The organism is Vibrio chemaguriensis (assembly GCF_012275705.1).
GTDB classification, from domain to species: domain Bacteria; phylum Pseudomonadota; class Gammaproteobacteria; order Enterobacterales; family Vibrionaceae; genus Vibrio; species Vibrio diabolicus.
In genome coordinates this window covers 1-54,222 of the sequence record NZ_SHOE01000026.1, presented here as the reverse complement: position 1 = coordinate 54,222, position 54,222 = coordinate 1, and the positions used below count along the sequence as shown (strand labels likewise).

The 54,222-nt window shown below is 45.9% G+C and carries 51 protein-coding genes, 1 tRNA gene, 2 pseudogenes and 1 riboswitch; of the genes and pseudogenes, 17 read left to right on the top strand and 37 right to left on the bottom strand.

Features of this window, described 5'->3' with window-relative positions; genetic code table 11:
• Positions 1-545 precede the first annotated feature (545 nt).
• Positions 546-1,001 carry an RNA-binding protein gene (locus tag EX191_RS19530; protein WP_031780357.1) on the top strand — a complete coding sequence of 152 codons (456 nt, stop codon included), beginning with the start codon at positions 546-548 and terminating at the stop codon, positions 999-1,001.
• Here EX191_RS19530 and murI read toward each other — a convergent pair.
• The 3 genes from murI to btuB are packed head-to-tail and all read right to left on the bottom strand — an operon-like array spanning position 964 to position 4,386.
• Positions 964-1,767 carry a glutamate racemase gene (murI, locus tag EX191_RS19525; RefSeq protein ID WP_012841305.1) on the bottom strand — a complete coding sequence of 268 codons (804 nt, stop codon included), beginning with the start codon at positions 1,765-1,767 and terminating at the stop codon, positions 964-966. The genes EX191_RS19530 and murI overlap by 38 nt on opposite strands.
• Before the next feature lie 31 nt (positions 1,768-1,798).
• Positions 1,799-2,491, bottom strand: a complete 693-nt coding sequence (locus EX191_RS19520) for an adenine nucleotide alpha hydrolase (RefSeq protein WP_193448306.1) — start codon at positions 2,489-2,491, stop codon at positions 1,799-1,801.
• Positions 2,492-2,550: 59 nt separating this feature from the next.
• Complete coding sequence (gene btuB, locus EX191_RS19515) at positions 2,551-4,386, bottom strand: TonB-dependent vitamin B12 receptor (RefSeq protein WP_182020160.1); 1,836 nt, start codon at positions 4,384-4,386, stop codon at positions 2,551-2,553.
• Between the two features lie 56 nt (positions 4,387-4,442).
• A riboswitch (cobalamin riboswitch) is annotated at positions 4,443-4,640 on the bottom strand.
• Positions 4,641-4,826: 186 nt separating this feature from the next.
• Between btuB and trmA the strand changes: the two genes are divergently transcribed.
• The gene (gene trmA, locus EX191_RS19510) at positions 4,827-5,936 is read left to right on the top strand and encodes a tRNA (uridine(54)-C5)-methyltransferase TrmA (protein WP_193448305.1); all 1,110 of its coding nucleotides are present in this window, start codon (positions 4,827-4,829) and stop codon (positions 5,934-5,936) included.
• A 66-nt stretch (positions 5,937-6,002) separates the two neighbouring features.
• Here the strand turns inward: trmA and EX191_RS19505 are convergent, their stop codons facing one another.
• Together EX191_RS19505 and fabR are read right to left on the bottom strand one after the other, a co-directional pair.
• Positions 6,003-6,368: a YijD family membrane protein gene (locus EX191_RS19505; protein WP_005378634.1), complete on the bottom strand. Its 366-nt coding sequence runs from the start codon at positions 6,366-6,368 to the stop codon at positions 6,003-6,005.
• Entirely contained in the window at positions 6,368-7,009 is a 642-nt protein-coding gene (fabR, locus tag EX191_RS19500; protein WP_005378632.1) for an HTH-type transcriptional repressor FabR, read from the bottom strand. Before fabR ends, EX191_RS19505 begins: the two co-directional genes overlap by 1 nt.
• Before the next feature lie 263 nt (positions 7,010-7,272).
• Between fabR and sthA the strand changes: the two genes are divergently transcribed.
• A complete protein-coding gene (gene sthA, locus EX191_RS19495) occupies positions 7,273-8,703 on the top strand; it encodes a Si-specific NAD(P)(+) transhydrogenase (protein ID WP_005389689.1) in 1,431 nt (476 codons plus the stop codon).
• Between the two features lie 57 nt (positions 8,704-8,760).
• Here the strand turns inward: sthA and dinF are convergent, their stop codons facing one another.
• From dinF to lexA, 3 genes are all read right to left on the bottom strand, one after another.
• Positions 8,761-10,110, bottom strand: coding sequence for an MATE family efflux transporter DinF (gene dinF, locus EX191_RS19490; protein WP_193448304.1), 1,350 nt, complete (start codon positions 10,108-10,110; stop codon positions 8,761-8,763).
• A 55-nt stretch (positions 10,111-10,165) separates the two neighbouring features.
• On the bottom strand, positions 10,166-10,960 hold the full coding sequence (locus EX191_RS19485) for a class I SAM-dependent methyltransferase (RefSeq protein WP_005393777.1): 795 nt from the start codon (positions 10,958-10,960) through the stop codon (positions 10,166-10,168).
• Positions 10,961-11,154: 194 nt separating this feature from the next.
• Positions 11,155-11,778, bottom strand: a complete 624-nt coding sequence (gene lexA / locus EX191_RS19480; protein ID WP_005393778.1) for a transcriptional repressor LexA — start codon at positions 11,776-11,778, stop codon at positions 11,155-11,157.
• 368 nt (positions 11,779-12,146) lie between these two features.
• On the opposite strand from lexA, the gene plsB reads away from it, so the two are divergent.
• A complete protein-coding gene (plsB, locus tag EX191_RS19475) occupies positions 12,147-14,573 on the top strand; it encodes a glycerol-3-phosphate 1-O-acyltransferase PlsB (protein WP_047010238.1) in 2,427 nt (808 codons plus the stop codon).
• Positions 14,574-14,640: 67 nt separating this feature from the next.
• Here plsB and ubiA read toward each other — a convergent pair whose 3' ends face one another.
• Both ubiA and EX191_RS19465 read right to left on the bottom strand, forming a co-directional pair.
• On the bottom strand, positions 14,641-15,495 hold the full coding sequence (gene ubiA / locus EX191_RS19470; protein ID WP_134648287.1) for a 4-hydroxybenzoate octaprenyltransferase: 855 nt from the start codon (positions 15,493-15,495) through the stop codon (positions 14,641-14,643).
• Positions 15,496-16,035, bottom strand: a complete 540-nt coding sequence (locus EX191_RS19465) for a chorismate lyase (protein WP_080955994.1) — start codon at positions 16,033-16,035, stop codon at positions 15,496-15,498.
• Positions 16,036-16,196: 161 nt separating this feature from the next.
• On the opposite strand from EX191_RS19465, the gene EX191_RS19460 reads away from it, so the two are divergent.
• Complete coding sequence (locus tag EX191_RS19460) at positions 16,197-16,607, top strand: flagellar basal body-associated protein FliL (protein WP_046874381.1); 411 nt, start codon at positions 16,197-16,199, stop codon at positions 16,605-16,607.
• Between the two features lie 58 nt (positions 16,608-16,665).
• Here EX191_RS19460 and glpG read toward each other — a convergent pair whose 3' ends face one another.
• The 6 genes from glpG to ftsY form a co-directional block, all read right to left on the bottom strand.
• Positions 16,666-17,508, bottom strand: coding sequence for a rhomboid family intramembrane serine protease GlpG (gene glpG / locus EX191_RS19455; RefSeq protein WP_005393785.1), 843 nt, complete (start codon positions 17,506-17,508; stop codon positions 16,666-16,668).
• Positions 17,508-17,828 carry a thiosulfate sulfurtransferase GlpE gene (gene glpE / locus EX191_RS19450; protein WP_005378691.1) on the bottom strand — a complete coding sequence of 107 codons (321 nt, stop codon included), beginning with the start codon at positions 17,826-17,828 and terminating at the stop codon, positions 17,508-17,510. The genes glpG and glpE overlap by 1 nt, the downstream gene beginning before the upstream one ends.
• A gap of 493 nt (positions 17,829-18,321) precedes the next feature.
• Positions 18,322-19,179: an RNA polymerase sigma factor RpoH gene (gene rpoH, locus EX191_RS19445; protein WP_005378693.1), complete on the bottom strand. Its 858-nt coding sequence runs from the start codon at positions 19,177-19,179 to the stop codon at positions 18,322-18,324.
• 177 nt (positions 19,180-19,356) lie between these two features.
• Positions 19,357-20,325 carry a permease-like cell division protein FtsX gene (ftsX, locus tag EX191_RS19440; protein ID WP_005393793.1) on the bottom strand — a complete coding sequence of 323 codons (969 nt, stop codon included), beginning with the start codon at positions 20,323-20,325 and terminating at the stop codon, positions 19,357-19,359.
• Positions 20,315-20,989, bottom strand: coding sequence for a cell division ATP-binding protein FtsE (gene ftsE / locus EX191_RS19435; protein WP_005393800.1), 675 nt, complete (start codon positions 20,987-20,989; stop codon positions 20,315-20,317). The genes ftsX and ftsE overlap by 11 nt, the downstream gene beginning before the upstream one ends.
• A gap of 22 nt (positions 20,990-21,011) precedes the next feature.
• Complete coding sequence (ftsY, locus tag EX191_RS19430; protein ID WP_193448303.1) at positions 21,012-22,241, bottom strand: signal recognition particle-docking protein FtsY; 1,230 nt, start codon at positions 22,239-22,241, stop codon at positions 21,012-21,014.
• A gap of 230 nt (positions 22,242-22,471) precedes the next feature.
• On the opposite strand from ftsY, the gene rsmD reads away from it, so the two are divergent.
• Both rsmD and EX191_RS19420 read left to right on the top strand, forming a co-directional pair.
• Positions 22,472-23,071, top strand: a complete 600-nt coding sequence (rsmD, locus tag EX191_RS19425; RefSeq protein ID WP_054868128.1) for a 16S rRNA (guanine(966)-N(2))-methyltransferase RsmD — start codon at positions 22,472-22,474, stop codon at positions 23,069-23,071.
• A gap of 25 nt (positions 23,072-23,096) precedes the next feature.
• Positions 23,097-23,362: pseudogene (locus tag EX191_RS19420) on the top strand (DUF1145 domain-containing protein).
• A gap of 57 nt (positions 23,363-23,419) precedes the next feature.
• Here the strand turns inward: EX191_RS19420 and EX191_RS19415 are convergent.
• The 4 genes from EX191_RS19415 to EX191_RS19400 form a co-directional block, all read right to left on the bottom strand.
• Positions 23,420-23,989 carry a YhgN family NAAT transporter gene (locus tag EX191_RS19415; protein WP_193448307.1) on the bottom strand — a complete coding sequence of 190 codons (570 nt, stop codon included), beginning with the start codon at positions 23,987-23,989 and terminating at the stop codon, positions 23,420-23,422.
• A gap of 24 nt (positions 23,990-24,013) precedes the next feature.
• Entirely contained in the window at positions 24,014-24,235 is a 222-nt protein-coding gene (locus EX191_RS19410; RefSeq protein ID WP_005393809.1) for a YecH family metal-binding protein, read from the bottom strand.
• Positions 24,236-24,304: 69 nt separating this feature from the next.
• The gene (locus EX191_RS19405; protein WP_005393811.1) at positions 24,305-24,925 is read right to left on the bottom strand and encodes a lysoplasmalogenase; all 621 of its coding nucleotides are present in this window, start codon (positions 24,923-24,925) and stop codon (positions 24,305-24,307) included.
• A gap of 1,082 nt (positions 24,926-26,007) precedes the next feature.
• Positions 26,008-26,376 (bottom strand): hypothetical protein, encoded by a 369-nt coding sequence (locus EX191_RS19400; protein ID WP_005393815.1) that lies wholly within the window; start codon positions 26,374-26,376, stop codon positions 26,008-26,010.
• Between the two features lie 328 nt (positions 26,377-26,704).
• Here EX191_RS19400 and EX191_RS19395 point away from each other — a divergent pair, with 328 nt between their 5' ends.
• Positions 26,705-27,034 (top strand): DUF2500 domain-containing protein, encoded by a 330-nt coding sequence (locus EX191_RS19395; RefSeq protein ID WP_005393817.1) that lies wholly within the window; start codon positions 26,705-26,707, stop codon positions 27,032-27,034.
• On the opposite strand, the gene EX191_RS19390 is transcribed toward EX191_RS19395, so the two are convergent.
• From EX191_RS19390 to rhtB, 7 genes and pseudogenes are all read right to left on the bottom strand, one after another.
• Positions 27,031-28,044 carry an acyltransferase gene (locus tag EX191_RS19390; protein WP_193448302.1) on the bottom strand — a complete coding sequence of 338 codons (1,014 nt, stop codon included), beginning with the start codon at positions 28,042-28,044 and terminating at the stop codon, positions 27,031-27,033. The two genes, EX191_RS19395 and EX191_RS19390, sit on opposite strands and share 4 nt — an antisense overlap.
• A 275-nt stretch (positions 28,045-28,319) precedes the next feature.
• Positions 28,320-29,537: an organoarsenical effux MFS transporter ArsJ gene (gene arsJ / locus EX191_RS19385; RefSeq protein WP_145533187.1), complete on the bottom strand. Its 1,218-nt coding sequence runs from the start codon at positions 29,535-29,537 to the stop codon at positions 28,320-28,322.
• Positions 29,538-29,793: 256 nt separating this feature from the next.
• Positions 29,794-30,288: a cyclin-dependent kinase inhibitor 3 family protein gene (locus EX191_RS19380; protein WP_005393822.1), complete on the bottom strand. Its 495-nt coding sequence runs from the start codon at positions 30,286-30,288 to the stop codon at positions 29,794-29,796.
• A gap of 12 nt (positions 30,289-30,300) precedes the next feature.
• Complete coding sequence (locus EX191_RS19375; RefSeq protein ID WP_005393824.1) at positions 30,301-31,302, bottom strand: ArsJ-associated glyceraldehyde-3-phosphate dehydrogenase; 1,002 nt, start codon at positions 31,300-31,302, stop codon at positions 30,301-30,303.
• 42 nt (positions 31,303-31,344) lie between these two features.
• Entirely contained in the window at positions 31,345-31,680 is a 336-nt protein-coding gene (locus tag EX191_RS19370; protein ID WP_005393826.1) for a metalloregulator ArsR/SmtB family transcription factor, read from the bottom strand.
• 155 nt (positions 31,681-31,835) lie between these two features.
• The gene (locus EX191_RS19365) at positions 31,836-33,059 is read right to left on the bottom strand and encodes an EAL and HDOD domain-containing protein (RefSeq protein WP_005393827.1); all 1,224 of its coding nucleotides are present in this window, start codon (positions 33,057-33,059) and stop codon (positions 31,836-31,838) included.
• 24 nt (positions 33,060-33,083) lie between these two features.
• A pseudogene (gene rhtB / locus EX191_RS19360) lies at positions 33,084-33,701 on the bottom strand (homoserine/homoserine lactone efflux protein).
• A gap of 65 nt (positions 33,702-33,766) precedes the next feature.
• Between rhtB and EX191_RS19355 the strand changes: the two are divergent.
• Positions 33,767-34,774, top strand: a complete 1,008-nt coding sequence (locus EX191_RS19355; protein WP_047010230.1) for an alpha/beta fold hydrolase — start codon at positions 33,767-33,769, stop codon at positions 34,772-34,774.
• 236 nt (positions 34,775-35,010) lie between these two features.
• On the top strand, positions 35,011-35,835 hold the full coding sequence (locus tag EX191_RS19350) for a Cof-type HAD-IIB family hydrolase (protein WP_182035005.1): 825 nt from the start codon (positions 35,011-35,013) through the stop codon (positions 35,833-35,835).
• Between the two features lie 53 nt (positions 35,836-35,888).
• Here EX191_RS19350 and EX191_RS19345 read toward each other — a convergent pair whose 3' ends face one another.
• A complete protein-coding gene (locus EX191_RS19345) occupies positions 35,889-36,359 on the bottom strand; it encodes an EVE domain-containing protein (RefSeq protein ID WP_124009073.1) in 471 nt (156 codons plus the stop codon).
• A gap of 47 nt (positions 36,360-36,406) precedes the next feature.
• Between EX191_RS19345 and EX191_RS19340 the strand changes: the two genes are divergently transcribed.
• Both EX191_RS19340 and EX191_RS19335 read left to right on the top strand, forming a co-directional pair.
• A complete protein-coding gene (locus EX191_RS19340; RefSeq protein WP_114324078.1) occupies positions 36,407-37,957 on the top strand; it encodes a COG3650 family protein in 1,551 nt (516 codons plus the stop codon).
• Positions 37,957-38,562 (top strand): tRNA-uridine aminocarboxypropyltransferase, encoded by a 606-nt coding sequence (locus tag EX191_RS19335; protein WP_193448301.1) that lies wholly within the window; start codon positions 37,957-37,959, stop codon positions 38,560-38,562. Before EX191_RS19340 ends, EX191_RS19335 begins: the two co-directional genes overlap by 1 nt.
• 84 nt (positions 38,563-38,646) lie before the next feature.
• Here the strand turns inward: EX191_RS19335 and EX191_RS19330 are convergent, their stop codons facing one another.
• The 7 genes from EX191_RS19330 to lptM all read right to left on the bottom strand — a co-directional run bounded on the left by EX191_RS19330 (position 38,647) and on the right by lptM (position 45,892).
• A complete protein-coding gene (locus EX191_RS19330) occupies positions 38,647-41,133 on the bottom strand; it encodes an EAL domain-containing protein (RefSeq protein WP_104971061.1) in 2,487 nt (828 codons plus the stop codon).
• A 138-nt stretch (positions 41,134-41,271) separates the two neighbouring features.
• A complete protein-coding gene (yigB, locus tag EX191_RS19325) occupies positions 41,272-41,988 on the bottom strand; it encodes a 5-amino-6-(5-phospho-D-ribitylamino)uracil phosphatase YigB (RefSeq protein ID WP_104971062.1) in 717 nt (238 codons plus the stop codon).
• 8 nt (positions 41,989-41,996) lie between these two features.
• Positions 41,997-42,929, bottom strand: a complete 933-nt coding sequence (xerC, locus tag EX191_RS19320) for a tyrosine recombinase XerC (protein WP_012841287.1) — start codon at positions 42,927-42,929, stop codon at positions 41,997-41,999.
• Positions 42,895-43,626 (bottom strand): DUF484 family protein, encoded by a 732-nt coding sequence (locus EX191_RS19315; protein WP_006743009.1) that lies wholly within the window; start codon positions 43,624-43,626, stop codon positions 42,895-42,897. Before EX191_RS19315 ends, xerC begins: the two co-directional genes overlap by 35 nt.
• Entirely contained in the window at positions 43,620-44,450 is an 831-nt protein-coding gene (gene dapF, locus EX191_RS19310; RefSeq protein ID WP_006743008.1) for a diaminopimelate epimerase, read from the bottom strand. Before dapF ends, EX191_RS19315 begins: the two co-directional genes overlap by 7 nt.
• Positions 44,451-44,460: 10 nt before the next feature.
• Positions 44,461-45,714 carry a diaminopimelate decarboxylase gene (gene lysA, locus EX191_RS19305; protein WP_006743007.1) on the bottom strand — a complete coding sequence of 418 codons (1,254 nt, stop codon included), beginning with the start codon at positions 45,712-45,714 and terminating at the stop codon, positions 44,461-44,463.
• Between the two features lie 61 nt (positions 45,715-45,775).
• Complete coding sequence (lptM, locus tag EX191_RS23175) at positions 45,776-45,892, bottom strand: LPS translocon maturation chaperone LptM (RefSeq protein ID WP_005378746.1); 117 nt, start codon at positions 45,890-45,892, stop codon at positions 45,776-45,778.
• Positions 45,893-45,966: 74 nt separating this feature from the next.
• Here lptM and cyaY point away from each other — a divergent pair, with 74 nt between their 5' ends.
• Positions 45,967-46,281 carry an iron donor protein CyaY gene (gene cyaY, locus EX191_RS19295; RefSeq protein ID WP_012841286.1) on the top strand — a complete coding sequence of 105 codons (315 nt, stop codon included), beginning with the start codon at positions 45,967-45,969 and terminating at the stop codon, positions 46,279-46,281.
• A 69-nt stretch (positions 46,282-46,350) separates the two neighbouring features.
• On the opposite strand, the gene EX191_RS19290 is transcribed toward cyaY, so the two are convergent.
• The gene (locus EX191_RS19290; protein WP_193448300.1) at positions 46,351-48,879 is read right to left on the bottom strand and encodes a class I adenylate cyclase; all 2,529 of its coding nucleotides are present in this window, start codon (positions 48,877-48,879) and stop codon (positions 46,351-46,353) included.
• Positions 48,880-49,225: 346 nt separating this feature from the next.
• Between EX191_RS19290 and hemC the strand changes: the two genes are divergently transcribed.
• From hemC to EX191_RS19270, 4 genes are read left to right on the top strand one after another with little or no spacing between them, the layout of a single operon-like run.
• Complete coding sequence (hemC, locus tag EX191_RS19285) at positions 49,226-50,164, top strand: hydroxymethylbilane synthase (protein WP_193448299.1); 939 nt, start codon at positions 49,226-49,228, stop codon at positions 50,162-50,164.
• A 2-nt stretch (positions 50,165-50,166) separates the two neighbouring features.
• On the top strand, positions 50,167-50,895 hold the full coding sequence (locus tag EX191_RS19280; RefSeq protein WP_193448298.1) for a uroporphyrinogen-III synthase: 729 nt from the start codon (positions 50,167-50,169) through the stop codon (positions 50,893-50,895).
• A 17-nt stretch (positions 50,896-50,912) separates the two neighbouring features.
• Positions 50,913-52,124: a uroporphyrinogen-III C-methyltransferase gene (locus EX191_RS19275; RefSeq protein ID WP_193448297.1), complete on the top strand. Its 1,212-nt coding sequence runs from the start codon at positions 50,913-50,915 to the stop codon at positions 52,122-52,124.
• Positions 52,124-53,305: a heme biosynthesis protein HemY gene (locus EX191_RS19270; RefSeq protein ID WP_005393852.1), complete on the top strand. Its 1,182-nt coding sequence runs from the start codon at positions 52,124-52,126 to the stop codon at positions 53,303-53,305. The genes EX191_RS19275 and EX191_RS19270 overlap by 1 nt, the downstream gene beginning before the upstream one ends.
• A 717-nt stretch (positions 53,306-54,022) precedes the next feature.
• Here the strand turns inward: EX191_RS19270 and EX191_RS19265 are convergent.
• Positions 54,023-54,113, bottom strand: a tRNA-Ser gene (locus EX191_RS19265).
• Between the last annotated feature and the right edge of the window lie 109 nt (positions 54,114-54,222).

Sequence of the window (54,222 nt, the reverse complement as noted above, 5' to 3'; positions counted from 1 at the left end):
GTCGGCCCAATGAATACTGAACATTACATAAAGTAATGTTTGAATTGACTGTGCTGAATCCTAAGATTCAATGGTCACTTCGTTTCATTGAAACCTAATTTGAAGCCGAAGCTTCTAATTGGATTATCATCAACGAGTGCCCACACAGATTGATAGGTTTATATTTTTAAAGAGCTTTTCTAACTTATCAAGCAACTTAGTTGCTCGTCGTTAGGGGTGCGTATCTTACTCCGCACCGTGAGAGAGTCAAGCATTTTTTCAAATTTCTTTTTCTCTCACTTCCGACTCGCTGTGTGACTTTCGTCTCACTCCGTGTCGGTGGATGCGCAGTATAGGGAGTTGAGAAATTAGTACAAGCGTTTTTTGCAAAAAAACTTTCAATAGGTCATTAGTTAGCCAAAAGCGTGATATTTGCATATTTCTTCGTCACATTTGAGACATATCACAGCAATTGGTTGGAAAAACACCAACCATATACGTAAGATTCATGTGTCTATTCTGTTAATGGACAATCGATCTCTTTATCACTATGTGTAGTAATTAAAATGACGTCTAAAAAAAATCTGATTTTATGTGCTGGGCTGGCCGTCGTTGGGGGAATCGTCTTCTCTCAAGTCACCATCCCACCAGCCTTGAGTTTTCTCATTGGTGTTATCGCTACTGCTTTTTTATTTTCATTTTCTAGCCAGACACCTTCTATTCAATCAACGGACTCGGATCCATCGACTAAAACTCTGTATGTCGGCAACCTTCCTTATAAGGCCAATGAGAGTCACGTTCGCGATTTGTTTGCTGAATATGGACAGGTCTATGCAGTACGCTTAATGAAAGATAAGCGCACTGGAAAAAGAAGAGGGTTTGGTTTTGTCGTGATGGCTGCGGCAGATGCCAAGCCAGCTATCGCTAAACTTAATGAAAAGGAATATATGGAGAGAACGCTAAAAGTGAGAATTGCGAACGATCCTAAACACCCGGATGGTGGTAAACCAGAACAGGATTAAAACCTAGCTCCTTTAAACAAATGTTCAGTGCATCTTCCTGCCAAGGAGTTGCACTGGCATAAATCGACTTACTTCCCTCTTCCGTATCCTCAATTTCATCACTTAATAGTAATGCTTTTACTCGACGTGCAATGGCTGCACCCGAATCAATTAAAGTAACGTCCTCACCCAAAGCTTGATGAATTTCCTCTTTGATTAAAGGGAAGTGAGTACAACCGAGCACCGCAACGTCTACTTTATCGCGAAGCGGAAGCAGGATTTTTGTCAGTTCGTCTAGAGAAACGCTGTTGCCTCGCAACTTCTCTTCGGCCATATCCACCAAGCGAGTGGATCCCAACAGCTCAACTGGTTTGCCTTGCGCAAAGTCTCGTATTAACTCATGAGTATATTGGCGTGTTACTGTCGCCGGCGTGGCGATCAGCCCCACCCCTTTTGATGCTAAAAGCGATGCGGGTTTAATCGCAGGGACAACACCAACAACGGGAATCGATAGATTTTCACGTAAGGAAGGAAGCACTATGGTGCTTGCCGTATTACAAGCAATGACAACAATGTCGACTTGGTGTTCTTCGACTAATGAAGAGACCAGTTGGTTAACTCGTGAAATGAGTACCGCCTGATCGAGTTCACCATAAGGGTAAGCCTGATTATCGAATAAGTATAAGTAGTCAAGCTGCGGCAATAGGCGATGTATCTCTTGGAATACAGAAAGACCACCAACACCGGAGTCAAAAACTAGGACTTTTTTCTTACTTGCTACTCGCACGAGCCTTACCTAAAGAACAGAAACGTTGCGATCATACTGCGTAGATTTGTTTTGGCAATGCTTTAGCATGGTATCTTTGATGGCTGAATCTATCTCCAGATTCTACATCTCGCTTCGTTAGCTCGATATGCCCTTGAAAAGACGGCGAAGACGTGACCAGTGTGTGAAATTCACCATTTTCCCCACAGGGATCAATTTGACTTGGTAATGACTCTATTAGGACTTTGTCATACCAGCGACCACACCACTCTGGAGGGAGAACACTTCCGTCGATGGTGATCAACATCGTTTGAATACCACGCTCTATGATTTCCATCGCTAGTTTGTCGCTGCTCTCCCCTAATAGCGGAAAGACGCACTCCCAGCCAGCAGGTTCAATATAGCTGCGTCGGTACTCGGCAATGCCATTGCAAAACATATCGCCAAATGCGACAGCTTCTATGTTCAGACCACTACTTTGTAATGCATTAACGATGGTCGATTGATAAATGTCGTTACTTGGAAAGACTTCAGGTAGCTCGATAGTAATGAGCGGAAGCGCAAGTAAGTCTGCTTGCATTTGTACGACTTCAAGCGGAGTTGCTTGGAAAGGGACTTCTTTTCCTACGTAAGTCGTGTACAAACCGATAACTTGATAATTTGGATTCTCGTTAAGGCGCTCAAGCGTTAATGTCGAATCTTTACCACTGGACCAACTGATCACCACTCGCTTGGGTTTCTTCATTCGATTTTCCACCACAAAATATTAAAAACCGCCCGAAGGCGGTTTGTGCTCATTCACGATTAGAATTCGTAGCCAACGTTGAGATAGTACGCTCGCTCTGCAGCAGGGTAACCTTTTGCCATCTCATACTCTTCATCAAATAGATTATCGATACGAGCGCTAATAGAGGTCGACTCATTCGGATAGTAAGTCACCGCCGTATCAACCAACGAGTAAGAAGAAAGCGTAATATCTTGTGAAGGCCAAGTGCTGTAATCCACATCTGGACGCTTACCGACGTACTGATAGCTAACCGACCAGTCCACTTTATCGAAGCTCACTAAAGCGTTCCACTTATACATTTCTTTAGCGCGGCGCTGCAACTGATGCCCTTTATCGTCTTCAGCATCTTTGTAATCCGCACTCAACTGGTGCTGCACAATCCCTGTATCAAACTCAGCAACAAGCTCCACACCTTGGATATGTGTTTCACCATCGACATTCAAATATTTGTATGTCGTTGGATGGTAATCGATAAGATTCGTGATTTTATAGTCATAACCCGTGACGGACCAAAAAACGCCTTGGACATCACCGCTGAATGCTAGCTCCCAAGCATCTGACTCTTCCGGCTTAAGATCTTTCTCACCGTACGTTGGGTCATACTGTTGATATAGGTTTGGAGCCTTAAACGCAGTACCAAAAGAAGCTTTAACCCCAAACTCTGGCACAAACTGGTAACCAGCCGCTAAGCTGTAAGTGAACTCACTACCGTATTCTTCGTTATCATCCAAGCGAGCACTGCCCTCAAGCATTGCTTTATCAATACTAGTGGTTGCCATACCAAACAGAGCGCCATTGGTACGATCAAACGTTTTATTCGCACTCTTGTCTTTATAAGATTCGTTGCGCCAATCAATACCACCAGCAAACGTCGTATTGTTGTTTAGCAAGTAACTGTTGGTCCACTGGACATTTTGCTGCTCAAGTTCATCTTCAGTACCTGAGTGTTTGCCTTTTGCTTGCTCATAGTTCCAAGACTTCTGTTTCTGTGCCGTTACTTGTAGTTCTGACATCACATTATCAGACTGATACTTACCGCCCAGAGTGGCAGAAAGGTCGTCTTTTTCTGCTTCGTAATAACCGCGACTGCCGTAGCTGCTGTCATATTGATAAACATTTTCGTAAGCACGTAGGTTACCAAATACAGACCACTGGTCATTGAAGTTATGCACGTAACCTAGCAGACCATTCTTTGTATCAAAGCCATGGCGATCGCCGTCATTAACTCCCGGTACAGGACGAACGTTATAACCATCATCACTTTCACTACCAAGCGCGATATTCAGCTGGCCGCTCTCTGTGACTTTAATGCCAGATGCCACACTCAATTCTTGGTAATCTAAGCTACCTAAACCTGCGCTTAACTTCGTTCTTTCTTCGTCAGCACGCGCAATGGTGATGATATTGATCACGCCACCAATCGCTTCTGAGCCATAAAGTGACGCACGCGCACCACGCACGTACTCAATCCGTTGAACGTAAGTAAGTGGGATTTGGTTAAAGTCCACAGCGCCCTTCGCTGCTCGTGCAAAACGTACGCCATCAACCAGTACTAAAACTTGGTCGGAACTGGTTCCACGAACAAATAAAGACGCTAACTGACCACGACCACCATTTTGTGAAACTTGAATCCCAGTAAGACGACGCAATACATCTGGTAGGGTTTTCGCCTGAATGCGATCGATGTCTTGTCGAGTAACTACTTCGACATCTGCCAACGTACGGCTTTCGGCTTGCTCAAAACGGTTTGCAGTAACAACGATGGTTTCGTCAGTGGAGGTTTCTTGGGCCTGTAGATAAGAGACAGGTGAAAGCAGCGATGCCAAAGTGATCGCCAGTGCGGATTTTCTCATTGTATTGTCCTAAATCGCGTAATTCCTTCCGAGCCCTGTCTTCATGACAGTCCAGTGCTGTGGCTCAGTTGTTGGCAGGTATTCGGACTCAAAAGCACGGGTGTACCGCCTACTTGCTCGACTTCCCACATAAACTAATGCAGTGTCTGATGAGCGTTCGTTCTCTTTTACCGCTGCGCGTCAGTTCTGGATTCACACCAGATTCCCATTTCAGCCATCTAGATTGCTAGATAACACCAACTTGAGGCAAATATTATTCAGCTATTGATTATTTGTCCAGCCAATATTGCCCTTAGAAGTTGTAACGTTTTGATTGATTTTGCTTTCTACTCTGCCTGTACGCACTATCTTTAAATCAATTCCAGTACAAAACTGGACATCCTATTGAGATTGAATAAAATCTGCGCTCTTAAATTGAATGCACCATAAAAGGTAAGATCATGGCTACTCTTGATGTAAACCCACAACGCTACCAAGAACAACTGGCTGAAAAAGTCGAACGTCTCACGGATATGTTCGCGCCATACAACATGCCAGAACTGGAAGTGTTTGAATCACCAGAGCAGCATTACCGCATGCGTGCTGAGTTCCGTGTTTGGCATGAAGGCGAAGATCTTTACTACATCATGTTCAACCAAGAAACTCGTGAGAAATACCGTGTTGACCAATTTCCTGCAGCAAGCCGTCTGATCAACGACCTGATGCCGCTATTGGTTGAAGCGATAAAAGACAACGACTCGCTACGTCGTAAACTGTTCCAGGTGGATTTCCTATCGACGCTAAGTGGTGAGATTCTGGTTTCACTCCTTTACCATCGCCAACTTGATGAAGAGTGGATTGAAAACGCAAAAGCCCTTAAACAGCGCTTAAATGATGAAGGCTTCAATCTAAACATCATTGGTCGTGCTCGTAAGATGAAGATTGTCCTAGACCGCGACTACGTGATCGAGAAACTCGATGTAAATGGTCAGAGCTACATCTACCAACAAGTAGAGAACAGCTTCACTCAGCCGAACGGCAAAGTCGCAGAGAAGATGCTGGAATGGGCGGTCGACTGCACCCAAGAAAGCACTGGCGACCTACTAGAACTTTACTGTGGTAACGGTAACTTCTCGCTGGCCTTGGCACAGAATTTCGACCGCGTCCTGGCAACTGAGCTAGCCAAACCATCGGTTGTATCTGCACAGTACAACATCGCCGCCAATAAGATTGATAACGTACAAATCTTACGTCTATCAGCAGAGGAATTTACTCAAGCGATCGAAGGTAAACGTGAATTCCGTCGTCTACAAGATGCAGGTGTGGATCTGAAGAGCTACAACTGCAACACGATTTTTGTCGATCCACCACGTGCTGGGATGGATGTCGATACTTGTAAAATGGTGCAAGGTTACGAGCGCATCATGTACATCTCTTGTAACCCTGAGACTCTAAAAGAGAACTTGGACATTCTATGCGAAACACACAACGTGACGCGTTTTGCTCTGTTTGACCAATTCCCTTATACCCACCATATGGAAGCGGGCGTGCTATTGGAACGCAAAGCGTAACCCACGGCGTCAAATACAAAAAAGCGAGCTCAATGGCTCGCTTTTTTTGTATTTGATTCGTTTTGCTTATTCCGCAGAAGTCTTCTTGCTGACAAACCCTAGCTTCTTACCAATCCATGCGAGTAAGATCATTGAAACCATGATCGCAAAGAAGTTTGAGCCTGCTTCTGGGTATTGCGCTTTAATAAACGCAGAGTGACCAAACGCACCTACGAAGAAACACGCCAAGCCAACTAATGGGATATCTTCTGATACCGGATTATTTAGGTACTCTTGGTAAAGAGCTTGTACAGCCAGTACGAGTGCAATCAATGGGAAGATTGAAAAAGACACTTCACTCATGGTCAACCATGACAACAAAGCATCACCACACATACCTGCAACCAGTGCCAAAATCAGCGTTTTCTTTTCAGATTTATTTCCATTCGACATTATTCTATCCCGCCTTTTAATCGGTTACGTTCACGTTCTTTGCGATACCAATAGGCCCCTTTGGCTATCATTCGCAATTGCATGATCAATCGCTCGGCGAGTTCATCGCGCTCACGTCGATCTAAATCTAAAGCTTCAGCCCCCGAACTGAAAACCAAAGTCACAGACGCTTCTGCTTGAGTATACGCCTCTTCTCTGGTCACGCCGGTGCTCATTAAATACTCGGTTAATTCTGCCGCAAAATGCTGGATTTCTCGAGCAACAGCGGTACGAAATTCAGCAGAAGTGCCGGAGCGCTCACGCAACAATAAACGAAAAACGTTCGGACTACTTTCAATGAATTCCATAAAGGTTTCGACCGAGGTACGAATTACGCTACCTTCTTTCACAATACGTTGACGCGCCTGACGCATCAGTTGACGTAGTAGCAAACCGCCTTCATCAACCATGGTTAAGCCTAGCTCATCCATATCTTTGAAGTGACGGTAAAAAGAAGTCGGTGCAATCCCTGCCTCTCGGGCGACTTCTCGCAAGCTAAGGCTGGAAAAGCTGCGATCCGCACTTAATTGACTAAATGCCGCATCGATCAATGATCGACGTGTCTTCTCTTTTTGCTGTGCGCGGATTCCCATCGATTTCATTCTTAACTTGCTCTTTTTCTGTAGGGTACAAGAGCCTCAATATAACGCAATTTGCTCCTACGGAGAAAGATATGTTGCTTCGCTCGCTCTGAGCGCCGAGAACGTTACTATTGGCATGCATCTAATTGCAATGTTCTCGATGCAATTTATAGACATACAACATACCAAATCATCCTTTTGGTCGATTCTGCGTGATCACTTCCACTCTCTAACAGGCATGACGTGTATCAATAGAGTAAATGAGTTAAAATCGCGCTAAAGCAATGTTAAGCAAATATAACAAGGAAGGCATCATGGCGCATGTTAATCACTATGACGTGATCGTAATCGGTAGTGGCCCTGGCGGAGAAGGGGCTGCAATGGGATTAACCAAAGCGGGACTGAATGTTGCCATTGTCGAGAAAGAAAGCAGTGTCGGCGGCGGTTGTACTCACTGGGGTACTATTCCATCAAAAGCACTGCGTCATGCCGTTAGCCGCATCATTGAATTTAATAGCAACCCGCTATTTTGTCGAAACAACACCAGCGTTCATGCAACATTTTCTGACATTTTAGGTCATGCTAAATCGGTCATTGATAAACAAACTCGACTTCGTCAGGGCTTTTATGACCGTAACTCATGCACACTTTTGTTCGGAACCGCGCGATTTATCGATAACTACTCAATTGCAGTAATGCAAAGCGACGGCACAGAAGAAATCTATTCAGCGGATAAGTTTGTCATCGCGACGGGTTCTCGTCCGTATCAGCCTAACGACGTTGATTTCTTGCATGAGCGCATCTACGACAGTGATTCCATTTTGAGCCTGAAGCACGATCCTCGCCATATCATCATTTACGGTGCGGGCGTTATCGGTTGTGAATACGCTTCTATCTTCCGCGGACTTGGAGTGAAGACAGACCTTATCAATACCCGCGACCGCTTGTTGGAGTTTTTGGATAACGAAGTGTCAGATGCGCTGTCTTACCACTTCTGGAACAGCGGTGTGGTAATTCGTAATGATGAGACCTATGAAAAAATCGAAGGCACAGAAGATGGCGTGATTATTCACCTACAATCTGGCAAGAAGATGAAGGCGGACTGCTTGTTGTATGCGAATGGTCGAACAGGTAACACCGATAAGTTGAATTTGGGTGCAGTTGGTCTGGAAGCGGACTCTCGCGGACAACTAAAAGTAAACCGTAACTACCAAACCGATATTGAACACATTTATGCTGTAGGCGATGTCATCGGTTACCCTAGCCTTGCAAGCGCCGCTTATGACCAAGGGCGATTTGTCGCACAAGCCATTACGAAAGGTCAGGCAGAAAACTATCTGATTGATGATATTCCAACGGGTATCTACACCATCCCTGAGATTAGCTCTGTGGGTAAAACCGAGCAAGAGCTAACAGCTGCGAAAGTACCGTATGAAGTAGGACGCTCTTCGTTCAAGCATCTAGCTCGTGCACAGATCGCAGGGAAAGACATCGGCAGCTTGAAGATATTGTTCCATCGTGAAACCAAAGAAATTTTAGGGATTCACTGTTTTGGCGAACGTGCCGCGGAAATTATCCACATCGGTCAAGCCATTATGGAGCAAAAAGGCTCAGCGAATACCATCGAGTATTTCGTCAATACCACCTTCAACTATCCGACGATGGCCGAAGCGTATCGTGTCGCTGCATTGAATGGTTTGAACCGCTTGTTCTAATCTATGATTCTTGATAGCAGACAGAAAAACAGCAGGCTTGGACCTGCTGTTTTTATATCAACATTGTGCGAGGAAGGTATCCTTGTGCCATTGGTAGAGAAAGATAACCCCTAAACCAATACCCCGCATCAACATAAAGCTCGTCATTGCAAACCACAGCGCGTGATTTTCCCACTCGGCGAACAAGTAAAAGACAACGAAGAAACTGCTGGTCGCGACAAACATACTATTGCGCATGTCTTTGCCTTTGGTTGCACCGACAAAAATGCCATCCAATAGAAAGCACCACATCGACGCAAGTGGCATCACCACCAGCCAAGGTAGATACACCGCTGCTTGCTGTTGTACCGTCTCAATTGAAGTGATCATGGCGATCAACTGCGATCCCGCCAAACCAAAGAGCGCGGTCAGTCCTAAGCAAATAACCAAACTCCAAAAGAAAGTGCCGACAAGCGATGCACTCAATTGTTGCCTATCTTTGGCACCAATCGCCTTCCCGACCATGGCCTCCATTGCATAAGCAAAGCCATCCATGCCATACGAGATAATCATCAGGAAGCTCATCAGAACCGCATTTGCAGCGACAACCTCATCACCAAAGCTCGCGCCTTGGAACGTCATAAAGCTAAAAGCCGCTTGCAGACACAAAGAGCGTAAGAAAATATCGCGATTCAATTTCACGAATCGCCCTAAACCGTGTTGAGTGCTGGCTAGCAACTTTTGAGGTGATGGTAATTGCCTCTCTCGCCAGGTTTTCCAGACACACATGAGACCAAAACCCATGCCTGAGTAGTCAGCAATCACCGATGCAAGCGCAGCGCCTTCTACTTTCCACCCCAAACCAATCACAAACAACAAATCGAGGGCAATATTAGTCACGTTGGTGATGATCACCATCCACATTGGTGCTTTGGAATTTTGCGTTCCGAGCAGCCACCCCAACAACACAAAGTTCATTAGCGCAGCGGGGGCACTCCACACACGGATAGAGAAATATTGCATACCGTAGTGTTTTACCTCCGCGCTGGCGTCACTCCAACCAAAGATCAAATCAGCTATCGGGGTATGGGCAATAAGGAAGACTAACGCAAACAGCAGCGCCATAAGTGAGCCTTGCATAAACACCAAGGCAAGTTGCTTTCGGTCTTCACCGCCATAGGACTGCGCCGCCAACCCAGTAGTCGACATACGCAAAAAACCAAGCAGCCAAAACGTCACGCTGATCATGGTGCTGCCCAACGCAACACCACCCAAATACCAAGCGTGGTCTAGATGACCAATCACCGCAGCATCGACCAAACCGAGCAATGGAACAGTAATATTCGACAGCACCATAGGTATCGCTAAAGCTAAGACTTGGCGATGAACTTTTGGGTTATATAAAGGAGAGAAGATTGAATTTGTCACAGGCACCTCATCAGTAAGATCGACGAGTGTACCTGAGCGCTTAACGACTAGCCAATTACCACTTGATATGAACGAGGACTGGCGTGAGGCGATGCTTCAACATTGGAATCTTATTAAGCCAACGCTGCCAAGCTTTCCAACGAGAACAGAATCTATCGAATGGCGAGAAAGCTTTCACCCACTGTGCCCATGGTAACCATTGCAATATCTGTTCTGCAGGCGCTTCAAAGCCATGTGCATAGCGATCAGAGCCAAGCTTTTGTCCCCACTTGGTTTCCGTTAAATCTCCTGCCAGCACCATACACAGTTCAGCAGAGACAAAATGTCGACCCAAGGTTTGAATAAATTTCGCGACTTGACGCTCTGTGCAATCGAGCAGTGCCATTTCACATAAAATGAGTACCGGTGCTTGCTCTGGAATGGCTAACGTCTCTAGCCACGACATTTCATCCACACTGCCACAGCGATGTTCATAACGTTCATTTTTGTGGAACAAGCGCTGACGCCATACCAAATTTTCCGTCACATCCAGCTCTATCCAATGGCAGCGTCCATTATCCAAACGATAAAAGCGGGTATCCAGCCCAGCTCCGACATTGATAATCCAAGCATCGGGATACTGCTGTAAGAAGTGACTAACCTGCTGGTCACAAAGCTGGGTCAGCGTCACGTGCAGCAATTGCTTTTGCGCAATATCACCACTCAAACAATCCGGCGCCATCTTACAGCTCAAACACGCTTTAGCAGCAATCGGATCGTACACCAAGCCATTGTCGACCATGCTTTCACGGCTACGCAATAACAGTGGCTTTAATAAATGGTTAGGAACTTGATGTTTAGACTGAGACATGGGCATTTCCTGCGCCAGAGAGAAAACATAGACATTGAAATAGATGATAATGAATATCAATTACATTATCAAGCTTATAAATTGCTCAAAACAAACAAGGTCAAGATGATAAGCAAGCTTTTGGAGGAAGTAGAAAAAGAGAAAAGAAGAGAAAAGACAAAACAGCCCAGATGAACTGGGCTGCTTAAATACACTTACATCCAATCGGTATTACGAATAATACCAACGGCTAAGCCTTCAATCGTAAGATGCTGAGACGTCAAGTCCACTTGGATTGGGGCAAACTCTTCATTCTCAGCATGCAGTAATATGGTTGAGCCTTTGCGCTCTAAACGCTTTACTGTCACATCATCATCAACGCGCGCAACGACAACTTGACCGTCTCTCACGTCTTGGGTTTTATGCACAGCGAGCAAATCGCCATCCATAATCCCGATGTCTTTCATACTTTCGCCATTTACACGAAGTAAGAAATCCGCTTGCGGCTTGAACATCGCAGGGTCGACTTGGTAGTGCGCTTCTACGTGTTCCTGAGCCAATATGGGCTCACCCGCAGCAACTTGACCAATCAAAGGCAAGCCCTGTTCGTCATTAGCGGCAGAGTCATCAAGTAGGATACGAATCCCACGCGATGCACCTGGAATAATTTCAATTGCTTGCTTACGAGCAAGCGCTTTTAGGTGTTCCTCTGCGGCATTCGCAGAGCGGAAGCCAAGCTCACGCGCAATCTCTGCACGAGTTGGTGGCATTCCGGTGTCATCGATTTTACTTTTGATCAAATCGAAGACTTGTTGTTGGCGTGGCGTTAACGGCTTCATGTCTCACCTGTCTTTTTATACAGTTAACTGTGAGTATATCCAGTAAATGCTCAAATGAAAACCCAATTGGTTGTTTTTTAATTTATTTGTGGAGTGCACTTCGTTTGCTGACTAAGTTCATTATTCATGCGTTTAAAACACCGCCTTTTCAGTTAATCAAAGTAAAGCAACAACTTAGGAGTTCGACCAATTTACAGCCAATAAAATTAAAAGGTTTGACCAGTTTCTGGTATCCTTGCTGCGCTTAAATTTTATCGCCTAGGCTTATTTCTTTTGCCGTACTCATTTCTTTTTCTATAGAAGACATGCAAAGCGGACACTGAAATAAGGTTAGGCCTGTTTGAATACCTATTGAGGCTGTGAACTTTATGTCTTCTGGACAATCATTTTCACGTTCATTACTAAAACTACCTTTATCGGTACTGGTAAAGGGCACCACAATCCCGTCGAACCCGATTGAAGATCTGAATATCGACCTCGCGAAGCCGATTGTATATGCCCTACCGTTCCGCTCGAACGTGGATTTGCTGACACTGCAAAAACAAGCCATGAGCCTTGGTCTACCCGACCCGCTCAGTCCGCTGGAAATCAATGGCAAAACGCTGAACCGTTTCGTCTTTATCGCTGCGCGTCCAACTGTGATGAACAACGATAATGATGTCCCAACCGACTCTGTCTCTCTGTTCACAGACTTGCTGGAACTGCATAAACTGGACAGTGAATTGGACGTTCAAATGATCCCTGCAACCGTGCTTTGGGGTCGTAAACCAGGTAAAGAAGAAAACCAAAAGCCTTACCTTCAGCCAATGAATGGCCCGCAAAAGGCGAAAGCGGTAATGGCAGCAGGACGCGACTGCTTGGTTCGCTTTAGTCCCGTGGTATCTCTGCGTTATATGGCAGACTCTCACGGTACCGACAGCGCAATTGCGCACAAATTGGCTCGCGTGGCGCGTATCCACTTCTCTCGCCAAAAACTTGCGGCTTCAGGCCCAAACCTGCCACAACGCCAAGTGTTGTTTGCTCGTTTATTAAAATCTCCAGCTATTGAACTGGCGATCGCTGACGAAGCCAAGAGCAAAAATATCTCGATTGATAAGGCACGTAAAGAAGCCCACGACATCATGGATGAAATCGCCGCCGACTTCTCCTACGGTCTAGTGAAAAACGGCGACCGCATCCTGAGTTGGCTATGGACAAAGCTGTACCAAGGGTTGCACATCAATAACGCCTCGACTGTACGTCGTTTAGCGCAAGACGGCCACGAAATTGTGTACGTTCCGTGTCACCGTAGTCACATGGACTACCTACTGTTGTCTTACGTTCTATACCATGAAGGCATGGTGCCTCCGCACATTGCGGCAGGCATTAACCTGAACTTCTTCCCGGCCGGTCCTCTTTTCCGTCGCGGTGGGGCGTTCTTTATTCGTCGTAGCTTTAAAGGTAACAAACTGTACTCAACCATTTTCCGCGAGTATCTAGCTGAGCTGTTTGCCAAAGGCTATTCAGTCGAGTACTTCAGTGAGGGTGGTCGTTCACGTACTGGTCGCTTACTGCAAGCGAAAACGGGCATGCTGGCTATGACCATCCAAGCAATGCTACGTGGTCTAAACCGCCCAGTAACACTAGTGCCGGTCTACATCGGTTACGAGCACGTCATGGAAGTAGGCACTTACGCGAAAGAGCTGCGTGGCAAACGCAAAGAGAAAGAAAACGCAGGGCTTGTACTGCGTACTCTGCGTAAACTGCGTAACTTTGGTTTGGGCTATGTGAACTTCGGTGAGCCAATTCAGCTCAACCAATACTTGAACGAGCATGCTCCTGAGTGGACGAAAGACATCGACAGCATGGGTGGTAACAAACCACAATGGATGAATCCTGTGGTCAATGACCTTGCTAATAAGATGATGACGCACATCAACGATGCGGCGGCAGCAAACGCGTTGACCTTGTGTGCAACCGCACTGCTTGCTTCTCGTCAACGTGCACTTTCTCGTGACTCGCTGATCAACCAGATTGAGTGTTACTTAAAGCTACTCAAAAACAACCCGTACTCAAGCACCTCCACTATCCCTACCGAAAGTGCTGAGGAGTTGGTCGATCATGCGATTTCACTTGATAAGTTCGTGATTGAAACCGATAGCATGGGTGACATCATTTCGCTGGATCGTAGCCAATCGATCCTGATGACCTACTACCGCAACAACATCATCCACTTGTTTGCTCTGCCATCATTAATTGCTCAGATGATCATTCGTCAGCGCAACCTTTCGGTAGAAAAAATTCAAGCGAATGTCGCGCAAATCTACCCATTCTTGAAGAAAGAGTTGTTCTTAAGCTATCAAGAAGACGAGTTGGATGAATTGGTCGTTAAAACACTGCATGAGTTTGCCGATCAGAAAATGATTAGCCTCGATGGTGATAAGCTGGAGATCAATCAGTCGAACAACCAGCCTTTGGTTCTGCTAGGTCGTACAATCACGGAAACACTGCAGCGCTACTCTATCGCGATGAACTTGCTTGTTGCTTACCCAGAGCTCGGTAAATCGGACCTAGAACAGAAGAGCCAAGATATTGCTCAACGTTTAGGACGCTTACACGGTATTAATGCGCCAGAATTCTTCGATAAAGGTGTGTTTACCGCGATGTTCAATACGCTCAAACAGCAAAAATACCTCGATAACGATGGTAACTGTGACACGAAGAAAACGCAGCAATTTGCACGATTACTATTCACTCTGCTTTATCCAGAAGTGAAACTGACGATCGAAGAGAGTATTCATCAACTTCAGTCGTAACCGTTTTACCTTCTTCCAAAATAAGAAAAAAGGCATCCAATCGGATGCCTTTTTGCTATTTCTTCGCTTACCAAAATGCGACCAATAACCCTATCGCTATCACCATGCCAACATAGTTGTTGTTGAGGAAAGCCTTAAAGCACAACTCCCGCTCACGGTGACGAATTAAGTGCTGCTGATAAACAAACAACGACGCTGCAATCAAAAGGGTCCAGTAGTAACTTTGTCCCAATTGGTAGAACTGCCCTAACCAAACCAACATCGCGAGCGTAATCAGTTGCAACACACCAATAATAAGCTTGTCATGACGACCAAACAAAATTGCCGTCGATTTAATGCCAATCTTTAAATCATCATCGCGATCGACCATCGCATATTGAGTGTCGTACGCAATGGTCCACAAAGCGTTAATTAAGAACACAAACCAAACTATCAGTGGTAGCTCCCCGGTTTGTGCAGCCCACGCCATTGGAATTGCCCAGCTAAACGCCAAGCCTAAAAAGAGTTGTGGCATATGAGTGTAACGCTTCATAAATGGATAGATGAACGCCAACACAATGCCAGCGAAGGATAGCTGAATCGTCAACGGGTTCATGGTCAGCACTAACAAGAATGAGCTGATACCCAAAACTAAAAATAATCCAATCGCTTCTTTTGCTGTCACTTTCCCTGATGGCAGTGGGCGTTGTTTGGTACGTTTTACATGGCCGTCGACTTTGCGGTCAGCAAAATCATTAATCACGCACCCCGCGCTACGCATTAGAAATACACCCAATACAAACACGATAAATACATCCCAACTCGGCATCCCTTGGGCTGAGATAATTAGCGCCCAAATCGTTGGCCACATCAGTAACAGTGAACCAATCGGGCGATCCATGCGCATCAGTTGCCAATATGCTTTGGCTTTTTCTGCGGACATTTACACTGTCTCCTTAGCGTAAACTGGTGAATTAGATAAGAATAACTCGGCGACCAGCATCGGTTTGTGATTCATCCACAACCTTGAGCGTCGCGCTAACAAACGTCCTTCTGGTACGGCTACCCATCCCATTTGCAAAGAGTCTCGCTCAACGTTGTCTGCGCTGAACACTGTTAGTCCTAATGGGATATCCCCTTGTTGAGCCAAATCATACTGCTGATCAACTAAGGTTGAGCGAGGAATCAATGTCCGTCCGATAACCCAGTTATCATTGTCACCACACAAAATTACCTCTCGCAGTAAGCAATCTTGTTCGGACAATAACTGGCTTTCGTCCTGTTTTAACGTCGCCGCAGTGACGATCTGATTTTGTAGCAATTCTACCGTTAATGCTTGGCAGTGTTGCTTTAAACGACGTGACAAAGACCCTTGCTCTTCAAGCCAGTGCTTGGCAAATTCATTTGGAAATTCGAATTCGTCGGGGTTTTGCCACTCTACTTCCAATAAAGAAGCAAGATAGAGTGATGTTGGCTGATTCATACTAGTATTCAATTGGAGGCTTTATGCGTACAATAAAGCAACAACTTACCGTCCATAGTAATGTATGTAACCGTAAGTTCCGTTATTTGTTATAGACGGCCCATTGTATCAAGACTGAAGCGATTCGAATATCGCGATCCAGAGAAAGAAAAGTTAGAAATATGTACAAACGTTATATAGCCCAAATTATTTTTGCGTTAACCATACTGTTCGCCGCACCAAGTTGGGCTGAAACGGAAGAAGCTGGACCTAAGTTGGCATACTTTACCCTTGAGCCTGATCTCACTACTAACTTTTACACCAAAGGCAAAAAGTTAGGTTATGTGCAAGTGCGCATCGACATCATGGTAATGAGCCAGCAAGATTTATCGATTGTTGAGCATCACCAACCTTTGATTCGCGATGCAGTAATTGAATTACTGGGTAAGCAAACAGAAGATACTATTAAGTCCCTTTCTGGCCGAGAAGATCTGCGCAAAACCTTAGTGACGACCCTCAACGAAACACTTTTGCCCGAAACAGGTAAAACCATCATTGCCGATTTGTTGTTTACAAAATACCTTTACCAATAAACCCAAATCGTTTTGAACATAAAAAAGACCGCTCTTGAGCGGTCTTTTCATTTCAGCTTTAGGCTTGCTGTTGGTATTTCATCTTGCCTGAATCAAACAGCGCAATCGCCATCCCCGACAGTAAACCCACTAAGTGAGCGGTGTTTGCAATCGCCATGAACGGCTGCACAAAACCAAGAACTAACCATACCAACATAAAAACGATGATTGGCTTGGGTAGCGTAAGGCCTAAATGTGGCAAGCGGTAACCCAATATCCACAAATAGCCAAGCAGTGCATAGACCACGCCAGACAAGCCACCGAAGTTTGCCCCTTCAACATAGAATTGGCCAGCCCCAGAAAGCGCTGCTGATACTACAAAGAGTTGCAATAGCTTACCGGAACCGAGACGACGTTCGATGTCGCCCCCCAACTGCCACCACCATAGTAAGTTGAACACGATGTGAGTCACTGAAAAGTGCAGTAACGCATGGCTTAGCCATCGCCACACTTGCCATTGTTGTCCCTCAAAGGCTGGGAAGTGCAACAACTTAAACACGCCATTGCCAAAGCCAAACATTTGTAACAAGTAGATGATGGTACACACCGTCATGATCAGCAAAGTCATTGGGCCGGCTTTTGCTTTGACCATGCTCATGATACTCGGGCTAGAATAATGAAAGGTGCTCTTGCGAGTATCGGCAACGTCCCACGAGGCGGCGCTGTATTTTGAATCAGACGGGTTAGCAAGGAACTGCTTAAGTTCGGCTTCCGCTTCTATTTCATGCTGGCTATCAGTCAGCCACAGCGCAAATTGCCCATCCCCTTCTGGCATCATTTCGATGTCAATTTGGCGAGAGGCCATATAATCAATAAAGGCTTGTGCCATACGTGGATTATTTAACGTTACCAATCTCTTCATTAACTTCTCACTATCGGTAGTTCTGCTCGATGCCAGGCTTCAAAGCCACCATCCACACTGTACACCTGTTCAAAGCCTTGGTTAACTAAATATTGCGCCGCACCTTGGCTACTAATGCCGTGGTAACACATCACCAGAATGGGTTGCTCGAACTCCACTTCATCCATAAACGCAACGATCGTATCGTTGGTTAAGTGATACGCGGACTCCGCATGCGCAACGGCAAACGATTGAGGGTCACGGATATCTACAAGCTTCGCATCACCCTGCTCGAGCAGCGCTTGCGCACCTTGTACATCGATATGCTTAAACTGATCCATTTACTTTCTCATTGTCTTATTAATATACCCAAGCAACCTCGAACCTAACGTGCTAATCAGCACCCGTGGTACAGCATAAAATCTATATTTGAAGCCGCTTGGGTATACTGCCGCTATTGTAACCTATCCAACGGCAAACTTAGACACATGGATAATCAGGCTTTTCAAAAGTGTACACATTCCAACCATTTGTGGATAAAGCTGTGAATTGCGTTGATAAAGTGTATTTGGATCTTTTGATCCACAATATGTAGTGATGATCCTGATCTAACTGTGTGTATATCTATAACTATCCCCAGATGGGAAAGTGCTTGAATCCCTTATTTTGTCCGGGTTTCGAACAGTTGATAAATAATTACTTCACAGAGTTATACACAGGTAGCACATAAAATATGGATCGCAAACGCTATCGATTTTCGATCGACAATAAAAAAGCCGAGATCACATGATCTCGGCTTTCTATGAAAATCTTACTTCCAATTAGCAGTAGAAATTAAAATTCACCCACTGCCAATTTTAGTTTCTTCATTGCGTTTTTTTCTAGCTGGCGAATACGCTCGGCAGAAACACCGAACTCATCAGCTAAGTCTTGCAATGTTGCTTTCTCATCATCTAACCAACGAGAGCGCACGATGCGCTGACTACGCTCATCCAAACTCGCTAATGCATGACCCAGACGATTGTTGGTATGCATTTCCCAGTTTGCAGCTTCGATGTTGTCAGCCACATCAGACGATTTGTCTTCTAGGTACAGCATTGGCGCTGTGTAAGCGTTTGAGCTGTCGTCTTCGTCAGTTGGCATATCAAAGGTTGAATCCACCGCCGCTAAGCGTGATTCCATCTCGCGAACTTCAGAAGGCTCAACACCTAACTCACGCGCAACGGTTTCGACTTCACCGTTGTTAAACCAACCCAAGCGCTTTTTCGACTTACGCAAATTGAAGAACAACTTACGTTGCGCTTTAGTGGTCGCAATTTTCACGATACGCCAGTTACGTAGCACGTATTCGTGGATCTCTGCTTTGATCCAGTGGACAGCAAAAGACACCAAGCGAACCCCTACTTCTGGGTTAAAACGCTTAACGGCTTTCATTAGACCGATGTTACCCTCTTGCACAAGGTCCGCCATTGGCAAACCGTAGCCAGAGTAACCACGAGCAACGTGAACAACGAATCGTAGGTGCGAAAGAATTAGACCTTTTGCAGCCTCAATCTCACCTTTGTAGTGTAATCGTTCTGCCAGCTCACGCTCTTCGTCTGCAGTCAGCATTGGGTAGCTGTTTACTGAGCGAATATAGCTATCAAGGCTATCTTGCGTGACTAGAGCCATCGGATACGCTTCTTTTGTCATTCAATTCCTCATCAATCTCTGATCTGGAGCATTACATTGCAAATTTAGCTTCGATATCTTGAACTCAAAATGAACAAGTTTCAAGAAGGGGAAGCAATTATCCATAAACATTCGGTCTAAACAAGGGATCCAGATTAGCTAGTGCTAATAAAATCCAAGTAGTAAGACCTTCATCACTTAAACTGGTTCAATTTCTTTTAAATGTCGTTGCGCCGAAAAGCGCGCCGCAATGCATCCCAAAAGACTACCAATGATGATTAATAGCAAAGATTCATCCCAGCTTAGACCAATCAGGCGAAACTGGCTGTCGTACAATGCAGCAAGATCTTCCACCGCACTATTCATAACAATGGTCACTAAAGCCGTTACCAACCACGCGATGGTGGCACCTAATACGCCAAACCACATCCCCGTGTACAAATAAGGGCGCAGAATAAAACTGTCCGTCGCACCGATCAGTTTCATGGTTTGAATCTCTTCTTTATTCGCCAGCACATTAAATCGCAACGTGTTGCCAACGATTAAAAATACCGCACCGAGCATCAACACTGTCAGAGTAATGACAATAATACTCGCGAGAGTTTTGATCGCATCAAGACGCGCCAGCCAGTCTTCGTCAAGTCTCACATCGGTCACGTCTTGTTGCTCTCGAACGTCTTTGGCTAATGACTGAATATCACTTTTTAGCTCCGAGGCTGGCGTAATCACCAACACACCGGGTAGCGCATAGCCACTTAAAAGGCTGATAGCCTGATCGAATCCTGCATATTGGCTCAAATCAGACAGACCTTGTTGCGGTGAAATATATTCCACCTCTTTTACCAAAGGCCAAGTTTCAATTTGATCTTTGAGAACCATCACACGTGCATCCGGCATGCCTTCTACTAAGTAAGCACTAACTTGCGAGGGAGATGCCACATCTTCCGCGGCACCCGCGACGTTTTTCCCCAGTAGATACAAACAAGCTGGCATAGCAAGTGCCATTGAAATCACGGCTAGGGTCAGGATATTACCTAAAGGTCGTTGCCATAAGGCGCTAAAAGAGGATTTTGCTTGTTTTGCGTGGACAGAGAAAAAACCATCGGTATTTGCACGCTTGGCACTGCGGCCTTTCCCCTTCTTTTGGGAGTGCTTGTTACCTGCCATAGTCTTCTACCTCACTTAGGAAGCCTTGGTTTAATTCAAAATGACGATACTGTGGGCGAGTATTTACTAACCCCACATCGTGCGTGGCGAGTAAGATGGTCACTCCCGCACGATTAAATTCTTCGAATAGACGCAACACACGGTTGGATAATTCTGGGTCAAGGTTACCTGTCGGCTCATCAGCCACCAGCAACGTTGGTCGATTGACTACGGCACGAGCAATACCGACGCGTTGTTGCTCACCACCAGAAAGTTGACTAGGTAGGCAACGAGCTTTATCGAGTAAGCCCGTTTTATCTAACGCCGCAGAAACACGGCGTTTGATTTCGTTTTCAGAAATCGATTCGATACGCATTGGCAGAGCGACATTGTCGTACACACTGCGATCCATCAATAGGCGATGATCTTGAAAAACAATCCCAATATTGCGGCGCAAAAAAGGGATGTCTTTGCTTGGAATACGCGTGATATCGTGACCATTAAAATGGATTTTTCCATCGGTTGGGCGCTCTATCGCGCAGATCAATTTCAGCAAGGTACTTTTACCAGCCCCGGAATGCCCGCCTAAAAACGCCATTTCACCGCGCCTCAGGTGAAAATCGACTTTTTGCAGTGCTTGTCGACCACCTCGGTAAGCTTTGCTCACTTGCTGAAATTTGATCACCGTTGATTTCCTCTAACTCTTTTTATTCTTCACGACTAAACAGTGCGTCAATAAACTCTTGAGTTTCAAATGGACGCAAGTCTTCGATACCTTCACCCACACCAATGTAACGAATTGGAATACCAAACTGATCGGCAATAGCGAAAATTACGCCGCCTTTCGCTGTACCATCCAGCTTAGTCAAGGTAATCCCGGTTAGAGGGGCAACATCACTGAAAAGTTTCGCTTGGCTGATGGCATTTTGCCCTGTACCTGCGTCTAGCGTCAGCATGATCTCGTGTGGTGCAGAGTCATCAATTTTCTTCATCACACGTACAATCTTACGCAGCTCTTCCATTAGGTTCGCTTTGTTCTGTAAACGACCCGCGGTATCGGCAATCACAACATCCACACCACGTGCTTTTGCCGCTTCAATCGCATCATAGATAACAGAAGCACTGTCTGCGCCAGTATGCTGGGCAATCACAGGAACGTTGTTACGCTCACCCCATACTTGTAGCTGCTCAACCGCTGCGGCACGGAAAGTATCGCCCGCTGCAAGCATCACTTTTTTGCCTTGAGTTTGGAACTGCTTGGCAAGCTTACCGATGGTCGTGGTTTTACCCACGCCATTTACACCAACCATTAAGATGACGTAAGGCGTTTTGTTGCTGTCGATTTCTAGTGGCTGTTCGACTTTAGAAAGAATCTCAGCCATTTCTTCTTTCAACAAACCATAAAGGGCTTCGCCGTCTTTCAGATCGCCACGTGTGGCTTTTTCTGTCAGGTTGTTGATAATTTTTGTTGTGGTATTCATGCCCACATCAGCAATAAGCAGTTGCTCTTCTAGCTCTTCAAATAAGTCTTCATCGATTTTCTTACCGCTGAACAGACCGAAGAAGCCAGCGCCGATGTTTGCTTTTGTGCGGCTTAGGCTGCGTTTGAGGCGAGCAAAAAAGCTCTCTGTTGGCTTTTCTTGTTCTTGAACGCGAGGTGCAGCAGGCACTTGAGGCTCTTCTGCTTCTGCTTCTGCTTCTGCTTCTGCTTCTGCTTCTGCTTCTGCTTCTGCTGGGGCAGCCTCCGCTTTTTTCGATTCTTCTTCAAGTTCTGGCGTTGCTTCCGCTTGCTCAGCAGCCGCGTCGGTTTGCTGCTCTTCAGAAGGCGCATCCACTGCTTCTTCTTTTACTGTTTCTTCAGTTTTTGGTTTTGGGCTTTGTTCTTCGTCACCAAAACCTAGCCACGAAAGTAATCCGCGCTTCTTTTTTTCCGTCATCTGGGGCTATCCTAGATTGTTCTTTTATCTATTAATGACTCTTTTTTGACAAGATTATTATCTGTCTAAAAAAGGCTAATGACAAAGTTGTGAAAACTTTCCGATTAGGTAATTCTAATCTTATTAGTGTTACACTCTGTCATCTTGAATATTCTGGGCTGTATCCAAGCTCCAAGCTCACGGCTTGGGCGATTAGATATAGTATCACTTTATTAGCGGTCAAAAAATCTATGGTAAGACGTCGCCAGCAAAACTCATCACAAAAAAAGCCAACAACAGGCTTTGTTCGCATTATTAGTGGCTTATGGAGAGGCAGAAAACTTCCTGTACACGATGCTGAAGGCTTACGCCCAACGACCGATCGCGTCAAAGAAACGCTATTTAACTGGCTGGCTCAAGATGTGCCGCAAGCAAAATGTCTCGACTTATTTGCCGGCTCCGGCGGCTTAGGCTTTGAGTCGGCTTCGCGCCAAGCAGAGCAAGTGACCATGGTCGAGCTGAACCCACAAGCTTTCCAACAGTTACAAAAGAATGTTGCCTCTCTTAACGCGAACAACATCCAAGTGGTAAATACCGACGCACTGAGCTTTTTAGAACAGCCGGGTACTGCTCACCATGTGGTGTTTATTGACCCACCGTTTCGCAAAGGTCTATTGGATGAGACCGTGGCTCTGCTAGAACAAAATGGCTGGCTCGCGGAAGATGCGATGATTTATATTGAAACAGAAAAAGAACTCAATATTGCCGACTTACCAGAAAACTGGCAGTTACATCGAGAAAAAACAGCAGGCCAAGTGAGCTATCGTCTGTATGAACGTACCTCCGCATAACGCCTCGATTTAAAAGGACACTTAAATGAAAGCATTAATTATGCTGGCCAAAGCGGCTATCGCCTTTGTTTGGTTAGTATTGATCCTCAATATCTTTATGCCGTTTCCCGGCAATGCCGCGATTGCGCTGTACATCATGACCGCTTTTTTGTTCATCATGCACGGTTTGCAAATGGCCATCTTCATTGGCGCATTTGGCGACAAAATTAAAATGAGCAGTTGGGAAAATATTCTATCCTGATCTTTGGTATTTTTGCCCTGCTCGATATTCGTCGTAAACACATGATGTAATCGCCCAAATACTAAAAAGCCGCTCACAAGAGCGGCTTTTTTATTACGTTTATTCCATCACCCAAGATAGCTCTTAACACCATCCAAAAACATTTGAGTAGAGATCATCACCAGCAACAAGCCCATTAAACGCTCTACCGCTTTTAAGCCACGCTCGCCCAACAAACGATTAAAGAAGCCATAAAACATTAGAATAAAAAATGTTGCGCCCCACGCAATCACAACTGATGCGGACATTTCCAACATTTTTTCTGGATGCTGTGAAGATAGCAAAAGCAATGCTGCAATCACTGAAGGGCCCGCGATCATAGGAATGGCCATCGGAACAATAAAGGGCTCCTCGCCTGCCGCCAGTCCAGTGATGCTGCCAGCACTCGGAAAGATCATCTTAATCGCGATAATGAAGAGAATAATGCCACCTGAAATGCTGAGCGTTTCTGGCTGGACATGCAAAAAACTTAAGATGCTTTGTCCTGCAAACAGAAACAACATCAAGATTAGTAAGGCAAACAGTAGTTCACGAATCAATACCTTACGGCGACGCTTAGGATCGATGTGCTTGAGAATAGACAACACAATCGGCAAACTGACAACGTGAGTACATGGCTGAGGGCGAAAACAGCATATTCACCCTCGCATCATAGCCGCCGCTTAGTGATTGCAGACACGCGCCATATTGACCACAAACTTACCTTCAAGCTCACGGATTTTGTCGCGCTTGAGCAAAAATGCTAGCAATGCGTCTAAGTCTAGATCATTCAGTTTACAGGTGTGAAAGCGAACGGTGTTGCCAAAGTGCTGTGCCAGCGCTTCGCGATCCATTGGCGTTTCTCGAAGTAGGTTTAGCAGCTCGTGGGCATGGATTTCACTCATTATTGACTCCAGTCATCAAGAACAATACGTCCAGTTTACTGAAATCTTCGGGAGCTGCTTTGACTTAAATTAGTAAATGATAGAGGCAACAATGAGGGCGTGGGCAAAGAAGTAGCTACCACTTACCCACAAATAGGCGTGTTTCATCGGTTTTCGGTAACCGTGTATCGCATACGCCAACGCCGAATAGATCAAAACTAGGGTTCCGCTGAAACCGATAGCATTGGCATAGCTCGGGGCCTGCAACCAAACTTCACCCGCCGCCCAAGCAAGCTGAACCAACATCATCCCCATGATCACAACAGGAAACACCAGAGAGTCGAGTTGAGGTAGCAACAAAAAGAACGCCACGATACTCGCTGCGAGCAGTAGGGCCAACAGCCACCAGACAATCTCACCATTAAGCTGCACCCAAAATGACTTGCTGTAGCACACCTGAGCAAGCAAATACGCAGCAAAGTAAATTAGCTTGCGAGTTTTAAACGAGTGCAGCGTATCTGCCACCATAGACACAATAAGCCCACCCGCAATCCAGTAGGTATATGTTGCGGATGCGCCTTGAGTTAACACCAACACAAGAAGAAGTAGCAGAGTAAAGATTTTAAACACGAGGGATTGTGTCGGGTTAGCTTGTTTTGCTCCCAACACGGAATACACACCTGATAGCCCTATCGCCAGCCAACTCCACATGCCGTATACACCTTTTACTTAAACTCGCCGCTAGTCTAGGTAGACCAGTTTTGATGTAAAGACACAATCTGCGAAAGTTGGATCTCGCTAGCGATTCGAAACATTTTGTAACCCTCAGTCTGCACAACAATTAAGTCGATGAGCCTTAATGACGGCCATAAATATGGGGCAGAGCCCTATCCCATGAGCCAAGTTCATCAAATCACACGGCACAATAACCCGCGCTTAGTCAGGCCATTTAACTAAAAAGCAGCCCAATGGCCTTGGTAACCCATCACGTCAAAAACTGAGGACTAAACCATCAGACTGTATACATCACAGGCAACAAGAATAAATAACAGACACAAAACAGAAAATCGTCTTGGTAGCGAGCTAAGATAGTAGAAACCACCGATGAACAGATTAGAACAACATTAAAAATCAAACTTAACTCAATAACAAAAACATCAAATAGAGAACGTAAGCTAATGATAAATAAAGCTACATTCTCAATAACCATCGAAAACACCGACTTCATAAACCATCAAATCACTAAACACTTTTTAAGCCCATATTTTCTCATTAGATAAGAAAATTCCCCTTCCACACCTCAACTCAATGATGCACTTCCATAGCACATCTTTTTATTTTCTCAATTTTTGAGAAACACAGACAAAATCGACAATCAACATACCAACCGAAACAAAAAACAATTTCCAAGCCAACAGCAAACCAAGATTGACCATTTAAAATCATACACTTAAATAAAATACGAACAACAATCACACAATACGAGCATTTTAAACACAACACAAAAAACACAGTTTCATTAGTCAAAAACACGTAAAAAAAGACAAGTTAAGTGTATTTTTTGAAAAGATTATTGAGCATATGTTGATCAAACCCCAAAAACAGTGCTATATTAAATTCATCGAGTTCATCAAAGATTAAGGGGTAGTGTTATGATTTCATCTTCTCAAAAACAAGGGCTGGTAATGATTGCAGTGGTTGTGGGTTTAATGACACTGCCAATGATGTACTAACCTACTGATTAAAAATAAAAAAGGACGCAAATGCGTCCTTTTTTATTTATCTGTGCTTTTCTACTGTATGTGTTTGGACAAGATATCCCAATGCATGTAGTAAAAACCAAGAGCGGCGAGCGTAATCAACGTCATTAGCAAAATTGCTGCACGCCAAATAAAACGAGAGCTTCTTGGCGTTAGCTCTTTTTCGCAAGCGTCACATGCCGCCATAAAGCCTTTCCGATCATCCAGCTTATAATCGTCTTCGTGAACCACTTTATTACGCACAGTAGCGATAAAACGAAGCTTCGCTATCACGTCATGTGGTAAACGTTCTTCACAACTATTAATAAGTTGGTGTAACCCTTTCCCTTCTGCATGGTACTGAGTACGCAAAAGTTTTTCGATCGTTCGGGTACGCATGACTACTTTTTCAATATCTGACATCGTAACCCTCCTTACCAGACCCTTCCCGTGTTCGTTATTTTTATTCTTCTATAAATTTAGAGCTTTTTCGAGCCGTTAAGTGCAATTTTACTTTCAATTTGTGCCCTTGAGCGCATATAGCCAGACAAGTGAAAGCTGCTTAGTTCAGCTTTAGTGACGTAGCTTGCAGATGAAGCAACGATTTCATCGCGTCCCCATTGAGATAAACCGTGAAGTGCGCCGAATAAAATTCATGTCCCTTTCATTAGATTATGAATAAGTTATCTCAACTCATCGTTTCATCAGTGAGTTCTGTAGAATAGAGCTCAATGAAACATCGGAGGTTAACATGCCAATCTCACTTATTGTTGCCCTGTTCGCCCTTATTGCTTTGGGCGCATGGGTATTTTTTCGTTTCTATAGCAAGCACTATGTGGGCGAAGATGCTCCAGAACAAAGTGCACAGGTAACTATTTTAGATAAGCAAGCTATCGACATCCCAGATGCACCACCAGGCCAAGACGACCAAGAATATTGGATTTATGTCCAACGCGGTTCTATTGGCCCTAAACGAGAGTTCCAAATTGGAGTGCACTACTACCATGCACTCAACCCTGGAGATAAAGGAACGCTAACCTATCGTGGTAACAAATTCCTTCACTTCGCCATCAAACGTTAAGGCAGTAACCAACGAGTCTTGGCAGAGCGAGAAAAGAGATAGCTCATCGCCAAGGCTCCAGATCCACTGATAATGATCCAGACTGGAATCACCCATGCGGGATGTCCGGTGTACCACCCAAACGCTTTCATCGGCCATAAGAAAATTGGGTGAAGTAAGTAAATCCCCAAGCTGTGCTGACTGATCACACTCACCACTTTTTGTACTTTTGGTGACAAGCCTTCCCCAAAGTAACGACCGATCATGAAAATCATCGAAGCCGCTAGAATGACATTCAGTGTTTTGTAAGACAGCCAGCGTCCAACCGTGTACTTCTCCGCCTCTAAACTGTTCGTCACGACCATAGTAAATGTCACAGCCAACGCGACGAGGCCAAACCCTGTAAATAAGGTCACCATAGAGCGGTTCAAAGGCACTTTTTGAAATAGAACATAACCCAGAGGAAGGTAACCCATGTAGAGCCACATTTGGTTACTCCATGGACCATCAATCTTGAACAAAAACAGCGTGCTGGTGAAAAGCCAAAATGCGAGATAGGTATACAACACATTGTCATCAACGTTGCGTACCATCCATTGGAACAACGGAATCACAAAATACAGAGGTATAAAGTAATAGAAAAAACCGAGGTGGTAATACGTTGCGTGAAATGGGCTATTGCTTAACACCTCTTTTACGGTTTCAAAGTCAAACCCTTGAGCCGTCCAGCCAGAGAGGTATGCATAAAACATCGACCAAATAAGAAATGGGACTAAGACTTTGCCTAAACGCCTTTTGATATAATACTTACCGTCAAATGGTCGAGTGTCACTGAGCATCAACGCTCCGGTGATCAGAATGAAAACTGGCACCGCCCAGCGGGTAACGCTATTAACGCCTACCGCCGTCAACCATTGGTCAAACGGGATCACTCCTAACTCATTTCGATAAGGGGCCAAGACGTGAATGGCGATCACTGCCACCGCAGCAAAGCAGCGCAATAAATCAAAAAACAGAACCCTTTCTCTCATACCTTTCCCTACTTTGAGTCGCTTATCGTTTATAGCATAGGGTAAATCTCAGCCAGTGAAATGGTTAACAATCTGTTTTTGCTTATTTTTAACGCAACAATGACCTACAACGGGGATTTCATCACCACTCTAATCAATTAACGAGAACCAAACATCAGCATTCACTCTCGATGCCAAAACCACACAGTTTGATTACATCAACGGCGCATAAGAAACAAAAATGGCTCCGATTTGGAGCCATTTATACCATCTACAGATAGCAATACTGGGAATAGTTACGCAGTAGCAACGTTAGCTTTTGGCAACTTAATCGAAATCAACGTCGTCAGCGCCAAGAAAGCAAAGGAGACCCATAAGCACGCCGCAAGACCAGCCTCTTGGTAGATCCAACCCGATAATACCGTGCCAATCAAACGTCCCATCGCATTGGCCATGTAATAGAAGCCAACATCCAGAGACACACCATCACCTTTGGCATAGCTCACAATCAGATACGAGTGAAGTGAAGAGTTAATGGCAAACACAGCACCAAAAATCATTAACCCCACAACAATTACCAACTCAGGCTGCCAGCCGATTTGCACACCATAAGCAATACCGCCCGTAATTAACGCAAGAATTCCTGCCCATACTAATGCTGCACTACCATCAGGCACGCGACCTTGCGCTTTGCCAGTAATACGCGGCGCAAAGCCTTGCACAAACCCATAAGCAATGACCCATGCGGCTAAAAAGCCACCGACCCACAAGTGATCCCAGCCAAACACACTGCCAAGATAAATAGGTAGAGCGACCACAAACCACACATCACGCGCCCCAAACAAGAACATACGTGCCGCAGATAAAATATTTATAGATTCGGACTTGGAGAAAATTTGGCGAAACTTAGGTTTGCTCTTTGCTTTACCCATGTCTGCTTCTAGCCAGATCATGCTGCAAACAAACACCAATGCCAGCACACTCGACATAATAAACATCGAGTTTTGGAAGCCCACCCAAGACAACAGCAAGCCACCAACAAAAAAGCCCGCCCCTTTGAGTGCATTCTTCGAGCCTGTCAAAATCGCCACCCATTTGTAGAGTGCGCCTTGCTGCTCGTCTGGCACTAGCGTTTTAATCGCACTCTTGGCACTCATCTTGTTGAGGTCTTTGGCAATCCCCGACAAAGCTTGTGCCGCCATCACCCAAGGAATCGTCAGCCATGCGTTGGGTACTGCCAGCATCAACAACGCAAACACTTGCATCGCTAAACCAATGTTCATGGTTTTGTTCAAGCCTAACCTTGCGCCCAACCAACCACCAATCAAATTGGTCACCACACCAAAAAATTCATAGAAAAGGAACAGTGAGGCAATAGCTAACGTGGAATAACCCAAGTCGTGAAAATAGAGCACCACCAGCATACGCAGCGCTCCGTCGGTCACGGTAAAGTTCCAATAGTTAAACGTCACTAACATGTACTGACGAATACTTTTGCTCAATTGAGAAATCATATTGACCTCTTATGTACAGCGATAGAAGCATTTAGATCATCATGTGCCAAATGCTTATTAACCTGTACACCAACCATAAGGCGATACAACCTTAGTTCGAATTCACAAACACACCGAAATTTACAAATGGACAAAGATAACCAATAAAAACAAAAACTTAAATTGAAATTTTTAGTTTTACTGCTGACCTATTTTCCATTATATAAACTGGAACATAGCTTTTGGATCATGATGTTCCAAAAGCTATTTAAGCTGATCAAGCGTCTTTCGCCACGCGTTCGATGTACTCAAGCTGCACCGGTTTTGTAAACGCACCAGGGCGAAGAGCCTGCACTTCTCGCACGATATCTTCTAACTGCCATTTCTTCTCTAGCAACAAGTGAGCCGCAAACAAACCTGTGCGACCCGAGCCGCCCATGCAGTGCATCGCGACTTTGCCACCTTGAGCAAGAATCGTATGCAGTTCCGGACTGGCTTGGTGCCACTTCGCCGCAAATTCTTCACTTGGTGCGCAGTCATCTTCAATCTCGATCTGGAACCATTTCATGCCCAGCTGCTGAGTGGTGTCACCCAAAGCCGCAACGTCTTTCGCTGCTAACTCGCTATCGTCCAATGCAGTAACGACCGCTTGAACCCCCTGCTCCTTCAACTGTTCCAACGACGCTTTCAACTCGACGCCTTTGGTACCCGGGCACGGTGTTAGGACTAATGCACCAGAGTCCAAATCTAATTGCCATGTAGGATGAGACATTATGAACTCCGGTTATGCCAGACCAACGTTACGAACCAATTCTGCGGTGCGCGTTGCGTAACCCATTTCATTGTCGTACCACGCGTAAATCTTCACCATTCGTGAGCCAACCACCATGGTGGATTGTGCATCAACGATGGTTGAGCGTTGGTCGCCTTTGTAATCGATCGACACTAACGGACGTTCCTCAAAGCCAAGAATGCCTTTTAACTCCCCTTCCGACGCCTCTTTCAGCAAAGCGTTCACTTCTTCTGCTGTGGTATCGCGTTTTACATCGAAGATGATGTCGGTCAATGACGCATTCGCCAATGGTACACGTACCGCGTGGCCGTTAATCTTGCCTTTTAAATCTGGGAAAATTTCCACAATCGCAGTCGCACTACCGGTAGTGGTCGGGATAAGGCTCATGCCGCACGCACGAGCACGGCGCAGGTCTTTATGTGGCGCATCCAAAATGGTTTGCGTATTGGTCAAATCGTGAATTGTCGTGAAAGAGGATTGCTCAATGCCCAACTTCTCATGAATAACTTTCACCACAGGCGCTATACAGTTTGTTGTGCACGAAGCGGCTGTCACGATACGATGTTTTTCAGGATCGAAGATGTGGTCATTCACACCAACTACAATGTTCGCAATGCCTTCTTCTTTCACTGGCGCACTCACCACCACGCGCTTCACACCTTGATCGAGGTATTGGTCTAGGTACGAGGTTTTGCGGTGTACACCTGTCGCTTCAATCACAACATCGCAGCCAGACCAGTTCACGGCGTCAATGTCACGTTGCTGAGTCGTGGCGATGCGCTTGCCATTGATGACGAGCTCATTGCCCTCAACCTGCACTTCATGGTGCCAACGACCTTGCACTGAATCGAACTCTAATAAGTGGCCAAGCGTCGCTGCATCACCTGCGACATCGTTGATTTGCACAAACTCTAACTCTGGCCAGTCGAATGCCGCTCGCAGTGCTAAACGACCAATTCGGCCAAAGCCATTAATGCCTACTTTAATTGTCATAGTTTTACCCTTTAATCTTCTACCTTGAATCTCTGTTTGCTATTAACAGCAAGCCTCACGACTTTTATCGTGTAAGCGTGTGATGTCGTCTTGGTACTCTTGCTTCAAACAGTTTGATGCCACTAAGTCTTCAATCAGCTTACGCATCCAACCTGGTAGTTGCTGCGATAACTCGTAGTACACCCATTGCCCTCGGCGTTTATCCACCAAGATGCCACTGGAGCGTAACTGAGCAAGATGACGAGAAACTTTCGGCTGACTCTCTTGCAACGCAAACGCCAAATCACCCACGCAAGTTTCGCCTTCACGGGCCACCAGCATTAAACAACGTACGCGCGTTTCATCGGATAACAGCTTGAAAAACTGATGTGGAAGCATAATAAACATACCTATATATGGATATGCGTATATATTTATTTAACTCTGAAATGTCGTCAAGAGTGATCCCATCATCGTCATAAAAGTTTCACATCGAAACAGCCAATAAAGATTGAGAGAAGAACGGTTAGAGAGAATAAAGATACGGCAGAAATTTACGCGGTTGCGACGTTTTGACTCCAGCGAACCGCTTCGCCTAACGAGAGCTTGACCTCTTCCAAAGACAATCCCAACTGCGTCGTGATTTTTTCAACGCCTGACCAGTCGGCACGCTCGTAACACTCTTCGAGAGAAATCAGCGCACCATAAACCCCCTTGCGATGTAATAAGGCTTGTTGTACGGATTCGCTAAGTGGCAATTGCTTGACTAAAGATTCCACCGACAAATCAAGCATCGCATCTAAAATCGATAATAAGCCGACCATAAACCCTTGTTCGTTGAGGTGGGAAAATGGCTGATAACGCGACATTAATTGGCAGAACTGCGCTCGTTGTAATGAAAGGTGATACAGTTCTCGAGGCTTGTTACTAGAGATATACGACGCCACGACCAAGGAGACAAACTGCTTAAGATTATCCTGACCAAGGTAGATCAAGGCCTGACGAAACGAGCTGATTTCGACAGCGAGGTTCGGCGCTTGCGTATTTACAAAGCGCAATAATTTGTACGACAACGCGACATCTTGCGTAATGATGGTTTCAATACGAGTAAAGTCCGGCTCTGGTGAGCAGACTTCACGAAAAAGCTGTAGCGCTAACACTTGCTCAGGGCTCACGTATTTTGTTTGCGAAACTAATGGCTTACTAAAAAAGTAGCCTTGGAAAAACTTAAAGCCAGCCGCTTTGGCTTGCTCAAACTCTTCTGCGGTTTCAACACGTTCCGCCAAAAAGTGATATTTGACGCGTTTAGCAAGGTGAGCTTTGACCAACGCACACGCTTTTTCCAGCCCCATTGCCATGATATCGAGTTTAACGATGTGCACGTAAGGTAAGAAGCGACGCCACTCCGGCGTTAAGGTGAAATCATCCAGCGCGATCAAATAACCTTCTCGATACAACTCGCGAATTGCATCGAGAAGATCATCGGTCGGTTGGCAAGTTTCCAGAACTTCAACGACGATTTTATTTTTTGGCAAGCTGCGCGGTAAGCGGCGCACCAAGCTTTGATGAGGAAAATTGATAAAGCATCGCGAAGAAGCAATCACTGGGTTAGTGCCCAGTGATAGGAAATTCTCGACAATTAATCGGTATGTTGCTCGGTTTGACTCAATATGCGAAGGGTATGCATTACTCTCCCCATCTCGAAACAACAATTCATAACCCAGCGTCTGTCTTTTGCGGTTAAAGATCGGCTGGCGAGCAACATACGTTGTATTCATGCTAAAGAAGGACCTATAAATGGCTTATGACTTTGCAGCTGCTAATAATGCACCACAACCCATAAACATTGAACCGAAGACTTTGTTTATTTTCCCCATGATTTTATCGGAGCGAATAAAACGTCCCATTTGCGCCGCCAAGGTGGTGTAACCCAACATCACGCACGCGTCGATCACAACAGTCGTAACACCAAGCACCAACAGTTGCGTCAGTTGGTCTTATGCCGGGTCAATAAACTGTGGAAACAACGCCACCAGAAAAACAATCGATTTAGGGTTCGTCAGGTTAATCAAAATAGCTTTGTACAAGAGTGCCATGCCAGACATGTCTTTGTGGCTCTCAGCCGCCACCAAGCTGGAGGTGTCTCGCCATTTCTGGATACCCAACCAAACCAAATAAGCCGCGCCAACCCATTTAATGACAGAAAATGCCGTTGCCGACTGTGCGACCAGCGCACCAATTCCCGCCCCAACTAACGCAATGTGAATGGCCAAACCAATTTGGAGACCGATCACAGCCCCCAAAGATTTGCGAGTACCGTAACTCAAACCATTGCTGATTGAGTTCACCGTGCCAGACCCCGGAGCCAAACTAAAAACGATTGCAGTTACTACATAAGCTAACCAGACGTGGGTATCCATTGCATTTCCTCACTAATTCTTCGATGATACATCGCGTAAACAACGTATCTTCAGGTAATCGACTAATGGCTACTAACCATTCACCTTTGACTTATACTCAAGAGTCATTATTTGAGCAAGCAATTGGTGGTCCGATCGCGGCACTTTGGCAAACTCGCCAAGAAGGCTTTGTTAAAGGAACTGAGAAAAAGAACATCTACTGGTGCAAACTGACCAACCCAGAACATAAAAAAGCCGTGCTCATCGTTAATGGGCGCATTGAATCTTCCTGGAAGTACCAAGAACTGTTTTACGATCTCTATCGCCAAGGCTTCGACGTCTATTCCTTTGACCACCGCGGACAAGGTTTATCAGATCGTCTATTGTCTGACTCAGATATGGGTCACGTCTATGACTTTACTGATTATATTGACGATATGGACGTGGTCGTAAACAAACACGACCTTAGCGACTATCAGCAATGTTTCATTATTGCCCACTCCATGGGCGGCGCAATCGCTACACGTTATCTGCAAACTCACCCAGAACATCCCTTTACCGGCTTGATTCTTAGTGCACCTATGTTTGGTATTAATCTGCCATGGTACTTATCGCCAATAGCGATTCCAGTGACACAAATTATGTCAGCGGTATCGACTTTGCCACGCTATGCACCAGGACATCAGGCCTACTTCCCTAAACCCTTTGAAGATAACCCACTCAGCCAAAGTTACGGCCGCTACCAATGGTTCCGAAATCTCTATACGGAAAAACCGGAACTGCAAGTCGGTGGACCGAGCACACGATGGGTATGGCAAGGGCTAATGGCAGCAAAACAATGCTTTTTATTGACTCGCCAAGTCAAAGTACCGGTGCTCCTGATTCAAGCTGGGAACGATCGTATTGTCAGCAATCTGGCACAAAAACGTTTTATCGATAAATTGCGTAAAACCAACCCACATGCGGAGCTACTTTCTATCGAAGGCGCACAGCATGAGATCTTATTCGAGACCGACCAGTATCGTAATCAAGCACTCGATGCGATCTTCCGCTTTATGAATGACCCGAAATCATCGCCAAACGAAAAAACATAATAAGAACTCTAGGCGACCATTTCACGGCCATGATTAAAGAGGAAATGTCTGCACATTGATTTACCCTCTTTTTCATCCTCATTTTGACGTACACTGCTTGGGTCTGGCTGCGTTGAACCATGCAGATGCAACCGACCAAAGTTCCCCCGCATTCGGAGCAGCATGATCTAGTCAGTCTGCTGTACTCCGTTTGCAATCACCTGTTCCACACTATCCAAACCGTTTACGAGGACTTCATGAGCACATCGCTACCTTGCAAAGAGATCACTAAAATCGTTGCCTCTGATCTGGATGGCACGTTACTCGCACCAAACCATCAGCTCAGTGCTTACTCAAAAGAGACGCTAAAAGCGCTGCATGAAAAGGGTTACACCTTTGTCTTTGCAACAGGCCGTCACCACGTAGACGTTGCGAGCATCCGTCGTCAGGTCGGTATTCCGGCTTACATGATCACCTCGAACGGTGCCCGTGTGCATGACCAGGAAGATCAGCTGATGTACAGCGAGAATGTCCCTGCAGAGCTGGTTCAAGGCGTGATCGACACGATCAAGCACGATCAAGAAATACTTATCCACATGTATCAAAATGACAGTTGGTTGATGAACAAAGACGACGAAACATTGCGTGATTTCCATGACGAATTCACATACGTCTTATTCGATGAAGACCAAGCGCCAACTGACGGTATTGCGAAAATCTTCTTCACCCATCCAGCACAAGACCACGAACGCTTGGTGGTGTTTGAAAACAAACTACGTGAACAATTTGGCGATAAGCTGAATATTGCGTTTTCAACACCATGGTGCTTGGAAGTAATGAGTGCAGGTGTGTCTAAAGGCCATGCTCTTGAAGCGGTAGCGAAAAAACTCGGTCTCACGTTAGAAAATTGCGTGGCATTTGGTGATGGCATGAATGACGTAGAAATGCTGTCGATGGCAGGTAAAGGATTGGTCATGGGTACATCACACGAGAAAGTGATGAAAGCATTGCCAAATAACGAAGTGATTGGCAGCAATGCAGAAGATGCGGTTGCACACTACCTACAAGAGCACTTGCTGTAAGCAGCAATACTCCAAACAATAACAAAGGGCTGCACATTCGCAGCCCTTTTCTTTTATCGCTGACTTGGCAACTTCTCTTTGCAAAGGATCGCTTCCCACTCTTCTTCTGTCACAGGCATGATCGACAAGCGATTTCCACGTTTCACCAATGGCATGTTCTCAAGTTCTGGCATCGCTTTCATCACCGATAACGGAATCACTCGCGTCGTTTTACGCACGAATTCGACATCCACCATAATCCAACGCGGGTTGTCTGGGTCTGACTTTGGATCGTAATAATCACTTTCAGGATCGAACTGGAAATGATCGGGATAGGCTTCTCTCACGACTTTAGCAATACCGGCAACGCCAACATTCTTGCAAGAAGAGTGATAAATCAGGACGAAATCGCCCACCTTGACTTGGTCACGCATCATATTGCGCGCCTGATAATTACGAACTCCCTCCCAACATGAAACCTTTTGGGTTCGAAGCGTGTCAATAGAAAAGGTATCTGGTTCAGTTTTAAATAACCAATATGCCATAATGCCATCCGATGCCGATTGAGTAACAATAATGAGGAAGATATAACATGAAGGCTTTGAAAAACCCAGTGGCGCTTGCCACTCTGCTGGTTCTGCAAGCATGTAGTTCGCAGCCGCCACAATCTGGCGCTGCCGACCCAACTTCTCCACCAGCCACCTTAGATAAGCCTGACACCATTCAACCTCAAACCTTTATGCTACGTGGAAAAGTGATCGTCGGTCACGAGAGCCAATACATCATGCCTTGTGGCAGCGACAAGCAATATTGGTTACAACTGTCACCACAGCAAATGCAACGAGCAATTCAGTTAAATAACGAGCCTTACCAGACCATGTATGGAGAGGTTATCGGCCATCTCAACCCACCGGGCATCGATGGGTTCTCTGCCGATTTCGATGCTAACTTTGTCGTGGAACAAGTGAACTTCCTCACAACGGAAAATCCAAACCGTTGTCAGCAACCAAACAAACCAACTCGCGTGTTTGGTAATGAGCCTTCTTGGTCGGCAAGCTTTGAGGCTAATGGACTGACATTCCAGCAAATCGGCAAACAAACCAAAAAATTAGCGATTAAGAGCAGTCAACTTCAACCTCGCCAGCGCACATATCAACTACAAGATGGTGAACTTCGCCTAACAGAAAACCTCTGCTCAGATACGATGAGTGATTCTTTGTATGGCTGGAAAGCGACGCTAAAACATGATGGCGACACTTATCAAGGTTGTGGTACGGCTGCAAACGTGGACGCTACGCTTAGCTGGGCCAATACCTATGTCGCGACTTCAACCCAATCACAAGGTTTTGAGGTGCAAATGACCTTAAACCCAGACCACAGCGCCACAACAAAATACAGTTACGCCAATGGGCAGGCACCGTTAATCGAGCGTGGGTACTGGCAACAATTAAGTCCGTCTCAGGTTCAAGTCGTCATGACGCATCATCAACAACAAAGACTGATGTCAGAGCGACTGTTTACGCGAGAAGGCAATCAGCTCAAAGCGACCAAAGAAAAAGTCGGTAACTTGGTATACCCAATCGCCGATGGTGGTTTAGTGCTTTACCCTGCCACCACTCGTGATGAGGGCATGATGCAACCAGCCGAGAAACGCGCCAACAAGCCCATCAGCAGTGCAGACGTACCTTCTAGTGCGGAGTTTGACTCAAAAGTAGATGCCGCCGTGCGCAACTACTTCTTCATTCACCAAACCAACCCCAACAACAACCAGTACCGTTGGCTAACTTATGACCTCAACGGCGATGGTAACGAAGAGCTATTAGTACAGCTGGATTGGTGTGGTTCCGGTGGCTGTACATTGCTGATCTTTGAACATCACGAAAAAGAGTGGCGCTTCAATAGCCGCATCACACTGGTACAAAGCCCGATTATGCTCGGCCAACAAACCTCTCATGGCTGGCGAGATCTAATTTTTAATGTCAGCGGTGGCGGAGCTAAGGCAGCGCAACACGTGATGCAATACAGTGGGGTTAGCTACCCACTCAACCCAAGCATGGCACCAACGGCAACGCCAAACCAAATCAGTGGCGTGCGTCTGTTCTCGGATGGGGTTAGCCCTGTGCGCGAAGGAGTTCGTCTGTAATGTCGCAACCGTGTCCAAATTGTGGTTTTAAATTCAACTGTATGTGCTCATTGGTGCCGAAACTTACCAGCGAGCACAACATCTTGCTGTTGATGCATCCGAATGAACTGACGCGTGATACTAATACCGGCCAGCTACTAGAGCAGTGCCAACTCAATATTGAGCGAGTAATCTGGGACCGAAAACAACCACCAGCAGAATTGCTCGCTCGATTAGCTGATCCGTCGCTGTATCCAGTGCTTCTATTCCCAAGTGAAGAAAGCGTCACACTCGAACATGTGGCGCTCCAAAGCCAACAACAAACCAAAAATCCGCTGTTTATTATTTTGGATGCCACCTGGCAAGAGGCGCGCAAGATGATCAACAAGAGCCGTTGGTTAGAAAGTATCCCTACTATGGAGCTGTCTGCATCGGCAGACTCGCAATATCAGCTGCGACGCAACCAACAACAAGGTAACTTGTGCACGTTTGAAGTCGCCGCACATTTACTCGGACAACTAGGCGAGCAAAATAACCAGCAAAAAATGCTCACATTCTTTGCTCACTACCTTGCACTATTTCAAGCCGAAAAAAGTGGACACGCTCTCAAGCAATCACCGAGCTAACTCAACTAAAACCGAATTGCTCAAAATAAAAAAACGCAGCCAAGGCTGCGTTTTTTTATTGGAATGGTTTCACGTGAAACACAACTAAAACAAACGCGTAGGTTCACCCAAGTAGTAGCCTTGCAGATAGTCGACGCCCATATCCTGCGCGATTTTGCACACCTCTCGATTGTGGACAAACTCCGCCACCGTCTCCGCGTTAAACACCTGACATAAACGCACCAACTGAGAAGCTATTTTGCGCTGCTTTAAGTCTTTATCGATATCACGGATCAAGCTGCCATCGAGCTTTATGACTTCCGGCTCCAGCTTTAGGATTTCATCAATATTGGAATAGCCTGAGCCAAAATCATCAACAATGATACGCGCTCCTAAACTTCTGAAATGACTGCATACTTCGATCATTCGACCGTAGTCTTTGATTTGCTCAGATTCCAACACTTCCAAACCAATTCGCCTAGGGTCATTGAGCTGACAAATTTCATGCTCTAAAAGCATTAAAGTTTTATCACTAAGCAAATCTTGCGGCGATAAGTTAATAGAAAAGTCACCTTGCTTATCTCGCATGTAATGTAACGTAGAATGGATCATGTGCCGACTCAATCGAGTATAAAGGTGCGTATCGGAAATAATAGGCAGGAAGCGCCCTGGCGCAATCACCGTTCCATCCTCCTCCAAAATGCGAACCAAACATTCTTGGCTTGCCAATTTATGGCTATCCGCATGCACTATCGGCTGGCTATAGGTGATGATGTTCTGTTTGAGAATGGCTTTACTGACGCAGCTCAACCATCCAAGTTGCTCTTTACGCACATCCTCACTGACTTCGATGTCTTTCGCATTGCAGATATGGGTATTACTGCGCACACCGGAACGCCTCGCTTCAATGCCTTTAAGCAATAGCTCATCCGCAGAAGCTGATGGAAAATCTCGACGACTCACTAAGCCACCGCACAGCGAGATAGAAAGATAATCTATTTCGCGCAGACCAATTGGTTCAAAATTAGTTTGCTCTACCGCGTCGGCAAAACGAGTAAAGTGCTGTTTGATGGTTTCGCTGCTTTGGTCAGCTTTAAATATGAACGCCCACTCACCAACCCCAATACTATAAAGCTGCAAAGCCGTTGGCATGCCAAAACGCTTTCGCAGTCGATTCGTAAAATGCATTGAGAGGTCTTTAAGTAGCTGATCCCCTACTCTATAACCGTATTTTTCATTGATATGGCTGAAGTTAAGTAGCTTTAGAGTCAGCAAGTGCTCATCCAAATCGATGCTACTCAGCCGCTCTTGCAGCGCGACTCGGTTTTGTAATCCAGTGCGACTATCTCGCCGATAGCTTTCTTGTAACTTGCGCGTTTGGCGATCGAGTTGATACCCCATATGCGCGTTCATATGGTTGAGGTCGCCGATCGCATTTCGAATCAAGCTAAACAATGGTGAAATAGAGGAGCTAACGGGCGACTTAGGCAAGTTCAATGCTTGTACTTCGTCTCCCTCTCGCATCGCTAAATACGTCAGGCTGTGATGAAGAATTTCTGGCTGTCCAATACCGCCATGCAGTTCCCCCATACAATAACTACCAAACGTCGTCGCGATATCTTTGAAGGCTTGTACTTCGTCGCTGCTGTCAATAAAGTCTAACCGTGACGCGCAGTTAAAAATCATCACGACTTCAGGTTGGTGCATGGCTAACTCAACCACACCATGTCGCACCTGTTCGAGCGTTAATGAGGGGTGGTTATAGCAAAATTGTACTTCGTCACCAAGACACCAGGGCCTGTCGAAGCTCATACTGCCATCAGCGTGTAGCTCCGTTACCGTGCAAACCTCCTTGCGCCCCAAGCTTTCTCGATACAAAGGAAAGCTGAGCAGTTGACTCAGCGTCACATCATGGCCATCCGCCAAATAACGCTTGTATACGTCCAACGCTTTCTGTTCACCTAAGCAATACAAGCGCGTTCCTTTTGCATGGGTGACTTTATGTGGCATGCCAATCGGGTTCCATTCCGAATACGCATCTGTCCATAGCTTCAAGGTATCGCTGTGCAAAGCTACGGCAACCACAGCGTTATCGTAAACTCGGTTTTGATATAGCACCCAACAGCCATCATCAATACTCTGTGCCAACCCTCCAGAGATCACGACTTCTTCACTGGCGAAGGTTTGAAACAAGGGATAGTCACGTCGTTCAATTTGCACAGCAAAGCTGAGGATCACTTGCGAATTGTGCTGCAACAGAAGCGAGCGTTTGAGCTCTCCACCATCAATATCGGGGGAGTAAGAGTAGGTTTGGACGGCAGAAGTAAGCGTGGTTTGTTCGAACTCAGTCACACTGATCAGGCAGCCAGAGGTAAATATCTCCCCCTCCAGAATGACATTACGCGTACTATGCCCCATGACATGAGCATTCGGCAGCAACAATAAAACAGCGTCCGCAAGTGTGGTCGTAAAGTCGCGTGATTGAGTCGACAATATTTGCACTAAATATTGTTTACTTGAAGAGAACTGAGAAGTGACTAAAAAGTCATTTAACTGACTGACATCATAAACCAGTTTTGAAAAAGCTCGCATGCACCTACCACTGCCGTAACACTATCTTCACCACGACGTGTGGCGTTACTCTTTTTACTTAATAGTGAATAATTTACGTGGCTTTACGCTGCTTTTCTAGACACAAAATGAGATTAGAATGGATTAATGCGAAAGCAATTAAAAAAGTGTGAGTAACGGCTGCAAACTATTGATTTCAATATCAGGTAAAGTACGTGTTTTTGAATGGTTAATGACATTTTTATTCATATCATTGAACCAACAAGCCGCAAAACCAGCCGACTTTGCACCATGCACATCCGTGGTTAGGTGATCACCGACATGCAGAATATTCTCTGCTGGAATATCCAAGAACCGTTTCGCCTTAGCAAACATATCGGTGGCGGGTTTCGCCAACCCATCAGGCCCTGCTTTGAGTACACATTGAAAATACGGCGTTAAGCCAATTTTATCTAAATCGACGTTTCCGTTTGTGATCGCCACGAGCGGAACTCGCTCTCCCAATTGTGTCAAAACATCTAAGCTTGATTGGGGCACTTCAAACTGACTGCGCCAATCCAAAGCGAGCTGCACACCCTCTTCAGCTGCGGCTTGAGCTTGCGCTTCATCATAGCCAACTGAAAGAAAACCATGCTTTAGCTGCACTAAACGCCAAAGCGTCACATCGCTTCTAAGATCCGGTCTCTGCTGGAGCACATGTTTTTTTACCTGCATCCAATCAGCCTTATCCATGTGCGCCACGGCAGGATGTGTTTGCTGCAACCAAGCCAGCAACTCACGCTCCATACGGATAATCACCGGGTAATTGTCATACAGCGTGTCATCAAGATCGAAGGTCATGGCCTTAATGGGCTCAATACGGCGATAGAATTTCATACTTCGGCTCACTCCCCGTTCTTTTTACGTGCGCGTGGGTGGGCTTGGTCGTAGGCTTGCGCTAAATGTTGGAAATCCAAGTGCGTGTAGATTTGGGTCGTCGAAATGTTCTCGTGCCCTAAAAGCTCTTGCACCGCACGTAAGTTATTGCTGGATTCGAGCATATGTGTCGCAAACGAGTGACGCAATTTATGCGGACTAATATGGCTCGCCACAGACTGTTTCTGTCCCCATTCTGCCATACGTTTTTGCACACTACGGTGCGAAATACGCGTTCCGAGTTTAGACACAAACAAGGCGGGTTCACCTGGCGCAGCAAGGTCGCCCCTGACTTTCAACCACTTGGCAACCCATTCAGTTGCCATGCCAGAGAATGGGACTTTCCGTTCTTTATCGCCTTTACCGATAACACGAAGCTCGCCACTGCGCAGTTGTACATCACGTACATCCACACTCACCAACTCAGCCAAACGCAAGCCTGCACCGTACATCAGCTCCATCATGGCGCGATCACGCACAGCCAACGGGTCGTCTTCGTTGACCTCAAGCAGTTGGCTCACTTCATCAACATCGAGATTTTTCGGCAACGGGCGCTTTTTACGTGGCGCTGAAACCCCTTTGGCAGGGTTAGCTGACATCTCGCCACGCAGAATAAGGAAATCGAAAAAGCTACGCAGCGATGAGAGGCGCGTCGCCAAACTGCTGGCTTTCATGCCTTCCCGCATGCCCTTACCTGCTAATTGGCGCACCCAGCCTGCATCCACTTGAGACCAATCTTTAAGTCCCATTTCAGCCAAGTGCTGCGCCATGGTTTCTAGCTGCTGTTTGTAATTGCGTTGAGTATGCAGGCTGAGCCCCTTTTCGCTTCGTAAGAATTCATAGAAGCGCTCAAGAGGCTTTTGCAGACTATTTGGCAGAGGAGTGTTGGGAGTTGTCGTCATCGTAACTTTGCCATACCAATGTTTGAGCGAGATGTGCCACTACTAATGATAGGTGACGCAAAAACAAGGTATCCATATCTGGTTGAAAATGACCGCCATCCTCACTAGAGAACGCAAGCACGCCCAGTGTTTGCTGTTTCACGAGCGGTAGTACCACATAGGACCCCATTTCCGGCACATCCATATTGCCAAACAAAGCTTCACGATCCACTTTTCTCAGACGCCCTAAGTACGCATCTTTGCCATTTAAGTGAGTGGTCGCAAAACGTTGATAACTTTCCTTACTCAATTGAATCGATGCGTCGCATTGACTAAACAATCGAACAAACGCGCGTAAGCCAAGTGCTTTAGCTTTCTCTTCAATAGAATGAATGACTTGTTTAAAGTCACCACACTTTAGAATCTGCCCCTGCAAATCCATAAATTCGTAAAAGGTGCGATCATTGTTCGCCGCAAGCGACATCAGTGTGGTGATCTCTTCCTCTAACTCTTCAATGCGCTGACGTTGGCGATTCATTTGTATGTGCACCAAAGACACCGCACCCAAGTCTGAGTGTGGGAAAGATAGACGATCCACAAGCTCTGGACGCTGCACAAAAAAATCGGGATGATCTTTGAGGTACTCGGCCACCACTTCAGCCGTTAAGGCATCTGCTTCTACTTGAGACAAACCGTTTCCTTTTTCTTCTACTAGCAAGACAATTGACCATCAAATACATGCGTTGTAGGTCCGGTCATAAACAACGGCTTACCCGGACCTTGCCACGCAATTCGCAGTTCACCACCTGGTAGAGAAACCTTAACGTTTTCATCCAACAGACCCTGAAGAATCCCTACCGCTACCGCCGCGCATGCGCCACTACCACAAGCTTGTGTTTCACCTGCGCCTCGCTCGTAAACTCGAAGACGAATATGGTCACGACTCACCACCTGCATAAAGCCAGCGTTGACGCGCTCTGGAAAACGCTCGTGCGACTCAAGCAGCGGGCCTAATGTATCGACATCAGCAGTATCCACGTCATCGACCACCGTCACCACATGCGGGTTACCCATGCTTACCGCGCCACAGAACAGCGTTTTTTCACCAGCGCGCATGATATAGGTTTTCTCTTTTTGCTTGGCTTTGAAAGGAATTTTGTTCGGCTCAAACTCTGGCACACCCATGTTGACCGTCACTTCTCCATCATCTTCGATGTTGAGAATCATCTTTCCTTTTTTGGTGCTCACGCTGATACTGTATTTATTGGTCAACCCTTTCAAGCGAACAAAGCGCGCGAAGCAGCGCGCGCCATTCCCGCACTGCTCGACTTCACTACCATCGGCATTGAAAATCCGATAATGGAAATCAGTTTCAGGGTCGTAAGGGGCTTCTACCACGAGCAATTGGTCAAAACCAACGCCGGTATGACGATCCGCCAAACGGCGGATCAGGTCTTGCGAGAAAAACACGTTCTGGGTAATACAGTCGACGACCATGAAGTCGTTGCCCAAACCGTGCATTTTGGAAAAGTGGAAATGCATTTGTTGTGTGTTACTCCGGTAGAATCTGTTCCAGCTGCCACAAACTGGTCAGCTCCTCACGCTGGCGAACTAAGTGGCTTTGTTTACCATCCACCATTACTTCTGCCGCTCGGGTACGAGTATTGTAGTTCGAAGACATCACAAAACCATAGGCACCAGCTGAACGAACCGCGAGTAGATCACCTTCTTGCAAAACGAGTGCGCGATCTTTACCCAAGAAGTCGCCGGTTTCACAAATAGGGCCAACCAAATCGTAAGTCTGTGCTTCACCCGTGCGCGGCGAAACTGGCACGATATCTTGCCATGCTTGGTATAGTGCAGGACGCATCAAGTCGTTCATTGCCGCATCGATGATGGCAAAGTTCTTGTGCTCAGTATGTTTTAAAAACTCAACACGCGTTAGCAAGATACCTGCATTCGCAGCAATTGCTCGGCCCGGCTCAAAAATCAGCTCCAAGTCTTGGTGATTTTCAAGACGACCTAGTAACGCTTTGGCGTAATCTGAAGGCTGTGGTGGTAACTCATCACGATAGACCACACCCAAACCACCGCCGACATCAAGGTGACGAATGTTAATGCCTTGCGCTTTTAAATCATCAATCAGAGCTAATAAACGGTCTGTCGCGTCGATAAATGGGTCGATATTGGTCAGCTGAGAACCAATGTGGCAGTCGATGCCTTGCACATTCAAGTTCGGCAGGCTTTGCGCGAATTTATAAACATCTGGCGCACGATCAAATGCAATGCCGAATTTATTGTCGCGAAGACCAGTCGAAATGTAAGGGTGTGTTTTCGCGTCGACATCTGGATTGATACGCAGAGAAATTGGCGCAATCACACCAAGCTCACCCGCAACCTTATTCAAACGTTCTAGCTCGGGCTCAGATTCAACGTTGAAACATTTGATACCCAGCTCAAGAGCACGCTTCATTTCTGCAGGTGTTTTCCCAACACCCGAGAAGACGACTTTCTTCGGATCACCGCCTGCGGCAATCACACGCTCAAGTTCACCACCTGATACGATATCAAAGCCCGAACCCAAACGCGCCAGTGCGTTCAATACGCCTAGGTTTGAGTTCGCTTTCACCGCGTAGCAAACTAGATGAGGATGTTGACCCACAGCACTATCAAACGCCTTCCAGTGGCGCTCTAGCGTGGCTCGAGAATATACGTAAAGAGGAGTGCCATATTGCTCTGCAAGAGCTTGAAGTGGGACGTCTTCGGCCCAAAGCTGGCCATCATCCTGATAGTTGAAGTAATCCAAAATTCGCTTCCCTTATTTTATTCGACTGCTGAACCCTAATTTCACCCTAAGGCGCGGTTATTTATTGTGATTGCTCATTCTGTTGAGTGTCATCTGGAATGTATAGTGAGCCAGACTGGCCACATCCCGCTAACGTCGCGGCAACCATCACAAACAACACAGTAACTAATTTTTTCATTTCGCATATCGTGATTATTGAATCAATGCCCCCTATAATCGCACCACACTCAGGAAAAGCAATAGGATAGACGGATGAACGATACTGAATTTCATCAACTGGTGGATGCACAGATGCAAATCATCGAAGAATCCATCGATGATTCAGGCGCAGACATTGATTACGAAGTCACTGGCAACGTAATGACATTGGAATTTGAAGACCGCAGCCAAATCATCATTAACCGCCAAGAGCCGATGCATGAGATCTGGCTAGCGTCCAAATCTGGTGGTTTCCACTTCAAGCTTATTGAAGATAAATGGACCTGCTCAAAAACGGGCATGGAGCTATTTGAAATGGTGAAGCAAGAGTGTGAAAAGCACGCGGGCGAAGCCATTGATTGGGCATAATGCTGGTCAATCGTCACCAAAACAAAAAGAGCACCGAAGTGCTCTTTTTGTTTATTGATACGGGTTTAATTACGCGTTCACCGCTTTCGTCGGACGATGCGGTGAGCACCCATCATTGCGATAAGGGATGATATAAGCATTGCCCTCTTCAGGATGGATAATCTGGTAGTACTGCGGCAGGTTAAAGTTGATAAATTTCGACGCAACACGACTGTCATCTTTTACGGATGTGTAAAAGCTGTTCACAGACGAAATCATCTCGTCTTTGGAGCCACTAAACTGGTGATACACTTCAACTTGGTTTGACTCATCCAACACATAAATATTGAAGCCATCTTCATTATCTTCAAAGAAGAATTGCACCAGACCTTCACTGGCAAAACCATCCACCGCTTCTGGCATTTGATACTCTTGCTCACGATCGAGCATTAATAGCGGCGAGCCTTTAAGTTTGTTAGTAGAAATGCTGCGATAGAAATCAATGGAGTTTTCTAACTTCTGCACCGACACACCACGACGTTCAAAGAACAGCCCGTAAGTTTGGTTACCAAGGCGCATCGCTTTAAAGCGGCGGCGTTTTTCTTGCTCTACTGGCTTCAAGCGTAAGTCGATACATTCCGCTAAAAGCTGGTAGACCATATTACGCATCACACCACGCATGTTCTTCGCATAACAGAACACATCCACCGATTCTGGTGGCAACGCGTCTTGGTGCATTTTGCCCAGAATGGTTTTCAGTGCGTCCAGCATCGCCGTTTCCCCTTTGAAATGCAGCGTACGCACTTCATGCCAGGAGTTACGGTAAACCAAGTCGACACTGCCGACTAAGTTTTTATGTTCCGGACCAAAACTGAAGATATCGGTATTTTTTACATCCACTTTCAGTGAACGGCCCGAAAGCTCTGACGTAGGATCATTTTCAAAGTTGATGAACATCGCTAGCTGGCTTATTTCACATGGGCTCGCTAATGCCTGCATCGTCGGACGGCGCTTACGCAGCGCAAAGGTATTTCGTAAGTCGCTCACCATTTGGTAGAACTTATCGATATCCAGTTGCGCTTCACGCACCACCGCGTGCAAACGAGTCGACTCGGTGATTAAACCATTAAAGAATGCCCAAGAGACTAACTTGCTCAAGTATTCATGATGTTCTAAGTATGGCTGCCCCAAAATGCGGTGCGCGATCAGAGGTTGTTTATAGAGATACCAACCAGACTTGTTCACACCACCATCTTTCACTTCGATGAAGCTTAAATCCGGTTCATGCAAATCAGGGGAAATCTGCGGGTTGAGCAACGTCACTTTGCCCGGCAATACTTCAAAAGCAGCGTAAAGCTTACGAGCCAAAATACTGATGTCTTGCGGGCTGATAGCGGAGGTAATGTCGTTGCGACGCGCAAATTGAATCAAATTACGGTAGCTCTGCATCAACGCATCCAGCAACGCATGATGCACCACTTTTACCTGTTCAACTTTCCAGTTGCGGCGATCATCAAGCTCAGCAACAACGCTGGCATCCCAATCCCATTTTGCAATCATGTCGCTCAGCGCTTCACGGCGCCAAGCCACTGAACCGACATCCGGTTCACGCGACAACTTTTCATGTGTTTTGAGATAGAAGCAACGGCGCACCAAATCCAAACGAGTGTCGTCTTGGATTCGCTCTAAATAGCGAGTCACTTTTTCCAGCATTAAGTAGTACGCATCCATGCCGTAGAGGTCTGGCTCATGGGCAAAGAAACGACGTTTGGTGTCGATGCTTAACAGTTGCGTATGCGGGTATTCCCACGAATAAGCTTCAAGCAGAATGGCTTTTAATACCGATTTGTAGGGAGAATCGATACTTTTGTATAGCTGCCACAAGTTCGAGCCGAAGTACTCTTCAGCAGGAATACGGTTCAATTTGCCAAAGTCGATCCATTCACAACAGTCAATGTAACCTTCACTGCACAATTGAGAAACATACTCGTCGTAACACTCTTCCATTTCTGGCGGCACTATTTGCCATAATAAACGCTGTCCTGCAATACGCACCGCGCTGCGATAGAATTCATCAAGCAAAAGTAAGTGCTGAGATGAGCCACAGTTATCACCCGTCATCTCTTCAGAATGGTTGCTTCTAAAGCGTTCTTCATCCATTAAGAAGAAGTTCGCCTCCACCCCTTGGCTTTGTGCCCAGTCGGTGATCAGCAAGCATTTATTGGTCAGCAATTCTCGCTCGTCACAATCCATATCTGGCGAAATACACACCCAAATATCTAAATCACTAGAAGTACTTTGACCAATCGATGAGGTACTGCCCATGGTGTATAAGCCCAAGATAGCCGGTTTCTCTGCCGTCTTAAGTGGCTGACCAATCGCAAGTTGAATGTCATCAATGAATTGCTGCTGAATGCTATTTAGCGCCAGCCCATGTACACCAAACGGGACATCGGCATCGTAATAGCCAGGAATCACAGGGTGGTTGTAGTTCAACAAGGCAGGAATCAAGTGGAAGACTTGCTGGCTTTGCGAATCCATAAGCGCCAGCGCGCGATCAACTCGCTGCTGATTCAAATTATCTAGTCGCTGAATGATTTTTTGGGTGTAAGCCTGCAAGGGGAATTCCTTGGTTGAACAATCACGAAAATCTGCTGACGTTTTAAACCAAAACGGCCTAAAAACGTGATCAATTTAACACTTTTATTGGTGCGGGTAAAGTTTCACGCCCACGCACCACTCAGGATGCAAAACCATACTTTAGTCACAAAATTAATCGCGCGGTAGTGTCGCTCTTATTACCTATTACTAATAATAGTCCTTAGTCTAATTGAGAATCCAGTCACACTATTTTCATAACGTCATGTAATTCCATTCATAGCTCTCAGAGATAACGAACTAACAGTAAGCATTTCTTGATGAGAATGGTAGGATAAACCCAAATCCAAACAGCATTGAGAAGATCATGACACAATCCACACCGATTCGCATTGCAACTCGAAAAAGCCCTCTTGCTTTATGGCAAGCTTACTTTGTTAAAGACGCCCTTCAAGCCGCTCACCCAGGCTTGGAAGTCGAGTTAGTAACCATGGTGACCAAAGGTGACGTGATTTTAGATACACCACTAGCAAAAGTTGGCGGCAAAGGCTTGTTCGTAAAAGAGCTTGAAGTCGCGATGCTAGAAGGACGTGCAGACCTCGCCGTTCACTCAATGAAAGACGTGCCCGTCGATTTCCCAGAAGGCCTTGGCCTCGTGACCATTTGTGAGCGTGAAGATCCTCGTGATGCCTTCGTCTCTAATACCTATAGCCACATTGATGAGCTCCCTCAAGGTGCCGTGGTTGGTACTTGCAGTTTGCGCCGTCAATGCCAACTGAAAGAATATCGTCCAGATATCATCATTAAAGAGCTTCGCGGTAATGTGGGCACTCGCCTTGGTAAGTTAGATGCGGGTGAGTATGACGCAATCATTCTTGCTGCGGCTGGCCTTAAACGATTGAAACTTGAAGAGCGCATTCGTAGCTTTATCGAACCAGAGCAATCACTACCAGCGGTAGGCCAAGGTGCTGTCGGTATTGAGTGCCGCCTTGACGATGAAAGACTGCTTAAGCTGCTTGAGCCACTTAACCACCAAGACACCGTAGACCGCGTTTTGTGTGAGCGCGCAATGAACCTTACGCTAGAAGGCGGCTGTCAGGTACCGATTGGCAGCTATGCCCTACTAGACGGCGACAACATTTGGCTACGCGCATTAGTTGGCGAACCAGATGGCAGCGAAATTGTTCGTGGTGAAATCCGTGGCCATCGTAAAGACGGCGAAACGTTAGGAGTGCAGTTAGCCAATGAACTACTGGGTAACGGCGCTCGTGAAATCCTAACTAAGCTGTACGCAGATCACGAATAATCATGGCAGTGTTGGTCACTCGGCCGGGAGAGCAAGGTAACGCGCTTTGCTCTCTGCTCGAAAGGCACGGCATTTCCGCATATCACCATCCTCTGATCGACATTGTCGCCGATCTCACGGACACGCACCTCTCTAAACATCTACATCAAGCTCAAATTGTTATCGCTGTTAGTCGACATGCAGTGCAATGTGCACAGCAAATCTTAGCCAGCAACGGGATGTCATGGCCGAAACAAGCTATTTACCTTGCCGTTGGTCAAAAAACAGCACACTATTTAAGCAAATGTACCCAACAGAAAGTACACTATCCCCAAGTCAGTGATAGTGAACACTTATTGCGACTGCCAGAGCTCAACAATGTGGCACAACAACAAGTTCTTATCCTTCGTGGTAACGGCGGAAGAGAGCTGATCAAAGATGTATTGGTGAGACGTGGCGCAAAAGTTCACTATAGTGAGACTTACAAGAGAGAATTCATCCCATTCGATCCAGTAAGCTGTGTCTCACTATGGAAAACCCTACAAATTGACCAGATCATCGTCACCAGTGGTGAGCAACTGGATTATTTGTGCAGCCAATTGACGTCAGAGCAATTGACTTGGCTTAATCAACAAGAGTTGTATATCCCCAGTCAGCGTATCGCTGACATCGCACTTCAAAGGGGGTTCTCTCGGGTGAGATGCACGGGAAGCGCATCCAACCAAGAATTACTGGCGGCTCTCCAGCCCTAGCTACACAGGATATAGGCATGACAAGTAAAAATAACGACCAAAAAAATAACGATAAAAACCTTTCCGAAGAAACCTCATCGGCACCGCTAGCCGAAAAAAGCACATCACAGCAGGATGCGGCCCCTAAAAAAGAACAGCCAAAAGTGGCCGAGCCCCCAAAAACAGCCGAGCCAGCCAAAGTCGAATTTGAAGAAAAACAAGGCAAGCGCGGAGTAAAACTAGGCACAGTCGCTATCATCTTATCGATTATTTTTGGCGGTGGCCTCGCATACAAGCTACATCAGCAGCAAGCCGATTACCAAGCGCAGATCGCCCAACTAAAAAGTCAGCTAGAAAGCACTCAAGCTTCCATGAAGCAAGAGCTCAGCCGGGTACAAGAAGAAACCATCGAGAAAGCAACGACCGTGACACACAAAGCGGCAGTGGTACTGGGACAGCAACAGAAGAGCATTGAAAGCTTACAGCTCGCCGTTGCCGATGTGAAAGGTCGTCGACCAAACGACTGGCTACTTGCTGAAGCCGATTACCTCGTCAAATTAGCAGGTCGTAAACTGTTCTTAGAGCATGACGTAGAAAGCGCCACTCAACTAATGGAAAGTGCTGATCAACGCATTGCAGCACTGAATGACCCTAGCCTCGTCAAACTACGTAAAGCAATGGCGAACGATATCACCAAACTTCGTACTATCCCGCTGATTGACCGTGATGGATTGGTACTACGCTTAACTGCTCTGCAACAGCAAGTAGACAAGCTACCTCTCGCCAATGCACTACTCCCAGAAGCAGAAGTCGTAGAGAACACTGAAGTGTCTGAAGATATTGCAAACTGGCAAGATAACTTAATGACCTCTCTGAAGGACTTTTCAGAAAACTTCATTACCTTCCGCACGCGCGATGGTAACGTCATTCCACTGCTTTCTCCTGAGCAACACTTTTACCTAAAAGAAAACATCAAAGCCAAATTGGAGACCGCAATAAAAGCGGTGTACCAAGAGCAAGGTGAAATTTACACCACGTCTCTAAAAACGGCCGACAAATGGGCATTAGCTTTCTTCAACCAAGACGATAATTCCGTTAAAGAGTTCAACAAAACTGTTAACCAGTTAAGCCAGCAAAACATTCAAGTGGAATACCCAACGAAACTGCAAAGTCAGTCTCAACTATCAGATGTCATCCGTGAGCGCCTACGTCGCGAAGTCACAACGATGACAGGTATGGAGGATAAGTAATGTTTCGTCTTATTTTCCTATTTGTTGTACTAGGTGCAGGACTATTTGTTGGCACTCAATTTTCTGGTCAGCAAGGCTATGTACTCATCTCCATCGCTGAGAAAACGATCGAGATGAGCGTAACGACATTGGTCGTATTCGTTATCGCAGCACTCGCAGGTCTTTTTCTACTTGAGTACCTAATTAAAAAGCTAGTTTACGCAAGTTCTACAACATGGAACTACTTCAGCGTGCGCAAAATGCGCCATTCCCGTCGATACACCAATGAAGGCATTATTAAACTCCTTGAAGGAGACTGGAAAGGTGCCGAGAAGAAAGTAACTCGCTGGGCAAATCATCACGATATGCCGCTGCTTTGCTACTTGGTTGCGTCTGAAGCCGCACAAGGCCAAGGTGATAAAGCGAAACGAGATCACTACCTAGAGCTAGCAAGCCAGCAAGAGAATGCTCATCTCGCAGTAGAGCTGACTCGAGCGAAACAATTTATCCGCGACAACGAGTTCGAGGCTGCTTTCGATACTTTGCAATCGTTAAAAGGTCAGTATGCGAGTAATTCGATTGTATTGAACTTGCTGAAAACAACGTACATGCAGCTAAAATTGTGGCAACCTCTTATTGACCTCTTGCCACAATTAACCAAAGCAAAACTCATCACGGAAGAAGAACACGCAGAGCTGATTCAAAAGGCGCAATGCGGCTTACTCCATGAAGTAGCACAGCAGCAAGGTAGCGAAGGGCTTATCTCTCATTGGAATGGCCTTGCACGCAAAGTAAAACAAGACACACACCTAGTCGCCTGTTTTGCTCGTGAGTTGATAGCCCGGAAAGCAGATGCTGAAGCCTTTACTGTGCTAAAAGAAGCATTGAAAAAACAACCGGCTCCTGAGCTTTATCAACTACTGCCAGATCTAAACCTGCCAGATATCCACCCTGTCGTGGTTTTCTTAGAGGGAGTAGTGAAGAAAGAGCCAGATAACGCCGCTGCGCATAGCGCATTAGCGCACTTCTATTTCCGTCAAGAGAAGTGGCAAGAAGCCCAAGACCACTTCGAGATCGCCTTAAAGCTTCGCTCTGACGTCTCTGATTATGCATTCCTAGCAGATACACTAGAGAAGCAGAATCTAACTAAAGCCGCTCACGAAGTCTCTCGTAAAGCTCTCACGCTCGTCCAGAACGACTAAGTAGCGGTCATCTAACCAAGCCGGCAGTTTACTGTCGGCTTTTTTATTGCCTGTCACTCATCAACACTACACAAACCTGCAATATCCACTAGAGCTAATGCCCTGTAATCGCCTAAACTTCTTTGGGAAGCCCCAGCAAAGCTTCTTTAGTTCGTTCCCAGAAGCACTCCATTAAGCTCACTAAAATCCTCTAAAAAATAGCTTGCTCACTTTCTTCAAAATCTAAGCTTCTAGGAAGGAGCTCTACTAACAAAATGTAGATAACTTGGAATAGAGTAGGAAGAAAAAATAGGCACATAAGCTCCGATACTCTCCATTCTCTTTAGTGAGGACTGTCCTATACAATACTTAGAACGTGTTTATTGTACCAACCAGGGCAAGATAGCGAAGAGCCACTAGGTAACACTAAGAGCGCTAACGCACGTAATATAGAGTAAAGGCACGTCCCTTGTTAACAGAAACACTTCACCCTTAGAGGTAGGAATGCCAATACTCAGACTTGATGGCTCTCGTTAGAAGATAAAGTTATGAACTTCTGTCGCAGCACAACCCGTGGATAACGAGAACGCGCTTAAAGCAAGGCTTCTCAAGTGACATAGTGCAGGGATACCTAGTCCGGGGATACGATCAGCTAAGGGATTGATTCCAGTCCCTAACGAATTTCCAAGCGTCAGAAACGAAGAAAGCCTCGCTATTTCTAGCGAGGCTTCTGAATAGTGGCGGAGAGATAGGGATTTGAACCCTAGATACGCTATTAACGTATGCCGGTTTTCAAGACCGGTGCTTTCAACCACTCAGCCATCTCTCCACAAATTGTCATCAACAGATTAGTACACCGATGATGTTGTTACTTGTCTATGCAAATAACGATATTTAAAGCCTGGCGATGTCCTACTCTCACATGGGGAAGCCCCACA

Excerpts from the sequence above, each read along its gene's own strand:
- EX191_RS19345 (WP_124009073.1), bottom strand. The coding sequence starts at position 36,359 with ATGGCATATTGGTTATTTAAAACTGAACCAGATACCTTTTCTATTGAC.
- EX191_RS19520 (WP_193448306.1), bottom strand. The coding sequence starts at position 2,491 with ATGAAGAAACCCAAGCGAGTGGTGATCAGTTGGTCCAGTGGTAAAGAT.
- EX191_RS19485 (WP_005393777.1), bottom strand. The coding sequence starts at position 10,960 with ATGTCTCAGTCTAAACATCAAGTTCCTAACCATTTATTAAAGCCACTG.
- hemC (WP_193448299.1), top strand. The coding sequence starts at position 49,226 with ATGACACAATCCACACCGATTCGCATTGCAACTCGAAAAAGCCCTCTT.
- ubiA (WP_134648287.1), bottom strand. The coding sequence starts at position 15,495 with ATGTCCGCAGAAAAAGCCAAAGCATATTGGCAACTGATGCGCATGGAT.
- fabR (WP_005378632.1), bottom strand. The coding sequence starts at position 7,009 with ATGAAATCGATGGGAATCCGCGCACAGCAAAAAGAGAAGACACGTCGA.
- EX191_RS19375 (WP_005393824.1), bottom strand. The coding sequence starts at position 31,302 with ATGACAATTAAAGTAGGCATTAATGGCTTTGGCCGAATTGGTCGTTTA.
- EX191_RS19365 (WP_005393827.1), bottom strand. The coding sequence starts at position 33,059 with ATGAATACAACGTATGTTGCTCGCCAGCCGATCTTTAACCGCAAAAGA.
- EX191_RS19355 (WP_047010230.1), top strand. The coding sequence starts at position 33,767 with ATGGCTACTAACCATTCACCTTTGACTTATACTCAAGAGTCATTATTT.
- trmA (WP_193448305.1), top strand. The coding sequence starts at position 4,827 with ATGGCTACTCTTGATGTAAACCCACAACGCTACCAAGAACAACTGGCT.
- EX191_RS19505 (WP_005378634.1), bottom strand. The coding sequence starts at position 6,368 with ATGTCGAATGGAAATAAATCTGAAAAGAAAACGCTGATTTTGGCACTG.
- EX191_RS19335 (WP_193448301.1), top strand. The coding sequence starts at position 37,957 with ATGTCGCAACCGTGTCCAAATTGTGGTTTTAAATTCAACTGTATGTGC.
- EX191_RS19390 (WP_193448302.1), bottom strand. The coding sequence starts at position 28,044 with ATGAGAGAAAGGGTTCTGTTTTTTGATTTATTGCGCTGCTTTGCTGCG.
- EX191_RS19280 (WP_193448298.1), top strand. The coding sequence starts at position 50,167 with ATGGCAGTGTTGGTCACTCGGCCGGGAGAGCAAGGTAACGCGCTTTGC.
- EX191_RS19380 (WP_005393822.1), bottom strand. The coding sequence starts at position 30,288 with ATGTCTCATCCTACATGGCAATTAGATTTGGACTCTGGTGCATTAGTC.
- EX191_RS19330 (WP_104971061.1), bottom strand. The coding sequence starts at position 41,133 with ATGCGAGCTTTTTCAAAACTGGTTTATGATGTCAGTCAGTTAAATGAC.
- xerC (WP_012841287.1), bottom strand. The coding sequence starts at position 42,929 with ATGACGACAACTCCCAACACTCCTCTGCCAAATAGTCTGCAAAAGCCT.
- lptM (WP_005378746.1), bottom strand. The coding sequence starts at position 45,892 with ATGAAAAAATTAGTTACTGTGTTGTTTGTGATGGTTGCCGCGACGTTA.
- EX191_RS19400 (WP_005393815.1), bottom strand. The coding sequence starts at position 26,376 with ATGTCAGATATTGAAAAAGTAGTCATGCGTACCCGAACGATCGAAAAA.
- EX191_RS19395 (WP_005393817.1), top strand. The coding sequence starts at position 26,705 with ATGCCAATCTCACTTATTGTTGCCCTGTTCGCCCTTATTGCTTTGGGC.
- lexA (WP_005393778.1), bottom strand. The coding sequence starts at position 11,778 with ATGAAGCCGTTAACGCCACGCCAACAACAAGTCTTCGATTTGATCAAA.
- rpoH (WP_005378693.1), bottom strand. The coding sequence starts at position 19,179 with ATGACAAAAGAAGCGTATCCGATGGCTCTAGTCACGCAAGATAGCCTT.
- glpG (WP_005393785.1), bottom strand. The coding sequence starts at position 17,508 with ATGAAGAGATTGGTAACGTTAAATAATCCACGTATGGCACAAGCCTTT.
- EX191_RS19350 (WP_182035005.1), top strand. The coding sequence starts at position 35,011 with ATGAGCACATCGCTACCTTGCAAAGAGATCACTAAAATCGTTGCCTCT.
- EX191_RS19465 (WP_080955994.1), bottom strand. The coding sequence starts at position 16,035 with ATGAATCAGCCAACATCACTCTATCTTGCTTCTTTATTGGAAGTAGAG.
- ftsY (WP_193448303.1), bottom strand. The coding sequence starts at position 22,241 with ATGACGGAAAAAAAGAAGCGCGGATTACTTTCGTGGCTAGGTTTTGGT.
- EX191_RS19270 (WP_005393852.1), top strand. The coding sequence starts at position 52,124 with ATGTTTCGTCTTATTTTCCTATTTGTTGTACTAGGTGCAGGACTATTT.
- EX191_RS19370 (WP_005393826.1), bottom strand. The coding sequence starts at position 31,680 with ATGCTTCCACATCAGTTTTTCAAGCTGTTATCCGATGAAACGCGCGTA.
- rsmD (WP_054868128.1), top strand. The coding sequence starts at position 22,472 with ATGGTAAGACGTCGCCAGCAAAACTCATCACAAAAAAAGCCAACAACA.
- yigB (WP_104971062.1), bottom strand. The coding sequence starts at position 41,988 with ATGAAATTCTATCGCCGTATTGAGCCCATTAAGGCCATGACCTTCGAT.
- EX191_RS19530 (WP_031780357.1), top strand. The coding sequence starts at position 546 with ATGACGTCTAAAAAAAATCTGATTTTATGTGCTGGGCTGGCCGTCGTT.
- plsB (WP_047010238.1), top strand. The coding sequence starts at position 12,147 with ATGTCTTCTGGACAATCATTTTCACGTTCATTACTAAAACTACCTTTA.
- dapF (WP_006743008.1), bottom strand. The coding sequence starts at position 44,450 with ATGCATTTCCACTTTTCCAAAATGCACGGTTTGGGCAACGACTTCATG.
- arsJ (WP_145533187.1), bottom strand. The coding sequence starts at position 29,537 with ATGATTTCTCAATTGAGCAAAAGTATTCGTCAGTACATGTTAGTGACG.
- cyaY (WP_012841286.1), top strand. The coding sequence starts at position 45,967 with ATGAACGATACTGAATTTCATCAACTGGTGGATGCACAGATGCAAATC.
- EX191_RS19410 (WP_005393809.1), bottom strand. The coding sequence starts at position 24,235 with ATGAGTGAAATCCATGCCCACGAGCTGCTAAACCTACTTCGAGAAACG.
- EX191_RS19460 (WP_046874381.1), top strand. The coding sequence starts at position 16,197 with ATGTACAAACGTTATATAGCCCAAATTATTTTTGCGTTAACCATACTG.
- EX191_RS19340 (WP_114324078.1), top strand. The coding sequence starts at position 36,407 with ATGAAGGCTTTGAAAAACCCAGTGGCGCTTGCCACTCTGCTGGTTCTG.
- EX191_RS19405 (WP_005393811.1), bottom strand. The coding sequence starts at position 24,925 with ATGTGGAGTTGGCTGGCGATAGGGCTATCAGGTGTGTATTCCGTGTTG.
- EX191_RS19275 (WP_193448297.1), top strand. The coding sequence starts at position 50,913 with ATGACAAGTAAAAATAACGACCAAAAAAATAACGATAAAAACCTTTCC.
- sthA (WP_005389689.1), top strand. The coding sequence starts at position 7,273 with ATGTTAAGCAAATATAACAAGGAAGGCATCATGGCGCATGTTAATCAC.
- btuB (WP_182020160.1), bottom strand. The coding sequence starts at position 4,386 with ATGAGAAAATCCGCACTGGCGATCACTTTGGCATCGCTGCTTTCACCT.
- glpE (WP_005378691.1), bottom strand. The coding sequence starts at position 17,828 with ATGGATCAGTTTAAGCATATCGATGTACAAGGTGCGCAAGCGCTGCTC.
- ftsX (WP_005393793.1), bottom strand. The coding sequence starts at position 20,325 with ATGGCAGGTAACAAGCACTCCCAAAAGAAGGGGAAAGGCCGCAGTGCC.